The organism is Hymenobacter antarcticus, from assembly GCF_039539545.1.
Taxonomy (GTDB): domain Bacteria; phylum Bacteroidota; class Bacteroidia; order Cytophagales; family Hymenobacteraceae; genus Hymenobacter; species Hymenobacter antarcticus.
The window spans coordinates 57,247-114,917 of the sequence record NZ_BAABDI010000009.1; the positions used below are offsets into that span (position 1 = coordinate 57,247).

Annotated in this window: 46 protein-coding genes and 1 tRNA gene (2 of these 47 only partly in view); 18 read left to right on the forward strand and 29 right to left on the reverse strand. The window is 64.1% G+C overall.

Going from position 1 to position 57,671, the window contains the following annotated elements:
• Positions 1–1,927, reverse strand: partial view of an ExeM/NucH family extracellular endonuclease gene (locus tag ABD819_RS08490; protein WP_345123066.1) — the 5' portion only. Its footprint begins 134 nt before the window's first position; the window shows 1,927 of its 2,061 coding nt (coding positions 1–1,927); it begins with the start codon at positions 1,925–1,927; its stop codon lies beyond the left edge, outside the window.
• 280 nt (positions 1,928–2,207) lie between these two features.
• Between ABD819_RS08490 and ABD819_RS08495 the strand changes: the two genes are divergently transcribed.
• From ABD819_RS08495 to ABD819_RS08510, 4 genes are all read left to right on the forward strand, one after another.
• Complete coding sequence (locus tag ABD819_RS08495; RefSeq protein ID WP_345123068.1) at positions 2,208–2,756, forward strand: GNAT family N-acetyltransferase; 549 nt, start codon at positions 2,208–2,210, stop codon at positions 2,754–2,756.
• 78 nt (positions 2,757–2,834) lie between these two features.
• Positions 2,835–4,160: a TPM domain-containing protein gene (locus tag ABD819_RS08500; protein ID WP_345123070.1), complete on the forward strand. Its 1,326-nt coding sequence runs from the start codon at positions 2,835–2,837 to the stop codon at positions 4,158–4,160.
• Between the two features lie 301 nt (positions 4,161–4,461).
• Positions 4,462–5,013 (forward strand): GNAT family N-acetyltransferase, encoded by a 552-nt coding sequence (locus tag ABD819_RS08505; protein ID WP_345123072.1) that lies wholly within the window; start codon positions 4,462–4,464, stop codon positions 5,011–5,013.
• A 47-nt stretch (positions 5,014–5,060) separates the two neighbouring features.
• Positions 5,061–5,828 (forward strand): creatininase family protein, encoded by a 768-nt coding sequence (locus tag ABD819_RS08510; protein WP_345123074.1) that lies wholly within the window; start codon positions 5,061–5,063, stop codon positions 5,826–5,828.
• Between the two features lie 94 nt (positions 5,829–5,922).
• On the opposite strand, the gene ABD819_RS08515 is transcribed toward ABD819_RS08510, so the two are convergent.
• From ABD819_RS08515 to ABD819_RS08530, 4 genes are all read right to left on the reverse strand, one after another.
• A complete protein-coding gene (locus ABD819_RS08515; protein ID WP_345123076.1) occupies positions 5,923–7,575 on the reverse strand; it encodes an MFS transporter in 1,653 nt (550 codons plus the stop codon).
• A gap of 270 nt (positions 7,576–7,845) precedes the next feature.
• The gene (locus ABD819_RS08520) at positions 7,846–8,880 is read right to left on the reverse strand and encodes a LacI family DNA-binding transcriptional regulator (RefSeq protein ID WP_345123078.1); all 1,035 of its coding nucleotides are present in this window, start codon (positions 8,878–8,880) and stop codon (positions 7,846–7,848) included.
• Between the two features lie 137 nt (positions 8,881–9,017).
• A complete protein-coding gene (locus ABD819_RS08525) occupies positions 9,018–9,623 on the reverse strand; it encodes a pentapeptide repeat-containing protein (protein WP_345123080.1) in 606 nt (201 codons plus the stop codon).
• A gap of 18 nt (positions 9,624–9,641) precedes the next feature.
• Positions 9,642–11,729, reverse strand: a complete 2,088-nt coding sequence (locus tag ABD819_RS08530; RefSeq protein WP_345123082.1) for an ExeM/NucH family extracellular endonuclease — start codon at positions 11,727–11,729, stop codon at positions 9,642–9,644.
• A gap of 213 nt (positions 11,730–11,942) precedes the next feature.
• On the opposite strand from ABD819_RS08530, the gene ABD819_RS08535 reads away from it, so the two are divergent.
• Positions 11,943–12,365 (forward strand): hypothetical protein, encoded by a 423-nt coding sequence (locus ABD819_RS08535; RefSeq protein ID WP_345123085.1) that lies wholly within the window; start codon positions 11,943–11,945, stop codon positions 12,363–12,365.
• 313 nt (positions 12,366–12,678) lie between these two features.
• Here ABD819_RS08535 and lysA read toward each other — a convergent pair whose 3' ends face one another.
• Positions 12,679–13,914: a diaminopimelate decarboxylase gene (gene lysA / locus ABD819_RS08540; RefSeq protein ID WP_345123087.1), complete on the reverse strand. Its 1,236-nt coding sequence runs from the start codon at positions 13,912–13,914 to the stop codon at positions 12,679–12,681.
• Between the two features lie 93 nt (positions 13,915–14,007).
• Here lysA and ABD819_RS08545 point away from each other — a divergent pair, with 93 nt between their 5' ends.
• Positions 14,008–14,535 carry a DinB family protein gene (locus ABD819_RS08545; RefSeq protein ID WP_345123089.1) on the forward strand — a complete coding sequence of 176 codons (528 nt, stop codon included), beginning with the start codon at positions 14,008–14,010 and terminating at the stop codon, positions 14,533–14,535.
• A gap of 20 nt (positions 14,536–14,555) precedes the next feature.
• Here ABD819_RS08545 and ABD819_RS08550 read toward each other — a convergent pair whose 3' ends face one another.
• Positions 14,556–15,647, reverse strand: coding sequence for an NADH:flavin oxidoreductase/NADH oxidase (locus tag ABD819_RS08550; protein ID WP_345123091.1), 1,092 nt, complete (start codon positions 15,645–15,647; stop codon positions 14,556–14,558).
• Between the two features lie 553 nt (positions 15,648–16,200).
• Between ABD819_RS08550 and ABD819_RS08555 the strand changes: the two genes are divergently transcribed.
• From ABD819_RS08555 to ABD819_RS08570, 4 genes are all read left to right on the forward strand, one after another.
• Entirely contained in the window at positions 16,201–17,118 is a 918-nt protein-coding gene (locus tag ABD819_RS08555; RefSeq protein ID WP_345123093.1) for a prephenate dehydratase, read from the forward strand.
• 100 nt (positions 17,119–17,218) lie between these two features.
• Positions 17,219–18,397, forward strand: a complete 1,179-nt coding sequence (locus tag ABD819_RS08560) for a pyridoxal phosphate-dependent aminotransferase (protein WP_345123095.1) — start codon at positions 17,219–17,221, stop codon at positions 18,395–18,397.
• 156 nt (positions 18,398–18,553) lie between these two features.
• The gene (locus ABD819_RS08565; RefSeq protein WP_345123097.1) at positions 18,554–19,399 is read left to right on the forward strand and encodes a prephenate dehydrogenase; all 846 of its coding nucleotides are present in this window, start codon (positions 18,554–18,556) and stop codon (positions 19,397–19,399) included.
• Positions 19,400–19,573: 174 nt separating this feature from the next.
• Entirely contained in the window at positions 19,574–20,644 is a 1,071-nt protein-coding gene (locus ABD819_RS08570; RefSeq protein WP_345123099.1) for a chorismate mutase, read from the forward strand.
• A gap of 136 nt (positions 20,645–20,780) precedes the next feature.
• Here the strand turns inward: ABD819_RS08570 and ABD819_RS08575 are convergent, their stop codons facing one another.
• From ABD819_RS08575 to ABD819_RS08610, 8 genes are all read right to left on the reverse strand, one after another.
• Positions 20,781–22,565 (reverse strand): T9SS type A sorting domain-containing protein, encoded by a 1,785-nt coding sequence (locus ABD819_RS08575; RefSeq protein WP_345123101.1) that lies wholly within the window; start codon positions 22,563–22,565, stop codon positions 20,781–20,783.
• A 142-nt stretch (positions 22,566–22,707) separates the two neighbouring features.
• A complete protein-coding gene (locus tag ABD819_RS08580; protein WP_345123103.1) occupies positions 22,708–24,729 on the reverse strand; it encodes a M13 family metallopeptidase in 2,022 nt (673 codons plus the stop codon).
• 241 nt (positions 24,730–24,970) lie between these two features.
• Entirely contained in the window at positions 24,971–26,410 is a 1,440-nt protein-coding gene (locus ABD819_RS08585; protein WP_345123105.1) for a M56 family metallopeptidase, read from the reverse strand.
• A 2-nt stretch (positions 26,411–26,412) separates the two neighbouring features.
• Entirely contained in the window at positions 26,413–26,781 is a 369-nt protein-coding gene (locus ABD819_RS08590) for a BlaI/MecI/CopY family transcriptional regulator (RefSeq protein WP_345123107.1), read from the reverse strand.
• 192 nt (positions 26,782–26,973) lie between these two features.
• Positions 26,974–27,402: a hypothetical protein gene (locus tag ABD819_RS08595; protein ID WP_345123109.1), complete on the reverse strand. Its 429-nt coding sequence runs from the start codon at positions 27,400–27,402 to the stop codon at positions 26,974–26,976.
• Positions 27,403–27,475: 73 nt separating this feature from the next.
• Positions 27,476–28,723 (reverse strand): TCR/Tet family MFS transporter, encoded by a 1,248-nt coding sequence (locus tag ABD819_RS08600; protein ID WP_345123111.1) that lies wholly within the window; start codon positions 28,721–28,723, stop codon positions 27,476–27,478.
• Positions 28,724–28,828: 105 nt separating this feature from the next.
• Positions 28,829–29,482, reverse strand: a complete 654-nt coding sequence (locus ABD819_RS08605) for an alpha/beta hydrolase (protein ID WP_345123113.1) — start codon at positions 29,480–29,482, stop codon at positions 28,829–28,831.
• 67 nt (positions 29,483–29,549) lie between these two features.
• Complete coding sequence (locus ABD819_RS08610) at positions 29,550–29,969, reverse strand: hypothetical protein (protein ID WP_345123115.1); 420 nt, start codon at positions 29,967–29,969, stop codon at positions 29,550–29,552.
• A 220-nt stretch (positions 29,970–30,189) separates the two neighbouring features.
• Between ABD819_RS08610 and ABD819_RS08615 the strand changes: the two genes are divergently transcribed.
• A tRNA-Met gene (locus ABD819_RS08615) sits at positions 30,190–30,262 on the forward strand.
• A gap of 134 nt (positions 30,263–30,396) precedes the next feature.
• On the opposite strand, the gene ABD819_RS08620 is transcribed toward ABD819_RS08615, so the two are convergent.
• From ABD819_RS08620 to pxpB, 10 genes are all read right to left on the reverse strand, one after another.
• On the reverse strand, positions 30,397–31,974 hold the full coding sequence (locus tag ABD819_RS08620; RefSeq protein WP_345123117.1) for a DUF6770 family protein: 1,578 nt from the start codon (positions 31,972–31,974) through the stop codon (positions 30,397–30,399).
• Positions 31,975–32,159: 185 nt separating this feature from the next.
• Positions 32,160–33,638 carry a M48 family metalloprotease gene (locus tag ABD819_RS08625; RefSeq protein WP_345123119.1) on the reverse strand — a complete coding sequence of 493 codons (1,479 nt, stop codon included), beginning with the start codon at positions 33,636–33,638 and terminating at the stop codon, positions 32,160–32,162.
• Between the two features lie 86 nt (positions 33,639–33,724).
• Positions 33,725–34,393, reverse strand: coding sequence for a class I SAM-dependent methyltransferase (locus ABD819_RS08630; protein ID WP_345123121.1), 669 nt, complete (start codon positions 34,391–34,393; stop codon positions 33,725–33,727).
• A gap of 39 nt (positions 34,394–34,432) precedes the next feature.
• A complete protein-coding gene (locus ABD819_RS08635; protein ID WP_345123123.1) occupies positions 34,433–36,973 on the reverse strand; it encodes an excinuclease ABC subunit UvrA in 2,541 nt (846 codons plus the stop codon).
• Positions 36,974–37,142: 169 nt separating this feature from the next.
• A complete protein-coding gene (locus ABD819_RS08640) occupies positions 37,143–37,481 on the reverse strand; it encodes a hypothetical protein (RefSeq protein WP_345123125.1) in 339 nt (112 codons plus the stop codon).
• A gap of 9 nt (positions 37,482–37,490) precedes the next feature.
• Positions 37,491–39,014 (reverse strand): NCS1 family nucleobase:cation symporter-1, encoded by a 1,524-nt coding sequence (locus tag ABD819_RS08645; RefSeq protein WP_345123128.1) that lies wholly within the window; start codon positions 39,012–39,014, stop codon positions 37,491–37,493.
• 151 nt (positions 39,015–39,165) lie between these two features.
• On the reverse strand, positions 39,166–40,371 hold the full coding sequence (locus tag ABD819_RS08650; protein ID WP_345123131.1) for an NRAMP family divalent metal transporter: 1,206 nt from the start codon (positions 40,369–40,371) through the stop codon (positions 39,166–39,168).
• Entirely contained in the window at positions 40,368–41,150 is a 783-nt protein-coding gene (locus ABD819_RS08655) for a LamB/YcsF family protein (protein ID WP_345123133.1), read from the reverse strand. Before ABD819_RS08655 ends, ABD819_RS08650 begins: the two co-directional genes overlap by 4 nt.
• 151 nt (positions 41,151–41,301) lie before the next feature.
• On the reverse strand, positions 41,302–42,309 hold the full coding sequence (locus tag ABD819_RS08660; protein ID WP_345123135.1) for a 5-oxoprolinase subunit C family protein: 1,008 nt from the start codon (positions 42,307–42,309) through the stop codon (positions 41,302–41,304).
• A complete protein-coding gene (gene pxpB / locus ABD819_RS08665) occupies positions 42,306–43,016 on the reverse strand; it encodes a 5-oxoprolinase subunit PxpB (RefSeq protein ID WP_345123137.1) in 711 nt (236 codons plus the stop codon). Before pxpB ends, ABD819_RS08660 begins: the two co-directional genes overlap by 4 nt.
• 85 nt (positions 43,017–43,101) lie before the next feature.
• Here pxpB and ABD819_RS08670 point away from each other — a divergent pair, with 85 nt between their 5' ends.
• From ABD819_RS08670 to ABD819_RS08685, 4 genes are all read left to right on the forward strand, one after another.
• Entirely contained in the window at positions 43,102–45,741 is a 2,640-nt protein-coding gene (locus ABD819_RS08670) for a M1 family aminopeptidase (protein ID WP_345123139.1), read from the forward strand.
• A gap of 39 nt (positions 45,742–45,780) precedes the next feature.
• Complete coding sequence (locus ABD819_RS08675) at positions 45,781–46,836, forward strand: 2Fe-2S iron-sulfur cluster-binding protein (protein WP_345123142.1); 1,056 nt, start codon at positions 45,781–45,783, stop codon at positions 46,834–46,836.
• Positions 46,837–47,007: 171 nt separating this feature from the next.
• Entirely contained in the window at positions 47,008–48,447 is a 1,440-nt protein-coding gene (locus ABD819_RS08680; RefSeq protein WP_345123145.1) for an amidohydrolase, read from the forward strand.
• Positions 48,448–48,603: 156 nt separating this feature from the next.
• Positions 48,604–49,092 carry a peptide deformylase gene (locus tag ABD819_RS08685; RefSeq protein WP_345123148.1) on the forward strand — a complete coding sequence of 163 codons (489 nt, stop codon included), beginning with the start codon at positions 48,604–48,606 and terminating at the stop codon, positions 49,090–49,092.
• Positions 49,093–49,273: 181 nt separating this feature from the next.
• On the opposite strand, the gene ABD819_RS08690 is transcribed toward ABD819_RS08685, so the two are convergent.
• Together ABD819_RS08690 and ABD819_RS08695 are read right to left on the reverse strand one after the other, a co-directional pair.
• Positions 49,274–49,897: a hypothetical protein gene (locus ABD819_RS08690; protein WP_345123150.1), complete on the reverse strand. Its 624-nt coding sequence runs from the start codon at positions 49,895–49,897 to the stop codon at positions 49,274–49,276.
• A 114-nt stretch (positions 49,898–50,011) separates the two neighbouring features.
• Positions 50,012–50,536 (reverse strand): GNAT family N-acetyltransferase, encoded by a 525-nt coding sequence (locus ABD819_RS08695; RefSeq protein ID WP_345123152.1) that lies wholly within the window; start codon positions 50,534–50,536, stop codon positions 50,012–50,014.
• Positions 50,537–51,725: 1,189 nt separating this feature from the next.
• On the opposite strand from ABD819_RS08695, the gene ABD819_RS08700 reads away from it, so the two are divergent.
• Positions 51,726–52,889 (forward strand): T9SS type A sorting domain-containing protein, encoded by a 1,164-nt coding sequence (locus ABD819_RS08700; RefSeq protein WP_345123154.1) that lies wholly within the window; start codon positions 51,726–51,728, stop codon positions 52,887–52,889.
• Positions 52,890–52,990: 101 nt separating this feature from the next.
• Here the strand turns inward: ABD819_RS08700 and ABD819_RS08705 are convergent, their stop codons facing one another.
• Complete coding sequence (locus tag ABD819_RS08705; protein WP_345123156.1) at positions 52,991–54,562, reverse strand: ABC transporter permease/substrate-binding protein; 1,572 nt, start codon at positions 54,560–54,562, stop codon at positions 52,991–52,993.
• The gene (locus ABD819_RS08710) at positions 54,550–55,836 is read right to left on the reverse strand and encodes an ABC transporter ATP-binding protein (RefSeq protein WP_345123158.1); all 1,287 of its coding nucleotides are present in this window, start codon (positions 55,834–55,836) and stop codon (positions 54,550–54,552) included. Before ABD819_RS08710 ends, ABD819_RS08705 begins: the two co-directional genes overlap by 13 nt.
• A 132-nt stretch (positions 55,837–55,968) precedes the next feature.
• Between ABD819_RS08710 and ABD819_RS08715 the strand changes: the two genes are divergently transcribed.
• Positions 55,969–56,961 (forward strand): DUF1028 domain-containing protein, encoded by a 993-nt coding sequence (locus tag ABD819_RS08715; protein WP_345123160.1) that lies wholly within the window; start codon positions 55,969–55,971, stop codon positions 56,959–56,961.
• Positions 56,962–57,135: 174 nt separating this feature from the next.
• Positions 57,136–57,671, forward strand: partial view of a M28 family peptidase gene (locus ABD819_RS08720; RefSeq protein ID WP_345123162.1) — the 5' portion only. Its footprint extends 1,114 nt past the window's final position; only the first 536 of its 1,650 coding nucleotides appear in the window; the start codon lies at positions 57,136–57,138; its stop codon lies beyond the right edge, outside the window.

Consider the following 57,671-nt stretch of genomic DNA (forward strand, 5'->3'; position numbering starts at 1 on the left):
CCAGTCGGCCCCCCTGTGGCAGCGAAAAATCGAGGGTGAGGGCCCCGGCGCTGGCGGGCACGTCGGCGAGGGTAAAAGCCCGGGAGCCCGCGGCCGGGTTGGGGTACACAAACAGGCGGTTGGAGCGGCGGCCCGTGCCCGCGTTGTGGATGCCCGCGAAATTCACCCCAATCAGCACCGGGTCGTGGTCGGAGGAGCGGAACGGCGTGGTGATGTCGGTGGCCGCTCCGGCGTTGCTGTATTCCAGCACGTTGGGCTCGGCCGAGTTGATGTGCCACTTCTGCACGTCGAGGAAGCCGACCAGGTTATTGGTGATTACCGCGTGGTCGAGCGAGCCCGTGAGGCCCCGGAAGACGTAGGACGCGCTGGTGGGCGGCGTGGCCGGCACCAGCCCGGCGGCCCGCATAATGTCCATCGGGTCTTCCTCGTAGTTGGCGTTGTAGTCGCCGGCGCTCACCACCCGCGCCGCGCCGGCCGGAATCACCGTCTGGTTGATGAACTGCACCAGGGCCCGGGCCTGAGCGCGGCGGCGGTCGTTCGAGCCGCCTTGGCCGTCGTTCTGGTCGGCATTGGCCCCGCTGCCGCTGCCCTTGCTCTTGAAGTGGTTGATGACGAAGCCCAGCGTATCGGGCCGCTCCTTGCGCTTGGTCACGAACACCTGCGCCAGCGGCGGGCGCTCAAACACGCCCGGCACCGTGGCCACCAGGGGCGGGCCCAGCGGAGCCACCACCTGCGGCTTGTAGATAATGGCGCAGTGAATCAGGTCCGTATTGTTGGGCTGCCGGTTGGCATCGCCGTCGTTCACGAAAATATAGGTGCCGGCTCCCATCGCCTCGTTCAGGCCATTCACCAGGTCCTGAATGGCTGAGGCGGAGCCGTTGCCGTCGTTCTCAATCTCGGTGAGGCCCACCACATCGGCATTCATCTGGCTGAGGGCGAGAATGATTTTGCGGCGCTGGCGGGCAAAGTCCTCGGGCGTTTTGGCCCCGCGCGCCGTGGGGAAGCCGCCGCCCTCGCCGTCACCGTTGAAGTAGTTGAGCACGTTGAAGCTGGCCAGCTTCAGGTCGAGCGGCCCGAAGGCGGGCGGGGCCTTGGGCCGCTCCGTCTTCACGACGGGCGCGCCCGTGCCGGGCAGCGGCTGCACGCGCCACTTGCCGTAGCCGTAGCCCATGATGCCGCGCAGGCCGCTCAGGGTGCTGCCCACGCGCACGGTGCCGGTGCTGGGGTCGAGGTAGGGCGTGGGCGTGGGGTTGGGGGCTGAGCTGCCATCGTCGAGCACCAGGGATTTGTTGTCGTTGGCCGTTTGGTAGGCTTTCACGGCGGCCAGGTTGCGGGTGCCGGTGCTGGTGGTGCCGGTGGCGGGCTCATCGTTGGGGTCGATGAGCTGCGTGGGCTGGTAGGTGAGGCCCTGGGCCGATAACACCAGTTCGCCGCGCTGCTTCAGGCTGAAGTTGTCGGTCACGGTCATGGGGTCCAAAAACTGCACCCGCATGCCTTCGTAGCGCTCGGCCGCGGCGGCCGAAAACGCGGCGTTGGTAATGGTGATAAAGGCCGGCACCGCATTGCCCGACGACACCACCGTAATCGCCGGCTCGGTGAGCACGGCCTGATTAAACGAGGGTGCGGCGGCATCCTCACGCACCACGCCCGTGATGCGCACTCTATCGCCGATGCTGACCGTGGGGCTGGGCGCCACCACAAACAGGGCGTCGGAAGTAGCGGGGTCGCCGTCGGCGGTGGCTGCGTCGTCCTGCACGTAAAAGCCGGCCGGGCTCAGGCCCGCGTACACGCCCGTCACCACCGCCTCGATGGTGTAGGTGCCCGGCCGGGCCGCCGCGCCACTGCCCTGAATGGTGCCAATGGGGGTGGCACTGGCCCCGCCGGTACATAGCACAAAACCAGCGAGAAGAAGGAGCTTGCAGTACATTGAGAAGGGAAATAGGATGAGTGGGGCGCTAAATATAGGACCCGCCACGGGTATCAAAGCTAGTGACTCGCCGTGTAATGAGTGGTATTAAGAAATGCTGGAGTTGTATTGATGCCAGATGAGCCAGGGCAATGGCGGGCATTGGCCCCGGGCAAGCAGTACAGACACAAAAGCGACCGCAAGGACAGCGTCCGGCAGTGGATTAAGGGACTGACGCGGCTGATTGGCCGTGGGCAGCTTATTTCGCACCACCCAACCGGCCCGGCCGTATACGCACGCTATGATTCCGCTAATAACTCACACGCCCCGCCTGCTGCTGCTGGCCGCCAGCCGCGCCCTGCTCACGGCCGAGCTGCACAAACCCCAGTACTTCCCCATGCTGCTGGGGGCCGCCCTGCCCACCGACTGGCCCCCCGGCGAGTACGACCGCGAAGCTCAGGAATATTTCCTGGAGCAGCTCACGGCCGGGGGGCGCGACGCCGCCGGCTGGTACGGCTGGTACGCCCTGCGCAAAGCCGACGACACCGCCCCGCGCACGCTGGTGGGCGCGGGCGGCTTCATGGGCCCGCCCGATGCGGCGGGCGTGGCTGAAGTCGGCTACTCCATCGCGGCCGACTGGCGCGGGCAGGGCCTGGCCACCGAGCTGGTGGCCGGGCTGGTGCAGCAGGCCGCCGCCACCGGCATGGTGCGCCGGCTCATCGCCCACACCAACGCCGATAACCCCGCCTCCCAGCAAGTGCTGCTGCACAACGGCTTCGAAGCTGCCGGCCCGGTTCCCGATGGCCGCCTGCGCTTCGAGCGCGCCGTGGAGCCGGCAGCAGCGGAGTAGAGGTGGCCGCCCCGGCCTGAAAACCGTAAAAGGCTCCGCGACTTTGTCACGACTCCTTTCACCTTCATCTTTTCGCTCATGCTCCGTCTTCTTGCTTTCGTATTTCTGATTTTCCTCTCGGCTGGGCTGAGGGAACCAGTGGCGGCCCAGGCCGGCGCCGATGGCCTGCCCGCCCGCCCCACGCCCTTCCGCTTCGTGAATGACCAGGCCCAGCTGATGGCCCCGGCCGATGCCAGGAAGCTGGAAAGCGGCCTGCGCCGCTACGCCGACAACACCGGCACGCAGGTCGTCGTCGTGACCGTGCCCAGCCTGGGCGGCCGCGACGTGGCCGACTACGGCCGCGCCCTCGGCACGGCCTGGGGCGTGGGTCAGCGCGATAAAAACAACGGCATTGTGGTGCTGGTGGGAGCGCAGGAGCGCAAAGTGACCATCCAGGCCGGCAGCGGGCTGCGCGACGTGATTACGCCCGCCGTCACGAGCCGCATTATTGGCGAAATGACTCCGGGCTTCAAGCAGGGCAACTATTTTGCCGGGCTGCGCACTGGCTTGAATACGCTGATGGCCACGGCCAACCCCAGCTCAGCTAAAGGCATGCCCGCGGCCACCACGGCCCCTGATGCAGCAGCGCAGGGCGCGGCCGGCAGCGCGGAAACCGCCGGAAACAACTCCTCTAACAACCTCTCGGACGAGGTGCCGGCCCAAGCGCCTTCCAACGACCCTATTATGGCGCAGCCCGCCCCCGAGCCGGTTTCGTCGGGCCCTGGCATGGGTGTTTTGCTGATTGGCGCGCTGGTAATTGGCGGGATTCTGTGGTTTGTGGTGCGCATGTTCCGCAACCGCAGCGGCGGAGCAGCTACGCAGGCAGCCACGCAGGCAGCTTCGCGCCCCGCGCCCGATTTCCTGCCCAACCGGGGTAATGGGCCGATGGGTGGAAACAACCAGGGTGGCAACTATAATCAGGGTGGAAACTCCGGCGGCGGAATGTCCAACTCCGGGGGTGGCATGGGCATGGGCGGCATGCTGGCCACGGGAGCGGCGGCGGCGGCCGGCGCGTACCTGGGCAACCGCATGGCGTCGGGCCACGATACGTCGGGCAGCAACCTGGCGAATGACGGCACCAATGCTGGGTTTGGCGCGGGTGCCGGTACGGGTGCCGCGGCCGGAGCCGGAGCCGCTGGCACAGCCGCGGCGGGCGACTACTTCAACTCCCGCGACGGTGGTACTGGCAGCGGCGAAACGGCCGGCCCCGACTATTTCTCCGACGCCAACACGGCCCCCGATACTTCCTCCGACTACTTCTCGACCGACGACAATAACTCGTCCTACGACGACACGTCTTCGAATGACACCGGCGGCGGCGGATTCGATGGCGGCGACACTGATAACAACAGCGGCTCCTGGTAGCGGATACTGTTTGCAATCTGGCCCGATTCGGACAAGCCCCCGTGCCACCCGAGGCTCTGTTCTTACTCAAATCCGGGGTTGTTGCTCCGGTCTGACCGCCCGAGGCGGTCTGACCGGTTGTCGGGAGGGCGAAATCGGGGGCGCTTCAACCGGTCAGACCGCCTCGGGCGGTCAGACCAGAACGCTCAACCTGCGCCCGGCGGCAGTTGGATAAATTTAGGTAAGCCCCCGTGCCACCCGGCGCGGGGGCTTTTTTGTGGAATTCTGGGTCAGTCTGGCCGAACGGTGGTAAGTTGCCGCCATGTCTGTTCTCACCTCCCCCACGCCCACTGTGCCGATGCTGGAAACCAGCCGCTTACTCCTGCGCGGCTACCGCGCCGATGATTTCGACCCCTGGATTGCCATGTGGCAGGACCCCAACTACTACCGTTACCTCAGCCCCGAGCCACTGCCCACGGAGGAAGTATGGCGCACCCTGTTGCGCAGTGCCGGACACTGGGTGGTAATGGGGTTCGGCTTCTGGGCCCTCGAGGTGAAGGCCACCGGGCAGTTTATCGGGGCCGTGGGCTACCTCGACGGCAAGCGTACCATTGAGCCGCCGTTGGGCGATGCGCCCGAAATGGGCTGGGTGCTGGCCGCCTCCGCGCATGGCCAGGGCTACGCTACTGAAGCCGTGGCGGCGGCCCAGGCCTGGGGTGACGCGCATTTTGGTGGGGCGCGCACGGTTTGCCTCATTCACCCCGACAACCAGCCTTCGCTGCGTATCGCGGAGAAATTCGGTTTCCGCGAATACGCCCGCACCGTGTACAAGGGCGAGCCGGGCGTGCTGCTGGAGCGGCCCGCTCAGTCGTAGCGGGCCCATATTGCTGGTGCATTTCCAGCTTGCTTTCTCCTTCCTCCATGTCCCCACGTCCCTACATCCTCGCCGAAACCACCTGGAAAACCGTTCGGGACGCCAACTACGAAGTCGTGGTGCTGCCCTGGGGCGCTACCGAGGCCCACAACTACCACCTGCCCTACGCCACCGATAATATCCAGAGCGACTATGTGGCGGCTGAGGCGGCGCGCAAGGCCTGGGCGCAAGGGGCAAAAGTGGTGGTGCTGCCCTGCATCCCGTTTGGGGTGAACACCGGCCAGCTCGACATTACCCTCGACATGAACCTGAACCCCAGCACGCAGCTGGCCATCGTGCGGGATATGGTGCAGGTGCTGGCCCGCCAGGGCATTCCCAAGCTGGTGATTCTGAACGGGCACGGCGGCAACGACTTCCGCCAGATTCTGCGGGAGCTGCAAGCCGAATTTCCCACGGTATTTCTCAGTACCCTCAACTGGTTTAAAGCCGCCGACCGCAACCAGTACTTCGCGGCCCCCGGCGACCACGCCGACGAGCTGGAAACCAGCGTGATGCAGCACATCGCGCCCCACCTGGTGAGCCCCCTGTCCGAAGCCGGCGACGGCGCGGCCCGGCAGTTCCGCATCGCGGCCCTGCGCCAGGGTTGGGCCTGGGCCCAGCGCGAGTGGAGCCAGGTGTCGGCCGATACCGGCGTGGGCAACCCAGCCGCCGCCACCCCCGAAAAAGGCGCGGCCTTCCTCGAAGCCGTGACCACCAACATTGCGCAATTCCTGGTGGAGCTGGCCGCCGCCGATACCCGGGATTTGTACGAATAGCCGCGCCCCGGTCCGAGTGCCCCAGGCGGTCTGACCGGTCGCCGTGGTTTACCGGAACGGGCCTGCTTTAACCGGTCGGACCGGCGGGGCTGCTTTAGCGCTGGCTTTCCAGCGTTTGCAGGGGCGTGGCCACTTCCACGTTCGGGGTGTTGGGGAAAGCCAGCAGGTGCGTGACGCGGGGGGCGGCCGGCCCCAGGTGGAACCGGCGCACCCGGGCTTCCACCGTTTGGTCTTCGCGGGTGAAGCGGTGGTGCTGGCGCTGGTGCTCGCCCCAGGTGGCCACGTAGAAAAACTCGGTGATGAGCGTGGGGTTGGCCACGTCGGAAAACACGCCGGCGCGCAGGGCTCCGTCGCGCAGGCGCAGGCGGCGCAGCTGCTCGGCCGCGACCCCGAAGGCGGGCCAGTCGGCGGGCGCTACGTGGTACTCAATCATCACAATCACGGGGCCGTCGTCGGGGTCGATGGTGCCTTCGGTGTCGGGGGCGGGCCAGTGCTCGGCGGGTGCCAGGTCGAGGCCCTCGGCCGGGCGCATGGGGAAGGGCAGAGCCAGCAGGGCGCTGGCCAGCATCCAGCCGGCGGCGGCCAGCAGCGCAATGGTGAGCGTGCTGCGGTCGGCCAGCTCGCCCCAGACCAGGCTGCCCACCGACATGCCGGCCTGAAACACCAGCATGTAGATGCTGATAACCCGGGCCTGCACCCAGCGGGGCACGCTCAGCTGTACGGTGGTGCTGAAGCTGGTCATCACCATGAGCCAGGCAATGCCGGAGAGGAACATCACGGCGTAGAGCACATAAATCTGGGTGACGAGGGCCAGCGCCAGGTTGGTGCCCGCGAAGGCCAGCACACCCAGCAGCACCCGCTGGTTGAAGTTGAGCCGCGAGCCCGCCCGGCCCATGAGCACCGCGCCCGTTACGGCTCCCGCGCCCAGCCACGACAGCATCACGCCGTAGTGCCCCGAGCTCAGGTGCAGCTTGCGGGCGATGACCACCGACACCAGCCCCCACATAGCCGCCGTGCCAAACGAAAACGCGAACGTGCGCACCAGCACTCCATAAATGGCCGGCGAATACTGCACGTAGCGAATGCCGGCCCGCAGCGCGCCCATGAAGTTTTCGGCCGGGCCATCAGTCACCGGGGCGTCGCGCTTCCAGAAATACACCACGGCCCAGGTGCCCAGAAACGACACCCCATTGAGCAAAAACACCCAGCCCGCTGAGTAGTAGGCGATGATGGCCCCGCCAATGGCCGGCCCGATGGCCCGCGCGATGTTGTTGCTCACGCCGTTGAGGGTGATGGCCTGCGGCAGCGCCGGGCGGGGCACCAGCTCTGTGGTCACCGTTTGCCAGATGGGGGAGTTCAGGGCCGCGCCCATGCCCAGCAAAAACGTGAAGCCCAGCACGCCCAGGGCCGAAATACCGCCCGCGAATGCCAGCGCGCCCAGCCCGGTAGCCACCACCGCCATGAATCCCTGCGTGAGCAGCAGCAGCCGGCGGCGGTCCACCAAATCGGCCAGCGCCCCGGCGGGCATACTCAGTAAAAAGGCCGGCAGGCTGGTAGCGGCCTGCATCAGGGCCACCAGCAGGGCCGAGGTGGTGAGCGTGGTGACGAGCCACACGCCGGCCACGTTCTGCATCCAGGTACCCACATTTGACACCAGACCCGCAATCCAGATGGCCCGGAAAATATGGTAGGTGAACGGGGTAAGCAGCGTGGCCCGGGGGGCCGGAGTGGCAACAGGTTCAGTCATCGCGAGGCACTAGGAATCTCCCTTAGCTAACAGGCGAGCCGGGCGAATGACTTCCTACGGCGGTGGTTGTTGAACGTTCACTCCCCTCCTTGGATAAGGAGGGGATGCTGGCACGCAGTGCCAGCTGGGGTGGTTTGATTCGTTGAACGATGGCCACGCCGTTCGCAATCAGTCGTTCAACCATCGTTCGACGAATCAAACCACCCCCGTTTTTGCTTCGCAAAAACTCCCCTCCTTTTCCAAGGAGGGGAGTTGTCGTTCTGTTCCGTCCTACTTGCGCTGCGACGACTCGCGCACCAATAGCTTGGGCTTGAGCACGATGGGCTTGGGCGGCCCCACGCGGTTGGGGCCGCCTTTCAGCATCTTTTGCAGCAGCTGCACGGCGGTTTTGCCCATTTGGTCGCAGCGCTGGTCCACGCTGCTCAGCATGGGTTCGGTGAAGGTGGTGAACAGCTCATTGCTGAAGCCGATGAAGGCAATGTCCGTGGGCACGCGCAGGCGGTGGGCCTTGGCCACCTGCATGGCCCCGACGGCGGCCAGGTCGTTGGCCGAAAACACGGCATCGGGGCGGCGCGACAGTTTCAGGAGCTGGCGCATGGCCTGGCCGCCGCCCTTGGGGGTCATTTCGCAGAGCACGATGAGGGCCTCATCGATGGGCAGGTGGTGGTCGGTGAGGGCGTCGCGGTAGCCCTGAAGGCGGTTTTTGTGAATGTTGAGGTGCAGCGGCCCCCGAAAGTGCGCGATGCGGACGCAGCCCTGCTCGATGAGGTGCGTCACGGCCTGGTAAGCGCCGTGGTAGTCGTCGAAGAGCACGGAGCTCACGTTGCTGCCCTGAAAATCCTCCACCTCGCGGTCGAAAAACACCAGCGGGATATTTTGCTGGCGCACGGCCTCGAAGTGGCTGAAATCGTGGGTGCTGTTGGCCAGCGAGACCAGAATGCCCTCCACCTGCGAGTTCATCAGCAGGTCGATGTTCTTCTGCTCCTGGCGGGTATCCTCGTTCGACTGGCAAATCATCACGTTGAAGCCCTGCTTGGCGGCTTCCGTGGCAATGCCGTGCACTACCTGCGGGAAAAAGTGCCCTGTGATGTGCGGCACCAGCACCCCCAGCGTGTTGCTGCGGCCCCGGCGCAGGGCGGCAGCCAGCTGGTTGGGCTGGTAGTGCAGCTCATCGGCCAGCTGGCGCACGCGCACTTTGGTGGCCTCGCTCACGTCGTCGTGGTTGCTGAGGGCGCGGGAAATAGTAGACGGCGAGAGGCCCAGGGCCTTGGCCAGGTCGGTGATGGATGCGCGGCGGTTGGCCATCAGGTAATTGTAGCAAAGTGAAAAATGCCCGTCTGCCGGGGCTGGCGCGGTCCCGGGCAGGAAAAAACGGATATGCTACCGCAAGCTACTAGCCGGAAGCGAAATTGGATTTAATCGGTTCCGTCGCGCCGCCCGCATCACTCCACCACCAGCCCGTACTTGGCCACCACGCCCAGCAGGCCGTCGAGGGTGAACCGGGCCCCGGCCAGGGGGTTCGATTCGGGGTCGATGACAAAGCCGGTGGCCGTGGTAAAATCCGCCCCCGCGAGGCGGGTTTTCTGAAACACCGCGCCCGCCAGCGCGCAATCCTGAAACACCGCGCCCGAGAGGTCGGCATCGGCAAAGTCGGCTTCGTCGAGCTGGCAGCCCACGAAGCGGGTGTGCGGCATCACGCGGCCCGCGAAGGAGGCATAGCGCAGCTGGCACTGGTCGAAATGCACGCCAAACAGCATGTCGCGGCAGGCCGTGAATTGCAGGCCCAGCAGCTTACAGTCCGCAAACGCCACGTTCTGCAAAGCCGTGCCCGCCAGCTTTACCGCTGACAAATTGCAGCGCTCAAACAGGCAGTCAGTGAAGCGGATTCGGCTGAAATCGGCCTCGCTGAAATCGCAATCCACAAACCGGAATTCATCGAATTCGGTGTGCCCGATTAGGTGCCGGGCCTCCCAGCGCTCGGCCACGTTTTCGTCGGGAAAATAAGTGGGTTTGCGTGGGGTAATGACGGGCTTGCGGCGGGGCTTCATAGGGGAGGGTATTGTAGACTACTCCTTCACTACCCGCTGCACCTGGCGGAAATCGCCCCCGCTCAGGCGCACGAGGTAGGTGCCCGGTGCCAGCGCCGCCGTGCGGCGGCTCAGCTCATTCTGCAACACTTCAGCACCGCCGTGCAGCACCAGCACCGGCTGGCCCAGCGCCGAAAGTATCTCCAGCGTCAGGGGCTGGGCGTTGGGGCTGGTGAGGTGGAAATTGAGCGCACCCGGCGCGGGGTTGGGAAATACCTGAAACCGGGCGGCGGTGGTGGCGGGAGTGGCAGCCGTCACCACGCTCCTGAAGTTCAGGCCGATGAGGATGGGGTCGTGGTCCGAAGACCGGAAGGGGCTGGTGATGTCGGTGGCCGCCCCGGCATTGCTGTACTCCAGAAACTCGGGCTCGGCGGCGTTGATGTGCCACTTTTCCACGGCGGCGTGGCCCAGCAGGTTGGGCGTAATCACGGCATGGTCGAGGGAGCCGCTCTGGCCGTTGAACACGTAGGAAGCGCTGGTGGGCGTGCCGCTCACCACCAGCCCGGCGGCGCGCAGAATATCCATCGGGTCTTCCTCGTAGTTGGCGTTGTAGTCGCCCACGCTCACCACGTAGCGCGTGCCGGCCGGCCGCACCGTCCCGCTGATGAACTGTGCCAGCGCCGCGGTCTGGGTTTTGCGGCGCAGGTTGGAAGCGCCCTGACCGTCGCCCTGGTCGGCATTGGCCCCACTGCCGCTGGCTTTGGACTTGAAGTGGTTGACGATGAGCGCGAAGGTATCGGCCGGGGCCGCCCGGTTGGTGATGAAGAGCTGCGCCAGCGGCGGGCGCTCAAACACCCCGGTCACCGTGGAGAGCAGGGCCGGGCCAAAAGGCGTGAGCGCGGCCGGCTTATAAATAATGGCGCAGCGAATGAGGTCGGAGTTGTTGGGCTGGCGGGTGCTGCCGCCGTCATTCACAAAGGCGTAAGTGCCGGCTCCCATGGTCTGGTTCAGCCCGTTCACGATGTCCTGCAGGGCCGAGTTGGCCACGGTGCCGTCGTTCTCAATCTCAATGAGGCCCACCGCGTCGGCGTTCATCTGCACCAGGGCGGTGAGGATTTTGCTGCGCTGGCGCTGGAAATCGGCCAGGGTAAGGGCTCCGCGCGAGGTGGGAAAGCCGCCGCCCGCGCCGTCGCCATTGAAGTAGTTGAGCACGTTGAAGCTGGCCATTTTCACATCAATGGGGCCGAAGGTGGGCACCGGCGGGCGCACCGTGGTCACGGCCGGCGCATCGGGGCCGGGCAGGGGCTGCACGCGCCACTGGCTGTTGCCGTAGCCCAGAATGCCGCGCAGGCTGGCCACGGTGCTGCCCACGCGCACGGTCTGGGTGGTGGCGTCGAGGTAGGGAATGGGCAGGGGGTTGAGCGTGGTGCGGCCATCGTCGAGCAGCAGGGTTCTGTTGGCGTTGGCGGCCTGGTAGGCCAGCACGGCGGGCACGTTGGTGGTGCCGGTGCTGCTGGTGCCGCTGGCGGGGTCGTCGTTGGGGTCTACCAGCTGGGTGGGCTGGTACACCAGGCCCAGGGGCGAAATGCTTAGCTCGCCCCGCGACTTTACCGTGGCCACGTTCGTGACCGTGACGGGGGCCGCAAATTGCACCCGCATGGCTTCAAAGGGCTCGGCCGTGGCTACCGTGAAGGTGGCATTGTTCAGCACAGTGAACGCGGGCAGCGGGCTGCTGGCCGCCAGCACCGTGATGGTTGGCCCGGTGAGCACGGCTTGGTTGAACGAGGGCGTGCTGGCCGATTCCTGCACCGCGCCGCTGATGCGCACCCGGTTGCCGATGGCTACCGAAGGACTGGCTTGCACCACAAACAAGGCGTCGGAAGTGGCGGGGTCGCCGTCGGCCGTGGCCGCATCGTTCTGCACGTAGAACCCGGCCGGATTCAGGCCCGCGTACACGGCCGTGACTACGCCCTCGATGGTGTAGGTGCCTGGAGTTGCCTGGGTACCCGGCCCCTGAATAGTGCCGATGGGCGTAACCGTCTGGGCCTGGGCCGGGGCCGGGGCCAGCCCGGCGGCCAGCAGCGTAGTGAAAGCAGTCAGCAGCGAACGGGTAAAAATAGTTGTCATGCGGTTGGTGAATCAGGCAAACCCAATGCGGGACTATAAATATACTGGGGATTGGGGGGTTGGGGCCAGCGGTGTAGCCTGGGCCACAAGCTCATTCACGAAGGTCGGTCACTCTGGGAGGGCGGGGCACGACTGCGTTGGTGGCAACCTTCTGCGGGCTGGCTCAGTTTACGCCTCAGTTTCGTGCCCACAATCCCTGCTCCACCACTGCTCATGCCCACCGTTGCCCGTACCATTTACTTCGAAAATGGCGCCGGCCGGATTTGGGAAGAACCCACTGCGTATCTGCGGCTGGAGTACCGGCCCGGGCCCCGCGAGGAAGTGCAGTTTCGGGCCCTGCTCAACCACCTGGCGCAGGCCCTGGTGCGCCGGGGCTGGAACAGTATTCTGGTCGACCAGCGGCATATGACCCCATTCTCGCCCAGCGAGCAGGCCTGGATGCTAAACGAGTGGCTGCCCCGGGCCGTGCGCGAAAGCGGCTACCGCTACGGTGCGGTGCTGGTGGCCCACAACGTATTTGCCCGCCTGGCCATGTCGCCCCTGGTGCTGGGTGCGCGTGAGTTGGGCCACACCTACCGCACCTTCGAAACCGAAACGGAAGCCGAGGCCTGGCTGGCGGCTCCCAATCGCAACTAGCGAGCCGGCCAGCCGCTAATCCCTCATAGTAAGCCTGATACGATATTGATGGCCAGGGCCAGCAGCGAAGTGTTGCAGGCAAAAGCCCGCATGGTAAGTAGGTCGGGTAAATTACTTTGCACTAAAAAAGAACGTCATGCCTATCTGGCGTCCGCGCAGTCGAAGCATCTCTACCGCTTCATCAGGGCCGTTCAGCGAAGCGGTAGAGATGCTTCGACGGGCTCAGCATGACGTGCTGATAAGTCAAACTAATCCCCACGACCTACTTGATGGTTGAATTGTCTGACGTTGCCACTCGCCGGGCCGCCCAGCCTTACGCCACGGGGGCCGGGGCCGCCGCCGCCACATCTACCTGCCCGGCCAGCAGGTCCTCAAAGGTCTGACGCTGGCGAATCAGGCGCAGCTCGCCAGCCTCATCCAGCAGCACTTCGGCGGGGCGGGTGCGCGAGTTGAAGCTGCTGCTCATCTCGAAGCCGTAGGCCCCGGCGTTGTGGAAGGCCAGCAGGTCGTTTTCGCGGATGTCGGGCAGCAGCCGGTCCCAGGCGAAGGTGTCGGTTTCGCAGATGTTGCCCACCACGGTGTAGAGCCGCCCGGTTCCTTTAGGGTTGGTCAGGTTGCTGATGTGGTGGTAGCTGTCGTAGAACATGGGCCGAATCAGGTGGTTGAATCCCGAATTGACGCCCGCAAACACCGTGGCCGTAGTTTGCTTCACCACCGCCACGCTCACCAGCAGGTAGCCGGCTTCGCTCACCAGGTACTTGCCCGGCTCGAACCAGCACTCCAGCGGCCGGCCGTACTCCTGCTCGAAGGTTTTGAAGGCCTCGGCCACCTGCACGCCCAGCGCGTTCACGTCGGTTTCGGCATCGCCGGGCTTGTAGGGTACTTTGAAGCCCGAGCCCAGGTCCAGAAAATCCAGTTCGGGGAAGCGGCCGGCCGCGTCGAACAGGATTTCGAGGGCGCGCATGAACACGCCGACGTCCTTGATTTCGGAGCCCGTGTGCATGTGCAGGCCCTTCACGTGCAGGCCGGTGCCCTTCACCACGCGCTCCAGGTGCCGCAGCTGGTGGATGCTGATGCCAAACTTGGAGTCAATATGGCCGGTTTGAATCTTGTAGTTGCCGCCGGCCTCAATGTGTGGGTTCAGGCGCACGCACACCGGGTAGGAGCCCCCAAACGTGGCCCCGAACCGCTCCAGCAGCGAAATATTATCAATGTTGAGGTTTACGCCCAGGTCCTTGGCTTCCACCAGCTCCTCAAACGTCACGCTGTTGGGCGTAAACAGAATATTGTCCGGCGCGAACCCCGCGTGCAGGCCCAGCTTCACTTCGTTGATGCTCACGCAGTCCAGCCCCGAGCCCAGGCTGTGAATGTGCCGCAGAATAGCCACGTTGCTCAGGGCCTTGCAGGCGTAGAAAAACCGGGTTTTGTGGCCCCCAAAAGCCTTGATAAGTTTGTTATACTGCCCCGTGATGGTTGCCGTATTGTAGACGTATAGAGGGGTGCCGAACTGGTCGGCGGCGGCGCGCAGCGCGTGGTTAATACCTGACATAAGCACAAAAGTACGGCCGAAGGCTCTGCCTTCGGTGAATTTCAAGCCCTTAATACAGTCACGCCAGCCCCATAGTTTCCCCACCTTCCGCTAATGCTGAAACCCGAAACCCTCGAAATCTGGCTGCGCGGCCCGCTGCCCAAGGTGCCGCCGCTGCTCCAGCCCGTGGCCCACGCCCTGCTGCAAGCCCGCGACGAATTGAACGCGGCCATGCACGACTTTCCGCCCGCCCTGCTCAACGAGCGGCCCGCGGGCGTGGCGTCCGTCGGCTTTCACCTCCAGCACCTGGCCGGCGTGCTCGACCGCCTCCTGACCTACGCCCGCCGCGAGGCACTGACCGCGCAACAGCTCGCCGCGCTCAATGTGGAAGTCCCGCCGCTGGCCATTGATGCTAAGACCGTTACGAAGCTGGTGGAGGCGTTCAACGACACGGTAGCTAGAGCGCTGAATCAACTGGAAAACACCGACGAAACCAGCTTGGCCGAAGTGCGCGGCGTCGGCCGGGCGCAGGTGCCGTCCACGCACATCGGCGTGCTGGTGCACGCCGCCGAGCACACCACCCGCCACCTGGGCCAGCTGCTGGTTACGGCGAAGTGGGTGCGTAGTATCGATATGCGATAGGGACGCAATAGTTGGAGTCCCTACCGCGAACCGGCCGCCGTTTGCACGCGCGGCTTGGCGCGCTCGTACTGCGCTGGCCACTGCACCTCCACGCCCAAATCCTGGGCGGCGTAGAGCGGGAAGTACGGCTCGCGCAGAAACTCGCGGGCCAGCAGCACCACGTCGGCCTGGCCGTTGGCCAGAATCGCCTCGGCCTCGGCCGGGGTGGTGATGAGTCCCACCGCGCCGGTCAGAATGCCCGCTTCTTCCCGGATGCGCTCGGCAAACTGCACCTGGTAGCCGGGGCCAACGGGGATGGGCGCTTTGGGCACATTGCCGCCCGTGGAGCAGTCAATCAAATCGACGCCCCGGGTTTTTAGAATAGCGGCGAGCTGCGTCGATTCGTCGGCGTTCCAGCCGCCTTCGGTCCAGTCCGTGACGGATAGGCGCACCAGCAGCGGCAGCTCCGCAGGCCACACCTCGCGGGTGACGGCCACCACCTCCAGCAGCAGCCGGACGCGGTTTTCGAACGAGCCGCCGTACGCATCGGTGCGCTGGTTGCTCAGCGGCGACAGAAACTCGTGCAGCAGATAGCCGTGCGCCGCGTGCAGCTCAATCACTTGGAAGCCCGCCGTGAGGGCCCGCCGGGCCGCCGCCCGAAAATCGGCAATCACCTTCTCGATGCCCGCCGCGTCGAGGGCCTGCGGGGTAGGGTAGGTGGGGGCGAAGGCGTCGTCGCCGGGGCCCACGGGCTGCCAGCCGCCCTGGTCGGCGGGCACGGTGCCTGCGCCGGTCCAGGGGCTGAACGTGCTGGCCTTGCGGCCGGCGTGGGCCAGCTGCACGCCGGGCACGCTGCCCTGTGCCGTGATGAAGGTGTTGATGCGCAGGAGCATAGCAATGTGCTCATCTTTCCAGATGCCCAGGTCCTCGGGGCTGATGCGGCCTTCGGGCGAAACCGCCGTGGCCTCCTGAATGATGAGGCCGGCCCCGCCCACGGCCCGGCTGCCCAAGTGCACGAGGTGCCAGTCGGTAGCAAAGCCATCCACAGCGCTGTACTGGCACATGGGCGACACCACAATGCGGTTTTTCAGGGTGACACTGCGCAGGGCGAGGGGTTCAAATAACTTGGGCATAAGTTGAAAGCTAACGGAGAATGCGAAGCTGGGTAAACCGCGTTTCGGCCGCTTAGGTTGTGGAACCGTTGAAAACAGTCCGTCATGCTTCGGCTGCGCGGACGCCAGATGAGCCTGACGTTTTTATTTGCTTTTCCCGTTCGCGTACCTACCTTGCCAGCGCAAACCCCGCCACCCATGCTCCAGACGCGCTACTTTTTTGGCTATTACTACTTCTACGCCACCGCGTAGAACGAGCCGCCGTTTGTAGCTAACCCGCAAACTCCTCCAGCGCCGCTCGTTCTTCGGGAGGCGCTTTTTTAATGCCCAATTTTTTTCGATGACTACCCTCCGCCACGGCTATTTTACCTATTGCTACTACTTCTTCTACTCGAAGAAGCCGGCCCGCTGTTGTCAGTGTTAACCACCACACTACCTGCCAACAACCCCAGGGCCACCGCACATCGGAGGCCCTGGGGTTGTTGCTTTTGGGGGCTTGGGAACCTGGAAAATTCAGCTACTGCAGACTACCTAATGCATTAACCAATAACCGTTAACCATTAATCATTAACCAATGCCCCAGCACGTTTCCATTCAGGGTTTTCAGGGGAGTTTCCACGAAGTGGCCGCCCGTCGCTACTTCGGTCCGCAGCCTGCGTTGCTGCCCTGCGCCACCTTCGGCGCGGTGGTGGCGCACGTGGTGCAGGGCACGGCCGGCGCTGGCCTGATGGCCATGGAAAACTCGCTGGCCGGTAGCATTCTGCCCAACTACCTGCTGCTGGAGCGCCACGCCGTGCGCGTGACGGGCGAGGTGTATTTGCCCATTCATCAGCACCTGCTGGCGCTGCCCGGCACCACACTGGCCGAGGTGCGGGCCGTGCATTCGCACCCCATGGCCCTGCGCCAGTGCGGCGAATTCCTGGACGCTCACTCGCACTGGAAGCTGGTCGAAACCGACGACACCGGTCACAGCGCCCAGCTGCTGGCCGAAAACCGGGCCTCCGGTGTGGCCGTGGTGGCCGGTGCGCAGGCCGCCGAGCAGTTCGGCCTGCAAATCCTGGCTCCCGCCATCCACGACGACCCGCACAACTACACCCGCTTCCTGGTGCTGGAGCGGGCCGCCGAAGTGCAGCCCGACCCATCGGCCGACAAGGCCTCGCTATACTTTTGCGCGCCGCACGCGCCCGGCAGCCTAGCGGTGGTGCTGGCCCGCGTGGCCGCCCATGGGCTGAATCTGAGCAAGCTGCAATCGTGTCCGCGCCCCGGCCATGCTCGTACCCCGGCAGGGCCCTGGCACTACGGCTTTCATGCCGATGTGGAGTTTGATGATGCCGCGCAGCTGGCGGCGCTACTGAAAGATTTGGTCCCCGTAACCGAAGAACTGCGGGTGCTAGGAACCTACCGCCGGGGCAGCATGGCCGAGGCGATGGGCGAAACTCCCGTCCTTGTTAAGGAGGAGATGTCGGCGCAATGCGCCGACTGGGGTGGTTAGGGCATTGAGCGACGTCCGAACAATTTCAAATCCACCTCGCGAAAACAGTCCCTCCTTCGTAAGAGAGGAGCGTCTGACTACCATGCTTCAACCGACAGCCATGCAAATTTCCATTGCCAGCCGCCTGGCCCACACCGGCGAATACTACTTCTCGCGCAAGCTGCGCGAGCTGGCGGCGCTCAACGCCGCCGGGGCCAACATCATCAGCCTGGGCATCGGCAGTCCCGATTTGCCGCCGCACCCCAGCGTGACGGCGACCCTGGGGGCCAGTGCCGCCCTGCCCACCGCGCACGGCTACCAGGGCTACCAGGGCACGCCCGCCCTGCGCAAGGCTACGGCCGATTTCTACCAGCGCCACTACGGCGTGGTGCTGGACCCGGCCACCGAAATTCTGCCGCTGCTGGGCTCCAAGGAAGGCCTCATGCACATCGGGATGACGTTTTTGGAGGCCGGCGACGCCGTGCTCATTCCCAACCCCGGCTACCCCACCTACCGCGCCGTGGCCGAAATCTGCGGGGCTGAGGTGCGCGAATACGACCTGACGGCCGCCAACGGCTGGCTGCCCGACCTGGCCGCGCTGGCCGCCACCGACCTCTCGCGGGTGAAGCTCATGCTGGTGAACTACCCGCACATGCCCACTGGCACGGCGGCCGATTTGCCATTCCTCACGCGCCTCGTGGCCTTTGCCCACGCCCACAACATTCTGCTGGTGCACGACAACCCGTATGGCTTCATCCTGAACGAAACCCCACCGCTGAGCCTGCTGGCTGTGCCCGGGGCCCGCGAAGTGGCCATCGAGCTAAACTCGCTCAGCAAATCGCACAACATGGCCGGCTGGCGCGTGGGCCTGCTCGCCGGCCGGGCCGATGTCATCGCCAACGTCCTCCGCTTCAAGAGCAACATGGATTCGGGGATGTTTCTGCCGGTGCAGCAGGCGGCCGTAGCGGCGCTGGCCCTGGGCGAGGACTGGTTTGCGGAGTTGAATGCCACCTACCGCGCCCGCCGCGAGCTGGTGCTGGAGCTGCTGCGGGCCCTGGGCTGCGACCCGGCCCCCGGCCAAACGGGCCTGTTCGTCTGGGCCGCCGTGCCCGCTGGTTTCGCCGATGGCTACGCCCTGAGCGACGCCGTGCTGGCCGAAGCGCGGGTGTTTATCACGCCGGGCGGCATCTTCGGCAGCAATGGCCTGGGCTACGTGCGAGCCAGCCTTTGCCAACCCGAAAGCGCGTTGCGCGAGGCGCTGGGCCGGGTGCAAAGCGCTAAAAAGGAACGGTCATGCTGAGCGTAGTCGAAGCATCTCTACCGCTTCGGCTGGTTCCTCTCTCTTTTGAAGAGGGGCCGGGGGTGAGGTTTTTCCGTCAGCCGAAGCGGTAGAGATGCTTCGACTACGCTCAGCATGACTGTTTTGACAACCCGTAACTCAAACTCTTAACTTGCCATGACCATCACCATTATCGGCCTTGGCCTCATCGGCGGCTCGCTGGCGCTCAGCCTGCGCCAGCACGGGCTGGCGCGGCACCTCATCGGCGTGGAGCAGAGCCCCGCCCACGCCCGCCGGGCCCTGGAATTGGGTCTGGTGGATGAAATCGAACCCGACCTGGCGGCCGCCGTGCGCCGGGCCGACTTCATCGTGGTGGCCGTGCCCGTGGATGCGATGATAGCCGTACTGCCGCTGGTGCTCGATGCCACCGCCGCGCATCAGGTCGTCATCGACGTGGGCTCGACCAAGCAGGCGCTGCTGGCCGCCGTGGCCGGGCACCCGCGGCGGGGCCGCTTCGTGGCCGCGCACCCCATGGCCGGCACCGAGCATTCGGGGCCGGAAGCGGCCGTTTCGGGCCTGTTCGAGGGCAAAACCGTGGTGCTGTGCGACGTGGCGGCCAGCGACCCCGATGCCGTGCAGCTGGTGGAAAAGGTGTTTCAGGCGCTGCCCATGCGGCTGCTCTACCTCGATGGCGCGGCCCACGACCTGCACACGGCGTACATCTCGCACATCTCGCATATTACCTCCTTTGCCCTGGCGCTCACCGTGCTGGAGAAGGAAAAAGAGGAGCAGCAGATTTTCGACCTCGCCAGCGGCGGATTCGAGTCGACGGTGCGGTTGGCCAAGAGTGCGCCGGCCACCTGGGTACCCATCTTCCGCCAGAATCGTTTGAATGTACTGGACGTGCTCGATGAGCATCTGCACCAATTGCAGCACCTGCGCGAGCTGCTGGCGCAGGAAGATTATGACGGCCTGACGGAGCAGATTCGGCTGGCCAACCACATTCGCAAGATTCTGCCGTGATGGTGAGTAGGTGAGAAACAGAACGTCATGCTGAGCGCAGCCGAAGCATCTCGCTCGGGATAGTAATCATAATCGTTAAACGATTGGATTGCTACCACACGCGAGATGCTTCGACTACGCTCAGCATGACGTACCAGAATTAATCAGAATCAACTAATCAAAAAAAATACCCCAATGAAATCCGCCCTATTTAACCGCAAGCCCGACGACAAGCCTTACCTCATCTCCGGCCCGTGCTCGGCCGAAACCGAAGAGCAGGTGCTCGACACCTGCCAGCGCCTGGCTGCTACCGGCAAGGTGCAGGCCCTGCGCGCCGGCATCTGGAAGCCACGCACCAAGCCCGGCGGCTTCGAGGGCGTGGGCACCAAGGGCCTGCCGTGGCTCAAGAAAGCCAGCGAGCTGACGGGCCTGCCCATTGCCGTGGAAGTGGCCACCGCCAAGCACGTCGAGGACTGCCTGGCCTTCGGCGTAGACATCCTGTGGGTGGGGGCGCGCACTACCGGCAACCCGTTTTCGGTACAGGAAATCGCCAACGTGCTGCGCGGCGTGCAGGTGCCGGTGCTGGTGAAGAACCCCATTCACCCTGAGCTGGAGCTGTGGGTGGGAGCCGTGGAACGGCTGCAAAAAGCCGGTCTGGAGCACGTGGGCCTCATTCATCGGGGCTTTTCGAGCTACGGCAACACTGACTTTCGCAACGCGCCGATGTGGCACCTGCCCATCGAGATGAAGCGCCGCCTGCCCGAGCTGCCGCTGCTCTGCGACCCCAGCCACATCTGCGGCCGGCGCGATACGCTGGCCGCCGTGGCCCAGCAGGCCCTCAACCTGGGCTTCGACGGCACCATGATAGAGTCGCACCAGAACCCCGACGCGGCCTGGAGCGACGCCAAGCAGCAAATCACCCCCGAGGTGCTACGCGACCTCATCGAGGGCCTGGTGTGGCGGCACGAAACCACCAATGCGCGCGAATTCCTCACCGCCCTGGCCAGCTTCCGCGAGCAAATCAATCAGCTCGATGCCGAGATTATGCAGCTGCTGGGCCGCCGAATGGGCGTGGCCGAGAAAATTGGCCTCTACAAGAAGGAAAACGACATCACCATCCTGCAAACCAATCGTTGGAACGAAGTGCTGGAGCGCGCCCTGCGCCAGGGCAGCTCCGTGGGCCTGACCAATGACTTTGTGGAGCAGTACCTTGCGGCCGTGCATTTAGAATCCATCAACCGCCAGAATAAGGTGATGGAAGGGTAGACAAAGGCCGATTTGTGCGGTTTATGTACTCATAGTATATAAAAAACCCGCCTTGCTGGATGCAGGGCGGGTTTTTTATGCTTGGACATCACCACTGCCCAGGAAGCCAAGGAAGCGGCCGACGTGGGCTAAGTGGCTACTCCACCACCAGGCGGCGCGTGGCCGTGGCCGGGCCGGCCTGCATCTGCACGGCGTAAAGGCCGGGGGCCAAGCCGCTTAGGTCCAACTCGTGGCTCAGGCCGACGGGGGGCAGGGGCACGGTAGCTGTGCGGACGGCCCGGCCCAGGGCATCGAGCAGGGTGAGGGTGGCCGAGGCAGTGCCGGGCAGGGAGGGCAGCATCACGGTGGTGGCGGTGCGGGCGGGGTTGGGGGCCAGGGTGAAGGCCGCGTCGCTCAGGGCGGGCGTGGTGGCCAGCAGGGTTGGGTCGGTGAGGGAGGCGAGGAAAGCCATGGCGTTATTAGCAGGAAGGGTTGCGGTCAAACTGCCAAACAAGGCCATCGGCGATACCCCGCCAGCTACATACACGCGGTTGCCACTCACGACCACGCCGGTAGCACCTTCGCCGCCAGGACCGCCGGCCTGCAGCGCCCATGCGTAGCTGGCCCCGGACCCTGTATCAGTAAGTTTGGCCACGAAAATATCGTCACCCGGGTTGGGGCCAGTATTAGTGAGTACAGTGGTTCCAAAGCGGGCAGTGGGGTGGCCAAAACTGCCCGCTACGTACACATGGGGGCCGGTTACTGCCACGGCCGTGGGCCACTCGTCGCCCACGCCGCCGGCAGGCACGGCCCAAACGAAACTGCTACTGGTGCCCGCATCGGCGAGTTTGGCCACGAATACATCAACCGTAAAATTGCTACTGCCCGCATTGGCCAAAGTGCTGGTGCCAAACGTAGCAGTGCTGCCGGAGAACCCACCCGCCAGGTAAATATTGGGGCTGCTGACGGCCAGGGCCGAGCAGTAGTCATTGCCGGTGCCGCCGGCCCGCTGGGCCCAGGTAAAGCTGGGTGCGAGGCCACTGTCAAGCAGCTTGGCTATAAACACGTCGCCGCTGCCAGGCAAAGCGTTGGCAAGGGAAATAGCCCCAAAGGCGACCGTGGCACTGGCAAACGAACCGGCCACGATTACTTCTGAGCCATTCATGGCCAGTGCGCTCACTACGTCGAACCCTGTGCCACCCAGCGACTGCGCCCATACCATCCCGGCACTGGGGCCGGCATCAGTGAGTTTGGCCACGAAGCCATTGGCCGTGGGTGCGCCGGAATTGGCCAGGCTGATGGAACCAAAGTTAGCTTGTGCGCTGGTGAAAGAACCGGCCAGGTACACGTTGCTGCTGCTCACGGCCAGGGCCGCGGCCTCGTCGGTGCCTGCGCCGCCGGCTTTCAGCGCCCAAACGAAGCTGGCACTGGCCCCAGTATCGGTGAGCTTGGCCACAAACACGTCGCTGGTGTTGCCCGCGTTGCTATTGCTGAGCGTAGTGCTGCCGAAGGCAAAGGAAGAACTTCGGAAGAAACCGGCTACGTACACGCTCGTGCCTTGCACCGCTACGGCCGTGGGCCGGTTGAGGTAGGAGTCGGATGTGCTGCCGGTGGTGCTCTGCACCCACGCGAAGCTATTGCTGGACCGGCTCCACTTAGCCACGAAAATGCCGATTTGCCGTCTTCCTCCTCCGTTGAGGGCGATGCCCCCAAGGGTAATGTCACCGTCGAAATTACCGACGAGGTACAAATTGCCCGCCGCATCGGTCGTCGTAGCCTCCACATAGGAATAGCCCGTCGGTGTGGTTCCGGTAAGGCCGGCCGCCACCAGCGTTTGCCAGGCCGGGACCTGGGCCCGTGCCGCCGGCCCCGTCAGGAAGAAGAGAATTAGCAGCAGTCCGGCCACCGGCCAGCCGCGCCACAACGAGGAAATGTGCTTCATATCAAAGGAAGAAACGGACACCCAATTGGTAGAATGTCAGGGTAAAGTTAATCGCACAAACAAGCCCCGATGCGCAGGCATCGGGGCTTCCTTCCAAATGATAATCAAGCGGCGCTGGGGCGCGAACTAAAAGTTCGCGCTGCTACCAAATCACCGCTCGCTCACTCGCGCTGCGGGTCATCTTGCTGCCCTCGGCACACCCAAACGCCTGCTGAAACTGCGGCATGTTCATCAGCGGGCCGATGGTGCGGTACTGGCCGGGCGAGTGCGGGTCGGTGAGGATTTGCTGGCGCAGGGCCTCGGGGCGGATGTTGGTGCGGCGCAGCTGGGCCCAGCTCAGAAAGTAGCGCTGCTCGGGTGTGAAGCCGTCGAACTTCGGGCGCGGGCCGCTGCCGTAGCGCTGCTGCAATTGCTTTTCCAGGGCCCCGTACACCACGGTGAGACCGGCGAAATCGGCCAGGTTTTCGCCCATGGTCAGCTGGCCGTTCACACGCACCGAGTCCAGGGGCGAGAATTCGCTGTACTGCTTGCCCACCACGGCGGCGCGCTTCGTGAACTCGGCCGCGTCGGCGGGCGTCCACCAGTCGCGCAGGTTGCCTTCGGAGTCGTACTGCCGGCCCTGGTCGTCGAAGCCGTGGGTCATCTCGTGGCCCATCACCCCGCCAATGGCCCCGTAGTTGATGGCGTCATCGGCCTTGGGGTCGAAGAACGGCGGTTGCAGGTAGCCGGCCGGAAACACGATTTCGTTCATCGGCGGGTTGTAGTAGGCGTTGATGGTGGGCGGGGTCATGCCCCACTCGTTGCGGTCAATCGGCCCGCCGAACTTGGCGGTTTCGCGCCGACTCTCCCAGCGGCGGGCAGCCAGCACGTTCTTCAGGTAGCTCTCGCGGCTGATTTTCAGGTTCGAATAGTCCTTCCACACGTCGGGGTAGCCGATTTTCACGCGCAACGCGTTCAGCTTTTTCAGGGCCTCAGCCTTGGTGGGCGCGCTCATCCAGGTGTTGGTCTGGATATGCTCGGCCATGCTGGCCCGGATGTTGGCCACCATTTCCAGGGCCTTGGCCTTGGCTTCGGGCGAAAACGCCTGGTCGACGTAGAGCTGGCCGAAGGCTTCGCCCAGCGCCTGGTCGGTGGCGGCCTGCATGCGCTTCCAGCGCGGGGCCGGCTGCTTGGCCCCGGTCAGGGCCTGGCTGTAGCGGAAGGCCGCCTCGGCATAGGCCGTGGGCAGGGCCGCCGCCGACGAGCGCACCAGGTGCCAACGCATATAGGTTTTGAGGTCGGCCAGCGGCTCGGTTTTCAGCACCGCATTCACCTCATCGAAGAAAGCGGGCTGGCCGAAAATAACCTCCTGAGCCTTGCCGAGCTGCATGCCCGTCAGCAGGCCTTTGGGATTGAGACTGGGGTAGCGCTTTTGAGCGGCGGCCACGGTCAGCTTGTTGTAGTTGGCCTGCGGGTCGCGCAGCTCCACGCGGGTGCGGGAGGCCTTGGCGAGGCGGGTTTCGAGGCGCTCGACGGTGGCGGCGTTGCGCTGGGCCACGGCTGGGGCATCGCCCAGCAGCCCAAACAGCTGGGTCATGTAGGCGCGGTAGGCCGTTTTCACCTTCGTGGTGCGGGTATCGTCCTTGAAGTAGAAGTCGCGGTCGGGCAGCGTGAGGCCGCCCTGGTTTAGCTGCACGGCGTATTGGGTGGTTTTCTTCTCGTCCACGTCCACGCCCGCCCGGAAGAATACGCCGGTGCCCAGCTCCTGCAGGTGCACGATTTCAGCACGCAGCCCGGCCGCGTTGCGCATGGCGGCCACGCGGTCCAGCTCCGGTTTCAGGGGCGCGAGGCCGGCCCGGTCGATGGCCACGGTGTCCATGGCGGCGGCGTAGAAGTCGCCCACTTTCTGGGCGTTGCTGCCGGGCGCGGCCGTGCGATTGGCGGCGGCATCGTCCAGAATACTGCGCAACGTTTCCTGGGTGCGGTTGCCGAGCAGGTTGCGCGGCCCCCAACTGCTGGCGTAGCTCGGAATGGGGTTGCTCCGCAGCCAGTTGCCACCCGAAAACTGGAAGAAGTCGTCGCAGGGGTTCACCGAGCGGTCCAGGTCGGCCATGTCGAGGCCCACGCCTTTGGGGTCGGCGGAAACCGGGGCAGTGGTGGCGGGGGCGGCCGGAGCGGTAGCCACGGCGGCGGGCTTGGTGCCGGCGCAGCTGGCCAGGGCCAGTGTTGCCGCCGCCAGCTAGGGACGGGAAGTGAGGAAGTTCATAGAAGCAAATGCCAGAGTTTTCAATGCAAAGTAGACACAAAGACATCGGGGCCGCGCCGAAGGCTGCCGCGTGGCTCAGGCCCGCCCAGTAAGGCATTTTTACCAAAAACGCCGCTCCCACGGCAGGAGCGGCGTTTTGGCGCAGTGTTGTGCCGATGGCCTACTTGCCGGCCGGGGTGTACGCGGCTCCACCCACTTTTTGGTTGAATTCCACCACGTCGGCCCGATGCTGATTGGCTTTAGTGGTGATGACAATCACCCCGCTGCCGCCGGTTTCGCCAAAGAGCTGGCGGCAACGTTCGCCCTTAAATACCTGCATGCTGGCGATATCGGCAGGCTGTAAGCGGTTAAGGTCGCCGGGTTGCCGTTGGCCGTCGAGGTAGTAGACGGGGGCCGGGGTACGTTGCTGCGCATCCATTGTAACGGTGCGGCGCAAGGCGTCCGGCACGAGGCTGATGGGGCGTGTGGCGGCTATTTTGTTCTGCAAAGCCAGTACATCGGCGCGGTTCTGGTTGGCTTTGGTGGTGACGAGAATGACCCCGTCGGCGGCCTGCTCGCCAAACAGCTGCCGGGCCTGGCTGCCCTTCACCACGTCTACCCGGGCAATGGTCTGGGGCGAAATCTTGTCCAGCGGCTGGTCATACGGCCGTCCATCCACGTAGGTGAGGCGCGGCATGCTCACACCCTTGCTCGTGGTAGTTTTTGCGGCTGGTACCACCGGGCCAGCGCCCTGCGCCCGCGCCCCCGATAAGCCCAAGGCAATGGCTAGGACCAGCGGCCCGGCCACAATATAGCGGGCCAGCTGCCCGGTCGAAGAAAGAGGTGTGTTCATCATCTTAACGCGGTTTTTGAGGGTTGGAAATGTGAAAAAGGAAACAAGCGGTGGGCCCGATGCCCCGTGGCTGAGGCGCAGCAGGCTGTATTGGTAAGTGCGCCGGTCGAGGCCAGCCCGAAGCACGGCCTGGTCGGCGAGGTATTCGAGGTTGTCAAGTAAGGCTTGGCGCAGCAGCCAGGCCGCCGGGTTGCACCACGCTGCTGCCAGCGCCAGTTGGGCTAGCAGCACATCCAGCGTGTGCCACTGGCGCACATGTACCTGCTCGTGGCGCAGCACGGCGCTCAGCTCAGGGCCGGGGTGCAGGTCGGGGTTGAGGTAAATGCTGCGTCCGAATGAGAACGGGCTGAGCGCGCCCGGCAGCACCCGCACTGGCTGCCCGGCCACCACGGCCGCGCGTGACCGCTGCCGCACCCGCCCCAGCGAGAACAGCTGCCAGAGCAGCCGACCCACCATCAGGGCCGTGCCGACGGCATACATCCCTACGCCCGCCGTGGCCCAATCAACGCTAGCAGTAGCAGCGGCCGCGCCGGGGCGAGCAGCGGTAGCGGCTACCAGCACGAATGCCAGGCTCGGGGCAGCCTCGGCCGGCAGCAGCGCGGGCACCGGCAGGGCCGGGTACACGGCCGCAAACAGTAGCGCGAATAACAGGTAAAACCGGTTCAGGCTGAAGAACGTGAGCCGGCGCAACAGGCCGAAATAGGCCGCCGCAAACAGCAGCAGCACCGCGTTGGCCTTCAGCAGGTAGAGCAGAATGGAAGCGGCCATGGCTACTCGGGTTTTTTGTTTTCGATGAGCCGGATAATCTCCTGCAAATCAGCGGCGCTGATTTTATTCTCCTGCGCGAAAAAGGACACCAGCTCTTTGTAGGAATCCTGAAAATGCTCCTTCACCAGCGTGCCCAGCGAGCGGCGCTGGTAGTCATCGGCCGACACGAGGGGTACAAACCGAAAGGAATTGCCCAGCTTTTCGGCCCGCACGTAGCCCTTGCGCTCCAGGTTGCGGAGCGTGCTGGCCAGCGTGGTGTAGGGCGGGCGCGGCGCGGGCAGGTGTTCCAGCACGTCTTTCACGAAGCCCCCGCCGGGCAGGGGCCATAGCACGCGCAGGGCGTCTTCTTCGGGTTGGGTGAGGCGTTCCATGGGCAGCGGCGAGCAGGCTAATTACGATTATGTCGTAAATCTACGAAAGTTTCGTAATTATTCAATGATGATTGCTCGCTCAAGTATTAAAATCCACAAAAAAGCCGTTTTCAGGGCGAAAACGGCTTTTTCTAAACAGGAAATAAATGCAGTAGAGCGCCGCTGTTGCGGGGAGGGCGCCCGGTGCCGGGCCTAGTGGGCTTTGTTGGTCTGCTGAATTTGCAGCCAGCGGATGGCCGCGCCTTCGTCGCCAAAGAACGAAATGGCGAAAGGCTTGTCATCGTATGCTTCCGCCGACACGTAGTCGGGCTGGTTGATAATGGAATTGTGCAGCGTCGGCCCCACCAGGTAGGCCACAAACAAGCGCCCATCCAGCCGCCGGGCCATGGTCGGAAAGTAAGTAGTTAGCAACCAATTGGTTGTTTCCGGGTCGTTGAGGGTGCGGCGGCGAATGTCCTGCAGCCAGAACCGGGATTTTTCGTGTAGGGCCACGTCCGTCATTTGCTGGTATACGGCCGGCAACTCGCGCGGGTGGGGCTGATAGGCCCAGCGGCTCACGAGGATATCGAGGTCGGCGCGGTGCGTAAAATCGATGAGAGGTGCGGGGATTTCCATGTTCATGGCAGGGGGGCAGTGGGTAGCACGGGCAAATTACGGGGGTTGTGGGGCATGTGCCGCTTTTGGCAGCCGCGAATTAGTGGGCCGGCACAATTTCTACGGGCGCCACCACCGGCGGGTGCTTCCTGAGCGAGCGCACGGCCAGGGCCACGCTGCCCAGCGTGAGCACCGCCCCCAGCAGAAACGGCGCGCCGGGAAACTGCACCGGAGCCGTGGGGCCGGTGAAAAACGCGAACAGATAGGTCATCAGCAGCGGCCCCACCACGCCGGTCGCGCTGATGAGGCTGGTGAGCGAGCCCTGGAGCTCGCCCTGCTCGTTGGCCGGCACCTGGTTCGAAATAGTGCCCTGCAGGGCCGGGCCCGCCAGCCCGCCCAGGCAGTAGGGAGCCAGGAATACCAGCATCATCCAGCCCCGCGAGGCGAAAGCGAAGAGCACGAAACCCACCACGTAGCACAGCAGCCCGATGATAATGGCTCGCGCCGCGCCCAGCCTGGGGATGGCCACGCGCACCAGTCCACCCTGCACCAGCCCCGAAAACAGCCCCACCACGGCCAGCGAGATGCCCACCAGCTTTTCGGTCCAGCCGAACTTGAGCATGGTGTAAAACGTCCAGACCGATTGCGTGGCCGAGCCCGCCAAATAGATGAGCACCAGCGCCGCCACCAGCCCCAGCGTGGCCGGGTACTTGCGCAGCCGCAGCAGCGAGGCCACGGGGTTGGCCCGCCGCCACTCAAACGGCCGCCGCTTATCAAGCGTCAGCGACTCGGGCAGCACGAAGTAGCCGTAGCAGAAATTGCACAGGCTGAGCCCCGCCGCCACCATAAACGGTACCCGCGAGCCAAAATCGGCCAGCAGCCCGCCCAGCGCCGGCCCGATGATGAAGCCGATGCCAAAGGCCGCGCCCACCAACCCAAAGTTCTGGGCCCGCTTCTCGGGTGTGCTGATGTCGGCGATGTAGGCCGTGGCCGTGGTGAAGCTGGCCCCCGTGACGCCCGCCAGCACGCGCCCCACAAACAGCCAGGCCAGGGTGGGAGCAAAGCTCAGAAACACATAATCGAGCCCCAGGCCCAGCAGCGCGGCCAGCAGCACCGGCCGCCGCCCCAGTTTGTCGCTGAGCCCGCCCATCACCGGCGCAAAGCAGAACTGCGCACTGGCGTAGGCAAACGTGAGCCAGCCCGAATACTCCGACGCCCGACTCAGCCCCTCGCCCGTGAGCTGCCGAATGAGCTTGGGCACCACCGGAATGATGAGGCCCAGCCCAATTACATCAATGAGAATCGTAATGAAAATAAAGCCCAGAGCGGGCGCGCGTTTGTCAGACATATGCAGCGGGCAAATGGGAGCAGGGCGAGACTGGCTAATTGAGTGGCCCCGCAAAGGTCCGCACAAAGCCGGGGCCAAAGCCCTCTTCTTTAGCCGCTGCCTAAGTTAAGCGTCAGGGCCACCGGCCAGGGCAGCCAGCGGCAGCGGGCCGGCGGCATCCACGAGGCGCTGCTGGGCGCTCAGGCCCACATCCAGCAGGTCCTGCATCAGGCCTTCGCCGGCGGCTTCGGGCGTGTAGGTATCGGTGGTGGTGCTCACCACCAGTACGGGCCGCTCGGGCAGGGCCACCAGCGTCGCCCGCCGGTCAATTTCGGCCGGGAATACGGGCGCGCACAGAATCAGCCGGCTGTAATCAACGCCATTGTTGGCCAGCCAGCGACAGGCGGCCGCCGCACCGTGGCCGTAGCCCAGCACCGTGAGAGGCGTTTCGGGCGGACAATCGGCCAGCACTTGCCGGGCCAGCGCATCGAGGTAGGTGCCGAGGTCATCGAAATCGGCCAGCAGGGAATCGGCGGCAAACCACGCGGCCCGCGTGGTGGGCGCATCGGGGCCGGTACCGGGCTGCTCGTAGCGGCTCAGAGCCTCGGGCAGCACCAGCAGGCGGTCGGGAGTGTCCAGGTTTTGCAGCTGCCGGGCCAGGTCGGCCACCGGTTGGTCGTGGCCGTGCAGGCATATCCATACGTGCGAAATGGCGGGCCCGGGCTCGCCCAGCAACAGGTAGCGAGCAGTGCGGGGGGTAGTAAACGGAATTGGGAGCATAACGAAAGCAGGGAGGGCGAAGTCCTGGGCTATACGCAACCCGGCCGGTCATAGCCAACGCCCCAGCTTAGTCGGCCACCTCCTCCCGCAGCCAGGCAATGGCCGTGTTTTCTTCAATGAACCGCTCGCCGATGTATGGCTTCCCCTCGAAATAAGCCGGTGGCGGAAAAGCCGAGTCCGCGGCCGCATCGCGCAGGTACACGGGGGCCAGCAGGTAGGCCAGGCGGGTGCGCCCGCCCAGCTGCGCCCCCAGCTGCGGCAAAAACGTGCTCACCATCCACTGCGCGCCCACCTGGTGAGTGTTGAGGCGGCGGCGCACATCGAGCAGCCAGCGGCGGCAATTGCCCGCCTGGGCCGCTTCCAGCAGCAGCTGGTAGCCCTCCTGCATCCTGGGCAGCTCAATGGGAAGCAGCCAACGCGCTACCAACAGGTCCAAATCGGCCCGGTAACTGATTTCCAGGTAATCCTCAACCAACAACGGACTCATATGCAGAAAAAGTAGGGCCTCAAAGGTAAGCGGCCCTAAAAGCGGATAAAAGCAAGGTAGTTCGCTGCCCGCACCAACCATTTGGGTGCCGGGTAATTAGGTGCCGTATCCGCCGTGTAATTGCCTTGCGCTACTGACAAAATGGGGCATGCTTCGCTAAATTAAGGCCCGGGGCTTGGTTCAACCAAAAAATACGCCTACCTTTGCAGCACCAAAACAGTGCGGGGTGGAGCAGTTGGTAGCTCGTTGGGCTCATAACCCAAAGGTCACTGGTTCGAGTCCAGTCCCCGCTACCTAAAAGGCCGTTTCCAATATGGAAACGGCCTTTTCTTTTTCCATGCCAACCCCAGCAGGACGCAAACCTGCTAAAACAAGAAGGCCCGGCTTATGCGCCGGGCCTTTTTTGATTAAGCGAATCCCAGGTAGCTTAGATATTGAGCTTAACCAGCTTCATGCCCAGCTTTTTCTCCTTTTTCAGGTAGTCTACCATCATCAGGTAGCCGGGTTTGGCGGGGTAGAGGAACGAAGCGGTGGCGCTGCTCGTGCCATCAATTTTGTCGAGCTTGAACTGGCCGCTTTCGCCGAAGCCGATGTTGCCAATTACTTTCTTGGTTTGCTCGCCCTTCTCCTTGTCGTAGTTGATGTAGACGACATTAAACTGGGAGTTGGCGTCGTTTTTCTGGATAAACTGGTAGTCGAACTGGCCCGTGGACTTGAACACATAGCCCAGCAGGCCGGTGCCGGCCAGCCCGGCCCCGGCCGGCACGTAGGCCCGCGAGGGGGCTTTGGGGAAAAATTTCACGTCGGTCAGTTTGCCATCGGGTTCGAGGCCGAATACGAACATATTGGCGATTTGGCCCTTGCTCACCGATACGCCGCGGCCGCCCATCATGGCGGCGGCAATGCCCACGCCGTCGGCCACTACTTTGTACTGCTCGGCCACGATGTACGTTTTGCCGTTGGCCGTGCGCACGATGGACTGGGCGAAGTTCACAAAACCATCTTCCATGCTTGGGCGGGCCTCGGCGGGCATGGCGGCGCGCACCTCGTTCTGCCAGCCGTAATTCTTGGCCCCGATTGCCTTGCCGGCTTCACTGAAGCGCTTGATGAAAAAGCCCTGGCTTTTGTTGATGAACGGCTTGTCGTCGAGCTTGTAGAATTCGCCCACGGCCACGAACTCGCGCTTGGCGGGGTCGAAGGTGAACGAGCTGAGCGAAAGCTGCTCGGTGGCGCTGGTTTCGACCGGGATGTCGAGTACCTTTTTGCCGGTCCGGGCCTCAATGGCGACCATGTACGAGTTGATTTTTTTCGACATCATCCCATCGCGCCGCATGATGGTGGCCAGAATGTACTTGTCGGTGGCCTCGGTGAGGCTGATGGACTCGTAGAATTTCGACTTCGGGTCGGAGCTGATGCGCCAGCGCGGGGTCAGCTTGTCGTCGTACATCTGCAGGTTGTAGCCCTTCATCAGGCCCTCGAAGCTGTTGCGTACGAAGCCGAAGCCCGGCACCGGAAACAGGCTGAGGCCGCCAAACGGCGTGGCCTCGCCGCCCGATTCCTGCTGCATGCCCGCCTGCTGCACCATGGCCATATCGGCCCGGTTCAAATCGCCGATGGCCTTAGTGCCCAGCTCTTTCAGGCCGGTGTCGTAGGTGGCCAGCTCCAGGGTTTTGTCCTTGGCGTTGTAGGAGTAGAGGGCGAAGGCCGAGCCGTTGAAGGCGTTGCCGAGCGGGTAGTACTTCCCGGAGGGCTTCTGCAGGGTGATGCTGGCCGCTTTGGTCAGCTCCTGGTCGTAGAAATCGAGGCGGTAGTTGTCGTTTTTGCGGTCGGCTTTGTCCCCTTTGGCATAGAGGATGTAACCCTTCACCTCATTGCCCGCATACACGGGCTCGATGGCCGAGCGGCCAATGCGCGAAACATCGTCGAGGGTTTGGGTTTGGGCGTGCGAGGCCGCCGGGGCTGCCAGCGCCGCGATGGCCAGCAGAAGGGAAGGTTTCGAAAACATGAAGCAGTAAAAAGTGGGAAAAATGGTGGATGTGGTAGCTATTCAGAACGTCATGCAGTAGACCGTCATGCCGAGCGCGGCCGAGGCATCTCGCTCGCTTCGTTCAACGATTGAGTTACTGCGGTACGCGAGATGCCTCGGTCTCTGCTTGATGCGCAGAATGCTCGGCATGACGGTCTACACAGCTAACGGCTGGTTTTTTTGGCCGGGATTTCGGGAAAAAGCAGGGGCCGGAACCGGCCGTGCTGGTAGCGGGTGAGGTAGTGCTGCCGGAGCGTGGGCGCGGTGGGCGCGGCGGCCAGCGTGGCGGCGGCGTACTGGGCCGCCAGGGCGTACTCGTTGGCGGGCAGGCCTGGGGCCGTGCCGGCTTGCGCGAAGCAGGCGCTCAGGCCGGGGTAATCTTCTGCTTTCCAGGTATAAAGCGTGGTGAGGAGCAGGTTGAAGCTGTCGGGGTTATGCCGCGACACGTTGCCCACTACCTCGGTGAAGCTGTGGTTGAGCAGGTGCTGGTGCAGCTCAAACAGGCTGAGCGTAACCACGGCGTGCAGGTAGGCATTGTCGGGCTGCTCGGGCAGCAGCTCAAGCGCCTCAAACAGGGCGTGGTCGTAGCAGTCGTAGTCGAACCAGCTTTGCACCACTTCCAATTGGCTGAGCGCCCGCACGTGGGCAAACTCCGGCGCGGGGGGAGTGGTCGGGGCACCATCGGCCACCTGGCCCTGGGCCAGCGCCCGCAGGTAGCCCATACGCTTGCCGCAGTCGGGGTGCGATTTGAGCGTGTCCGTCAGCTCCAGGGCCGTTTGTACCGGCGCGGCCACCGTGAAAATGGATTTTGGCCTGGGCGGCTCCGTGGCCACCGGGTACGGAAACGCGGCGCAGCCGAAATAGCGCGCCAGCGCCAGGGGGGCAGCCCCGCGCGGCTGGTCGATTTTATCGAGCAGCTGCAGTGCGCGGTAGGCCTGCGGGGCCTCAAAGCGGGTGCGTTTCAGCAGGACGTAGCCCAGGGAATCGGCCTGTTTTTCGTGCTTGCGCTGGTGGTAGGTGCTGTTCAGCGACATGCCCAGAGCGAGGGTTTTCAGCTTCGAGCTGATATTGTACTCCTCAGCCACGATGCGGCGCACCTCCCGCTTCAGCTCCTTGCTGTGGATGGTGGTGAGCCGCTCGCGCAGGCTGGTTTCCATGTGCCGGGCCTGCATGTGAGCCAGCTCGTGGCAGAGCACGAAGGCGAGCTGGCTCTCGTTTTCGAGCCGGGCCAGCAGGCCCAGGTTGAGCATCACGGTGCTGCTACCCACGGCGTGGGCGTTGGGCTCGGGGTTGCGGCTGAGCACCAGCCGGGCCGCCGGCAGCTGGGGGTTGGCCCGCATAATCTGCTGAAAAATGCCCTGCACGTAGGGGTTCAGCACGGGGTCGAGCAGGGCCGAATAGCGCACGGAGTTGTACACCTCAGCGGCGGCCTCCCGGGCTATTTTACGGTAATGCTCGCGGTACTCGCCGCTGCCCGTTTTGGGAACCTCGAAACAGCGCTGCACGGCCGCGCGGTGCGTGGCAGCCAGCTGCTGCACCAGCACAGTGTCGGGCGAGTAATAGGGCAGGTAAACAGCCTCTTGGGCCGCCGCTGGGGTAGCCAGCGCGCCACAGAAAGCAAAGAGCAAAAGCAGTTGACGCATAAAGCCGCTCAGGGCGCGTGGTTGCGGGAAGGGTAACGCAACCTAGGGTTTCAAAGGTAGAATCGGGGATAGAGACAATCCTAATTTTAAGTGCCTACTTCTGAGCGGACTGCCGCCGCGTTTGTCGCCCGGGCCACCACTGCAAACAGCGGGTCGGCGCGGCCGGGCGGCAGCGGGCTGCGGTCGAGCAGCTCGATGGCCTGCCAGCCGCCGGCGGCCAGCAGGTACTGGCGCACCAGGGCCAGGTGGCCACGGTCGTCGAGGGCGTGCCAGGCGGCCACGGCCTTGCTGGGGAAGCAGCGGTTGGAGAAGGTGATGACCAGCGCCGCGCCCGGCCGCAGCACGCGGGCCAGCTCGCGGAGCACGGCCACCGGCTGGGTCAGGTAGTCGACGGACACGCAGATGGCCGCGCCGTCGAACTCCTGGTTGGCGAAGGGCAGGGCGGGCTGCTGGTTGAGGTCGTGCACCACGAAGGCACTGAGGCGCGGGTTGGCCGCCAGCTCGGCGCGGTTCATGCCCAGGCCCACCACCCGGCGGTATTGGATTTCGGCCGGCAGGTGGCTCACCCAGCTGCTCATCAAATCGAGGACCTCACTATTGGCCGGGAAATACTCGCGATAAAGCTGCGTAACGGCCGCAATGGCGCGGTCGTCGATGTGCGTGACGAAGCGCGGGTGGTGGTAGAACTCCGCATCGGCGGTCTCATCCTGGCGAACGAAGAATTTTTCGGGTAGGTTTTCCGGGGTGGGAGTCATGGTTTTAGGGCGAAAGGGAGGTTGCGCTCCATGGCAGCCTCACCCCATAAACTCCCGCAGGTACGGCGCGGTTTGGCTGGCTTCGGCCTGGGCTACCGTGTTTGGCACCCCAGCCGCCACCACGCGGCCGCCGTCTTCGCCCGCGCCGGGGCCAATGTCGATGACCCAATCGGAGCCCGCCACCACGCGCATGTCGTGCTCCACTACAATGACCGTGTTGCCGGCCGCTACCAGGCCTTCGAGCTGCAGGAGCAGCTTTTCCACGTCGGACGGGTGGAGGCCGGTGGTGGGTTCGTCGAGGACGTAAAGCGTATTGCCGCGGCCGATGCGTTGCAGCTCGGTGGCGAGCTTGATGCGCTGGGCCTCGCCGCCCGACAGCTCGGTGGCGGGCTGGCCGAGGCGCAGGTAGCCCAGCCCTACTTCGCGCAGCACGGTGAGGGCACGGTAGATGGGCGGCTCATCGGCGAAGAATTCCCAGGCATCGTCCACGGTCAGGCCCAGGACTTCGGCAATGTTCTTGTCGTGGTAGCTCACTTCCAGGGTTTTGGCGTTGTAGCGCGCGCCGTGGCAGGTGGGGCAGGGGGCGTACACGCTGGGCAGAAACAGCAGCTCGACCATCACAAAGCCCTCGCCCGAGCAGGTTTCGCAGCGGCCCTTGGCCACGTTGAAGGAGAAGCGGCCGGCATCGTAGCGGCGCTGGCGGGCCTCGGGCGTGGCGGCAAACAGCTTGCGCACGTGGTCGAACAAGCCGGTGTAGGTGGCCATGTTGGAGCGCGGCGTGCGGCCGATGGGCTTTTGGTCGACGCGCACCAGGCGCTTAATGCCTTCCATGCCAGCCGTTATCTGGCCGCCGAGCGTGACGGGAGCGGGCTGCGCCAGCGCGTCGGTTTCCTCTTCTTCGGGACTGATTTCCTGGCCCAGGTGCTCGGCTACTAATTCAACCAAAACCTGGCTCACCAGACTCGACTTGCCCGAGCCCGACACGCCCGTGACGGTTGTGAACACGGCCAGCGGAAATTCCACGTCGAGCCGGTCGAGGTTGTTGCGCGTCACGCCGGCCAGCCTCAGCCAGCCGGTGGGCGTGCGCGGCGGCTGGTCGGGCAGGGCGGGCGCATCGAACAGGAACTGCCGCGTCTGCGATTCAAGCACGGTTTTCAGGCCTTCGGGTGGGCCGCTGTAGAGGATTTGGCCGCCCTTTTCACCGGCGGCGGGGCCCACATCCACCAGCCAGTCGGCCTGGCGAATAACGTCCAAATCGTGCTCCACTACGAACAGGGAATTGCCCGCTCCTTTCAAGCCGGCCAGCGCGGTGAGCAGGGCCTCGGTATCGGCCGGGTGCAGGCCGGCGGAGGGCTCGTCGAGCACATACACCACGCCGAATAGGTTGGAATAAAGCTGTGTAGCCAGCCGCAATCGCTGCAACTCGCCGGGCGAAAGCGTGGGCGTGCCGCGCTCCAGCGACAGGTAGCCCAGGCCCAAATCGAGTAGTACCGTGAGCCGCGCCGCCAAATCCTCGGCAATGCGCCGGGCAACGATGGCCTGCTCCGGGTGCTGCTTGTCGTGCTTTTGTTTGTGGGCCGTGCCTTCGGCAAAAGGTTGCAGCAACGTTGCCAGCCTCTTCAGCGGCAGCCGCGACATTTCGGCGATGTCCAGCCCCGCAAACTTTACCGACAGCGACTCAACCCGCAGGCGCTTGCCGTGGCAGGTGGGGCAGTCGCTGCCCAGCATGTACTGCGCCACCCGCTTCTTCATGAGCACGCTTTGGGTGGTGGCGAAGGTGTGCAGCACGTGCCGCTTCACGCCCGTGAACGTGCCCATGTAGTTCGGCGACTCTTTTCGTTTAATAGCTCGGAGCGTTTGCTCGGGCGAGTAGCCGGGGTACACGGGCAGCACGGGCTGCTCCTCGGTGAAGAGAATCCAGTCGCGGTCCTTTTGCGGGAGGTCGCGCCAGGGCGTGTCTACGTCGTAGCCCATGCTCACCAGGATGTCGCGCTGGTTCTGGCCGCCCCAGGCCTGGGGCCAGGCCGCAATGGCCCGCTCCCGGATGGTGAGCGAGGAGTCGGGCACCATGGTTTGCTCCGTCACGGCGTATACGCGGCCCAGGCCGTGGCAGGTGGGGCAGGCGCCCTCGGCCGTGTTGGGCGAAAAGGCTTCGGCGTAGATAATGCCCTGGCCGGCGGGGTAGTCGCCGGCCCGTGAGTACAGCATCCGCAGCAGGTTGGAGAGTGTGGTGACCGAGCCCACCGACGAGCGGGTGCTGGGCGCGCCGCGCTGCTGCTGCAGGGCCACGGCCGGCGGCAACCCGTCGATGGACGTGACCTCGGGCACGGCCATCTGGTGAAACAGCCGCCGCGCGTAGGGCGACACCGATTCCAGGTAGCGCCGCTGGGCCTCGGCGTAGAGCGTGCCAAACGCCAGGCTACTCTTGCCCGAGCCCGATACGCCGGTGAACACTACCAGCGCATCGCGGGGAATGTCGACGTCGACGTTTTTAAGGTTGTGCTCGCGGGCTCCGCGCACGCGCACGAAGCCGGAGGTAGGGGAAGGCTGAGAGGCGGGTAGCGGGGGTACTTTGAGCATGTTCAATTGCGAATAAACGAACTGAGCATACGTTGAATCTGCTCAGGGGGCAGGGTAAATCCGGCTTCTATATCAAAATCGAAACAAGATTTTGCCCAAACTCCACGGAGTTAAAGGCGTTTATTTGCGGGTGAAAACGCGCTGTAAAACGCCTTCAACTCCTTGTTTGTTAGGCAAAAAGCGCCAGCACGGCGGCCGGGTCTTCCACTTCGATGATGAGCTGGTGGTAGTCCTCATCGTGCAGGTCGATGATGACGGCGTGGTCGGCGTTGGCCACGTCCCAGAAAATCTGCTGGCCTTCGAAGTAGAACGTGCCGGCCGTGAGCAGGCCGGGTACGTGGGTGCCCACGCGCCAGCCTTTCCACCAGCGGCTCACGGCTTCGGCATCCTGCCGGGCCCCCCGAATGTGGGCGCGCGGGATGGTGAGCTGGCTTTTCAGGGCCCAGATTTTGTGCAGGCCCTGCACGTTGAAAACGACGACATCGCCCTGCGGCTGTACTTCTACCATGACGAGTATTTATTGCGTGATTGAAGAAAAAGTCCCGGCCCGTACGCCGGCCGGAGCCATCATTTCGGCGGGCCGGCCGGCGAGCTGCCCGCGCATCAGCCCCCAATACACGCCACCCGAAACCAGGAAGCCCACGAACCACGCGTAGTTGTACACGGCTACCAGCGCCGGCCACACAGTGCCTTTTTCCAGTACGCCAATGATAGTGAGGAAGCCCGGCACATTGGGCAGCACGCCAATGATGAGAGCAATGATGGCGGCAGGGTTGAAGCCGTGGCGGTAGGCGTAGCGGCCGGTGTACTGGTACAAATCAGCCACGTCGAGCTGCTGATGACGGATGAGGTAATAATCCACAATCATGATGCCGCCGATGGGCCCCAGCAGCCCCGAGTAGCCCACCAGCCAGGTGAAAATATAGCCCGAAGGGTCCGCAATGAGTTTCCATGGAAAGATGAGCAGGCCGATAACGCCGGTGATGTAGCCGCCGGTTTTGAAGCTGATGCGGGTGGGCGAGAAGTTGGCGAAGTCGTTGGCCGGGCTCACGATGTTGGCCGCGATGTTGGTGGCCAGCGTAGACAGCGCCACCGCCAGCATGGCCCCGCTCACCAGCAGCCTGCTCTCGAACTTGCCAGCCAGCACCACGGGGTCCCAGATGGTCTTGCCATAAATGACGAACGTGGCCGACGTCACGACCACGCCCACGAAGGAAAACAGCGTCATCGAGGTGGGCAGCCCTATCGCCTGGCCCATCTGCTGGGCGCGCTGGCTGGTGGCGTAGCGGGTGAAATCCGGAATATTGAGCGAGAGCGTAGCCCAGAAGCCTACCATGCCCGTGAGCGAGGGAAAGAAAAACGCCCAGAACTGCGCGCTAGAGGTGAATTTGCTGGGCTGCGCCAGAATCGGCCCCAGCCCATTGCCCGCCGAGATGGCCCACCACAGCAGCGCCAGGGCCGCCACCGGCAGAAAAAATGCCTTGAACACCAGGAGCTTCCGAATGCTCTCCACGCCCTTGTGCACCACGTACATATTCAATAGCCAGAACAGGAAGAACAGCCCCGCCGGCCCTGTAGCCAGCCCCCAGCTGGCCGGAAAAATGGCCGGCAGCGTGGCCAGCCCCGGCACCCACAGCACCGCCATCTGATACAGCGCGTAGCCCCCAATCCAGGTCTGAATCCCGAACCAGCCGCAGGCAATGATGGCCCGGAGCAGGGCCGGCACATTGGCCCCGCGCACCCCAAAGCTGGCCCGCGCAAACACCGGGAACGGGATGCCGTACTGTGCCCCGGCCCGGCCATTGAGCAGCATGGGCACCAGCACGATGCTGTTGCCCAGGAAGATGGTGAGCAGCGCCTGCCACCAGTTCATGCCGCCCTCGATGAGCGAGCTGGCCAGCATATAGGTCGGGATGCACAGGCTCATGCTAATCCAGAGCGCGGCGTAGTTGCCGGTGCCCCAGGTGCGCCCGGCCAGCGGCACCGGGGCCAAGTCGGGGCTGGTGAGGCCGGGGGCGGGGGCTGAGGTAGCGATGTTCATGGCGGTTTTGGGTCGGAATCGAACAAGAAAAGAACGTCATGCCGAGCGTAGCCGAGGCATCTCGCTTGTGCAAGTAAACCAATCGATTGGATTACTGCTGCACGCGAGATGCCTCGGCTACGCTCGGCATGACGTTCTTTCTACTCATTACTCATCGCCAGAATCCGCTTACCTGCTCCACGAGCACGGGCACACTGAGGCCGCCCATCACCACTACCACCACCCAGCCGGCGGCCAGCATCCAGCGTGGGTGGCGGTAGCTGCCCATCAGGCGGCGGTTGGTGGCCGCCACCAGCACGATGCCCAGGGCAATGGGTAGGATGAGCCCGTTGATGGCTCCGGCAAAAATCAGCAGCTGCGTGGGCTTGCCGACCAGTACGAAAATCCCCGTCGAAAGCAGGATGAACACCGAGATGCACAGCCGCTCATAACGCGCAAAGACGGGATGAAAAGTCTTGAAAAACGATACCGACGTGTAGGCCGCGCCCACCACCGAGGAGATGGCCGCGCTCCACAAAATCACCCCGAAAATGCGAAAGCCCACCTCGCCCGCCGCCGAGCGGAACACGCCCGCCGCCGGGTTGTCAGCTTCCAGCACCGCTCCGTGGCTGAGCACGCCCACGATGGCCAGAAACAGCACGAACCGCATGACGGTGGAAATTACGATACCGCTCACGGCGCTGCGCGTCACTTCCGCCTGGTTTTCAATGCCTTTGATGCCCGCATCGAGCAGTCGGTGCGCGCCCGAAAACGTGATGTAGCCGCCCACCGTGCCGCCCACGATAGTGACAATCGCCGCCGCGCTGATTTTGACCGGCAGCAGCGTGTGGTGCAGCGCCTGCAGCAGGGGCGGGTGCGCGCTGAACGCAATACCCAGCGTGAGCAGAATCTTCACGGTGCCGAGAATCTTAGTAAATCCGTCGAGCATCTTCCCAATTTCGCGCACCCAGAACAGCACCAGCGCCACCCCGCAGCTGATAATTGCGCCCTGCTCAAACGATATGCCCGTGAGCACGTTCAGCCCCAGTCCGCAGCCGGCAATGTTGCCGATGTTGAACGCGAAGCCGCCCAGAATCACCATCGCCGCCAGGAAATAGCCTAGGCCCGGCAACAGCCGGTTGGCCAAATCCTGGGCCCGCAGCTCGCTCACCGTGAGGATGCGCCAGGTATTGAGCTGCGCGCCGATATCGAGCACCACCGACACCAGAATAACGAATCCGAAGCTGGTGAGCAGCTGCTGCGTGAATACCGTGGTCTGCGTCAGAAAGCCCGGCCCGATGGACGAGTTAGCCATCAGAAACGCGGCCCCGAGGCTGGCCCCGCCAAACCACCGGGCTTTGGGGATGGCCGGCCTCATTGGGCGTTGGCCGCGGGGCCGGCTTGCAGTAGCACGCCCGCCTGACGCAGGGCCGCGTGCAGGCGCTGGGCGAATTCCAGGGCGTGCGCGCCGTCGCCGTGCAGGCACACGGTATCGGCCCGAATGGCTACGTCGGTGCCCTGCCGGGTGCGCACCTGGCCCGCCTGCATCATGCGCAGCACCTGCGCGATGGCGACCTCGGCGTTGGTAATCAGGGCATCGGGCTGGCGGCGCTGCGTGAGCGTGCCGTTGGCCTGGTAGGTGCGGTCGGCAAAGACTTCGTGGGCGGTGCGCAGGCCGATTTTCTCGCCGGCCTTGGTCAGCTCCGAGCCGGCCAGGCCGTAGAGGGTGAGCTCGGGCTGCACTTTATACACGGCTTCGGCAATGGCTTCGGCCAAGGCGGCGTTGGTGGCGGCCATATTGTAGAGCGCGCCGTGGGGCTTGAGGTGATGCAGCTGGCCGCCTTCGGCCCGGGTCACTGCCGCCAGCGCGCCCAGCTGGTACACCGTCATATCAAATGCTTCTTCTGCCGAAATATCCATATTGCGCCGGCCGAAACCGACCAAATCCGGCAGCCCGGGATGCGCGCCGATGGCCACGTTATGGCGCAAGGCGGCGCGCACGGTGGCCTTCATCACGGCCGGGTCGCCGGCATGAAAGCCGCAGGCAATGTTGGCCGAGGTGATGAAGGGTAGCAGGGCCGCGTCGTGGCCCAGGGTCCAGGCCCCGAAGCTTTCGCCCATGTCACAGTTCAGGTCAACGGAGTGGGTTTTGGGCATGGGTTAGCATAGGTGGAATGGTCGGCCTCCGCGTCAACCTCACCCCCTGACCCCCTCTCCCGCGGAGAGGGGACACCGGTTTGGCGCAAATTGAGCGTTGGCGTAAATACTTGAGGGCAAAACCGGTGCCCCCTCTCCGCGGGAGAGGGGGTCAGGGGGTGAGGTTGACGTGTGCAGAAATCCCCCGCCGCAGTTCCCGCAGCCGCCGTTCCCGCGCAAGGTACAGCGCCTGCGCCTCGGCCAGCGTTACTTCCGAAAAGCGAATAGCCTGCCCCGGCCGCACCTGCGCCAGCACCGCGAAATCAACGCTGATTACCTGGGCAATTCGGGGGTAGCCGCCGGTGGTCTGGTGGTCGGCCAGCAGCACGATGGCCTGCCCGCCGGCCGGCACCTGCACCGTGCCAAACGTGACGGCGCTGGACAGCAGCTCCGGTTCCACCAGCCGCTCCAGGGTCGGGCCCTGCAGCCGGTAGCCCATGCGGTCGGCCTCGGCGGTCACGGTGAACGGCTCGTGCCAGAAACGCAGCTGGCTTTCGGTCGAAAACTGTTCGTATTCCGGCCCGCGCAGGGCGCGAATAACGGGCTCAGGACGGGGCGTGGGGCAGAGGCTGGGGCCGGGCGTCCAGCGGGTTTGCGCCCAGGCGGTTTGGCGGGTGGCCAACTGCTGTTGGAGCGCACTGCCAGTTTCCGATGGGTTTCCAATTGGCAGCTCGTCGTCGGCCCGCAGCGTCCGGCCGTGCAGTCCACCAAACCCGGCGCGCAGGTAGGTGGCGCGGCTGCCCAGCACCACCGGCACGGCCACGCCGCCCGCCACCGCGAGGTAGGCGCGGCACCCCGCCAGGGCTGGCCCGAAGGCCAGTTCCGCGCCAGCCGCCAGCCACACGGCGCGGTTGTGGCTCACCGGCTGGCCGTTGATACTCGGGGAGAGGTGCGCGCCGGTAAGGGCAATGAGGTGGTCGGCTTCAAAGCGGATTCTGGGCCCTAGAATCGTGAGTTCGAGGCCTGCGGCGTGCTCGTCGTTGCCTACCAGCAGGTTGGCCACGCGTAGGGCCACGGCATCGGCGGCCCCGCTCACGATAATGCCGTCCTGCTGGTAGCCGAAGCGGCCGAGGTCCTGCACGGTAGTCAGCAGACCGGGGCGGAGGATGCGCAGGCTCATGATAGAAGCTCCTGTTGCTGAAGCCGCGTGAATTCGGCGTCGCTGATAGGCACAAAGCGCAGGTGCTGGCCGGCCCGCAGCCGGCTGGGCGCGGCCCATTCGGGATTGAAAAGCCGCCACGGCGTACGGCCGATAAGCTGCCAGCCGCCCGGCGTGGGCAACGAGTAAATGCCCGTTTGCGGGCCCGCGATGCCCACCGCGCCGGCCGGTACCAGCGCCCGTGGCTGCGGCCGGCGCGGCGTGGCCAGCCGCGCATCGAGCCCACCCAAATAGGGAAAGCCGGGCGCGAAACCAATCATGTGCACCAGATACTCGGCGTTGGAATGCAGCGCGATAACCTGGTCCGTGGTCAGCCCGGCGTGCTGGGCCACGAATGCTAAATCGGGCCCGAACCCGCCGCCGTAGCACACCGGAATGTCCACTACGGAAGTTTCGGCCGGTGCGTCAGTGGCCGTGGCGGCGGCCAGCAATTGACGTAGGATTTCCACAACCCGCCCATATGGCTGCTGCCGGCCGTTTTCGCTCAGTTGCCACGGGTCGTAGTACACGGTGAGGGTGGTGAAGGCGGGCACGGTTTCGCGCAAGCCGGCGAAGGGCTGCCGGGCCAGATAGGTGCTAAACGCCGCGATGGCGCGGTGCGTGGCCGGGCTGATGTCGCTGCCAAATTCCAGCACCACGGCCGCGTCGCCCAGCGGATACAGCCGCACGGGGGGTAAGGCAGGGGCAGGTGGCGGCAGGACGGAACTCACGGGGCGGCGGTTACTTTTGAGACTCTCAGCACTGGTGTTTCCAATGAATCTTCGCTTTCGTAAATATGGCAGGGCCGGGGCGGTTGTGCTCACGCTGCTGGCCGCCGCCTGCCAGCGCCAACCACTGTTCCAGACCATCGCACCGCCGGCGGAGTCCCGCGTGGCAGCAGCAACTGCAGTTCCCGACCCACCCGTTACCACCGGGGTTTCGGAAACGCTGGCCGTAGCGCGCAAGCAGAACATCAGCGGCGTGGCCTATAACCTGAACCTGACCATTCCGGCCCGCAAGGCCGAGCCCATCGAAGTCAGCGAATCCGTCTCGTTTCATCTGCGCGACAACCAGCACCCGGTGCAGCTCGATTTCAAAGCGCCCACCGCCAATCTGCATAGTCTGATAATCAACGGCCAGCCGGTCGCAATTGACCACCGCAACGAGCACCTCGTGCTGCCCGCCGCTGCCCTGAAACTGGGCCACAACGTGGCCGAAATCAGCCTCACGGCCGGCGAACAGTCGCTCAACCGCAACGAGGAATACCTCTACACGCTGCTGGTGCCCGACCGCGCCCGTACCGTCGTGCCCGTTTTCGACCAGCCCAACCTGAAAGCCACCTTCACCCTGGCCCTCACCGTGCCGCTGGGCTGGCAGGCCATGGCCAATGCTCCGGTGCGCGATTCTGCCCGCGACGGCGCTACCAAACAGTACACGTTTGCCACTTCCGACAGCATCAGCACCTACCTGTTTTCCTTCGCGGCGGGCAAATTCTCGCGCCTGAACCGCGTGCTGAACGGCCGGGCCATGAGCTTCCTGCACCGCGAAACCGACCCGGCCAAGCTGCAAAGCAGCCTCGGGCCCATCTTCCAGCTGCACGCCGATGCGCTGAGCTTTATGGAGCAGTACACGGGCCTGCCGTACCCGTTTCAGAAGTTCGATTTTGTATCGATTCCCGACTTCCAGTACGGCGGTATGGAGCACGTCGGGGCCATTGATTACAAGGCCGCGACGCTGTTTCTGGACGAGGGCGCGACGCAGGACCAGGTGCTGGCCCGTTCCAACCTGGTGTCGCACGAAACGGCCCACATGTGGTTCGGCGATTTGGTGACCATGCAGTGGTTTAACGACGTGTGGATGAAGGAGGTGTTCGCCAATTTCATGGCTGATAAAATCACCCAGGTGGCGGTGAAAAACTCGAATTACGACCTCAAATTCGTCATCGACCACTACCCCGCCGCCTACGGCATCGACCGCACCGCCGGGGCCAATCCCATCCGCCAGCCGCTGGCCAATTTGCAGGACGCGGGCTCGCTCTACGGCAACATCATCTACCACAAAGCGCCCGTGATGATGCGCCAGCTGGAGCGGCTGATGGGCCCCGAAGCCTTCCAGCAGGGCCTGCGCGAATACCTGCGCAAATACGCCCACGGCAACGCCACCTGGCCCGACCTCATCAACCTGCTGGATGCCCGCACGCCCGCCGACCTCCAGGCCTGGAACCAGGTGTGGGTGAACCAGCCCGGTCGCCCCGTTTTCAGCCACGAGCTGAAAACTAGGGCCGGCAAAATCACCAGCCTCAGCCTCACCCAGCGCGCCGAAGATGGCTCCGACCGCCTCTGGCCCCAGCTGTTTGAGCTGCTGCTGGTGTACCCCGACGGCCGTACCAAAGAGCTGACCGTGAACATGACCGAGCGCACCGCGGCGCTGCCCCAGGCCGTGGGCGAGCCCGCGCCCAGCTTCATCCTGTTCAACTCAACGGGCCTTGGCTACGGCGTGTTTCCGGTAGCGCCGCAGTTGCCCGCCAGGCTGGCGGCGCTGAAAAACCCCGTGGCCCGCGCCGCCGCTTATGTCAATTTGTACGAGAACATGCTCAACGGTGAGGTCATCAAGCCGCTGGCGCTGCTGAACCTGTACCGCCAGGCCCTGACCCAGGAGCCCGAAGAGTTGAACCTGAAGCTGCTCACGGGCCAGGCCAGCGCCATCTTCTGGCAGTTTCTGAGTCCGGCCCAGCGGCTGGCCGTGGGGCCCGCCCTGGAGCAGGACTTGTGGACTGCTTTGCAGAAAAACCCGTCGGCCAACGCCAAAAAGCTGCTCTTTAAAACCTACCAGTCCGTGGCCCTCACCAAGCCCGCGCAGGTCCGCCTCTACCAGATTTGGCAAGCGCAGAAGGCCCCCGCCGGCGTGAAGCTGACCGAGGACGACTACACCGCCCTGGCCCTGGCGCTGGCCGTGCGCGACTACCCCGCGCCCGCGCAGCCCATTCTGCCCGAGCAGCTCACCCGCATCAAAAACGCTGACCGCCGCCTACGGCTGCAGTTTCTCATGCCCGCGCTGGCTCCCGACGCGGCCACCCGCGACGCATTTTTTGCTTCCTTAAAGGACGAGAAGAACCGCGAAAAAGAAGCCTGGGTGACGGCCGCGCTGGGCTACCTGCACCACCCATTGCGGCAGGCCACGTCCTCCAACTACCTGCCCGCCAGCCTGGACCTGCTCCAGGAAATCCAGCTCACCGGCGACATATTTTTTCCGTATTCCTGGCTGCAGGCCACGCTGGGGGCTTACCAGTCGCCCGCCGCGGCGGCCACGGTGCGCACCTTTCTGGCCGCTCATCCTGACTATAATCCGCAGCTGCGCGCCAAGCTGCTGCAAGCAGCCGATGACCTGTTTCGGGCCGAAAAGCTGGTGCCGTAAGTTTCGTAAGTTTAGCGGGCCTTATACCCGGCCGGTGCCATGCAGGACGACGCTTATCAGCTGCTCACGATTGCGGCCATTCATCAGCACGGCCCCAGTACCCGCACCCTTGTGCTGCGGCCCCAGCCCGGCGAAGAAATCGAGTATCAAGCCGGCCAATACCTGACGCTGGTGCGCAGTACGCACGGCACGGAAGTGCGCCGGTCGTATTCGTTCAGCTCGGCCCCGACGCTGCACGAGGCCCCGGCCATCACCGTGAAGCGGGTGGATAACGGCCTGTTTTCCCGCTGGCTCGTGGACCAGGCCCGGGTGGGCAATACGCTGCAAACCAGCGGGGCCGGTGGCTTCTTCACGTTCCCGCCCGATTTGGCGGCCTACCAGCAGATTATTATGCTGGCGGCAGGCAACGGCATCACGCCGCTGTTTTCGCTGCTCAAAACGGCCCTGCACGACCATCCTCATTTGGCCGTGCTGCTGCTCTACAGCAACCGCTCGGTGGCCGAAGCGCTGTTTCTGGATGAGCTGCAGGCCCTGGCGCGGCGCTTCCCCCGGCAGCTGCACCTGGAGCTGTTTTTCAGCAATACCCCCGCGCTCTACCGTGCCCGCCTCCACAAAGAGCTGCTCGAAACCTTGGTGGCCCGGCACGCCCCCGCCGCCCCCGCCCACACGCTGGCCTACGTGTGCGGCCCGCTCAACTACATGCGCATGGGCACCTATGGCCTGCACGAAGCCGGCCTGCCGCTGGCCCACATTCGCCGCGAATTATTCAGCACCGGCGTTGCGCCCCACGCCCCGCTGGTGCCGCCCGATACCGCGCCGCACTCGGTAACGCTCACCATGCGCGGCCAGCGGCACCGGCTGCCGGTGCAATTCCCGCACACCATTCTGCAGGCCGCCAAGCGGCAGGGCCTGAAGCTGCCCTACAGCTGCGAAGTGGGCCAGTGCGGCAGCTGCGCCGTGCGCTGCACCCAGGGCCAGGTCTGGATGAGCAACAACGAAGTCCTCACCGAACGCGACCTGGCGCGGGGCTTGGTGCTGACCTGCACCGGCTACCCCGTGGGTGGCGACGTGGCGTTGGATTTCGACGGAAGTTGACGGCTCGCCGCGCCAGCGGGCCGGCTGGCCAGGAAGGGCTGCACAACAGTGCAAAAGCGCTGATTATCAAAAATATTCCCAACTCCGATTCTCCATCAGTGCTTAACCGCCATCTGGTGGTAATTTCGGCTGGAGCGTTGGCTCATTACGCTGTTTCAGAAATTCCCTCCGATGAGAAAATATACGACTCTGGCCTTGCTGAGCGCCGGGCTGCTAACGGCGTTCCACCCGGCCCTGCCGCCCACGGATGCCCTCAAAGCCGAGGCCCTGCAGGATTTGCAGGCGCACTACGCCGAGTACCAGCAAGTGGCTCAGCGCATCTGGGGCTTCGCCGAGATGGGCTACAAGGAAGCCAAAAGCTCGGCCCTGCTGCAGGAAACGCTGCGCAAAAACGGCTTCACGGTGCAAGCTGGCGTGGCTGATATCCCCACGGCTTTCGTGGCTACCTATGGCAGCGGCAAGCCGGTCATTGGCATCTTGGCCGAGTATGATGCGCTGCCGGGGCTGGCCCAGCAGGCCGTGGCCGAGAAGTCGCCCATCGCGGGGCAGAACGCGGGGCACGGCTGTGGCCACAACCTCTTCGGCACGGCCAGCGTGGCGGCCGGCATCGAAATCAAGAAGCTGCTGAAGGAAGGCAAGCTGCACGGCACCGTGAAGGTGTACGGCTGCCCGGCCGAGGAAGGCGGCAGCGGCAAGGTGTACCTGGTGCGCGCCGGCCTGTTTGAGGGCGTGGACGCGGTGGTGCACTGGCACCCCGGCAGCGAAAACGCCACGATGGTCGGCAAGTACATCGCCAATTCGTCGGCCAAGTTCCGGTTTCACGGCGTGGCCGCGCACGCCGCCGCCGCGCCCGAGCGGGGCCGCAGCGCCCTCGACGGCGTGGAGGCGATGGACAACATGGTGAACATGATGCGCGAGCACGTGCCCCAGGAAACCCGTATTCACTACGTCATCACCAACGGCGGCAAGGCCCCCAACGTGGTGCCCCACTTCGCCGAGGTGTACTACTACGTGCGCCACCCCAACCGCGCCGACGTGCAGGCCGTGTTCGACCGCGTGGTGAAAGCCGCCGAGGGCGCCGCCCTAGGCACCGGCACCACCATGGACTATGAGATTATCGGCGGCACGCACGACCTACTCATCAACGAAACCCTGGCCCACGCCCTGCAGCGCAACTTGGAGCAGGTGGGCGGCGTGAGTTACACGGCTGAGGAAGTGGCTTTCGGGAAGAAAATTCAGGAGTCGCTGGGTGTGCCCGCGCCGCCCGTTGCGCAAGCTGCCGAAGTAGCGCCCTACACCCTGCGCGACCTGGGCGGCAGCAGCGACGTAGGCGACGTGAGCTACGTGGTGCCCACCGTGGGCCTGCTGGCCGCCACCTGGATACCCGGCACGCCCGCTCACAGCTGGCAGGCCGTGGCGTGCAGCGGCAAGGAAATCGGCAGCAAGGGCATGATGGTGGCCGCCAAAACCATCACGCTCACGGCCATCGACTTATTCAGCGATGCCGAGTTGGTCGCCAAGGCGAAAGCGGAGTTGAAGCAGAAAGTGGGCAGCTACGTGTACAAGCCCCTGCTCGGCGACCGCAAGCCGGCGCTGAACTACCGCGACTGATATCAAGGCGAAAAAGCACGTCATGCTGAGCTTGCCGAAGCATCTCTACCGCCATAGTAAATCTGATTACTTGCGCGGTAGAGATGCTTCGGCAAGCTCAGCATGACGTTTTATTTCCGTGCTCATTTCATGCTCAATCTTCACTCAAACCATCTCATGAAAACTCTGGCCGATATGGTACTGCTGGGCGACCCGCGCCTCTACGAAACCTGCGTGCCCGTGACGGAAGCCGACCTGCCCCTGGTGCCCGGCTGGGTGGCCGACCTGCACCACGTGATGCAGGAAGTGCGCGCCAAATACCACTTCGGCCGGGGCATCGCCGCCCCGCAGCTCGGCGTGATGAAGCGCCTGGTGTACCTGCACCTCGACGGCCGCCCCATCATCCTGCTCAACCCCGAGCTCACCGATTTGAGCCCTGAGCTGTTCGAGCTGTGGGACGACTGCATGTGCTTCCCCAACCTGCTGGTGCGGGTGCAGCGGCACGTTTCCCTCACCGTGACATACCGCGACGAGCACTGGCAGCCGCAGCGCTGGGCGGTGCAGGGCGCAGTTTCGGAACTGCTTCAGCACGAATGCGACCACCTCGACGGCGTGCTCTGCACCATGCGCGCGCAGGACGCGCAGTCGTTTCGCTGGCGGCCCTAACCTCCTCGGCCGCCAGGTGGCCCGCCACCTTAGCTCAGCGGCTTCTCCAGCACCAGCAGCGTTAGGGGCTGCCGGGGCGCGGGTCGGTGGGAAAGGGCTCGGTGGCTCCGGTCGAATTGTCCATCAGGAGTGGAATCTGCACCGGTAGCGCATACTGGGCGGCAAAAACCGCTAGGCCACGCTACTGAAAAATGGTGGCCGCTTCCTCGTACGATACCTGCTCTACATCTTTGCGAAAGATGTAGGCGTACACAATCCGTTTGAAATCAACGTGACCAACCAACCCGGCCCGTATCCGCTGGGCCAGGTCCGGGTTGTCGATAAAAAAGGCCGGCACCTCTTGGGCAAACGCCTTTTCCTCGGAGGGCAAGACAACCAAATCGGCTTTGTCGGCGGGACGCAACACCCAGGCCAGGTCGTGGTGGGAGCCTTCGTACATGCCATATCCGGGTACCAGTTGGTCGTGCTGCAACACCTGGAGTTTGCCTTTCAGCACTACCCGGTAGAAGTCGGCCTCACCAAAGGGCACTGTCATCGGATGGCCGGCCAAGGGTACCTGCCGTGCCACAACAAACGAATCGCGGCCCATCACAACGTGCCGCAGCTGTTCGGGCGTCAGGTTAATAGGGTCGGCCTTGCCTTGGTCTACCTGTATCGAATTACGGCTGAGTGTCTGCCACATCCGCAGCTTGCCCGCGTGGCGCGAGCCGTCCTGCAAGGTGTACCAGCCCGGCTGGTATTTTCCGTGTGCTGCTGCTTCCAGCAGGTTGCGGCGCCGTCCCTGCCCATACCCGGTGGTACTCAATAAAAGCAGGAGTAGAACAAGGCCAACGCGGTTCATTTAAACTGGTGGAAGAGATGAGTCGATTTTGGCGTAAAGTTAGGTGACGCATAGCCGCCCCTGGGCTTTTGCCATTCCTCATTGCAGCGGTTTCTCCAGCACCAGCAGCGTCAGGGGCTGCTTGGGGATGCCGTAGCGCGGGTCGGTGGGGAAGGGCTCGGTGGCCCCGGTGAGGTGGTAGCCGCGCCGCTCGTAGTAGGCAATGAGCTCGGCGCGCACGGAGATGACGGTCATTTTGCTCACGGTGCAGCCGTGCTGCCGGCCGTAGTTCTCGGCCGCGCTCAGCAGGAACCGGCCCACGCCCTGGCGTTGCCCGGCCGGGGCCACGGCCAGCATGGAGAGGTACACCACGGGGCCATTTATCTGGGCGTAGAAGCTGCCCAGCAGTTCGTTGTCGGCGCTGCGGCAGAGCAGCATGGCGGTGTCGGGCGCAGCCAGCAGGTCGCGCATTCCAGGCTCGTCAATGCGCTGGCCGTCGAGCAGGTCGGCCTCGGTGGTCCAACCCTGGCGGGCCTCTTCACCGCGGTAGGCGCGGTTCACGAAAGCGGTGAGTTGGGGAGCATCAGCGGGGGTGGCGGTGGTAAGGTAGGAGGGGTTGGCCATTCTGTGAGCGCAAAATTAATACGGAGACAAGATTTTTTAAATTATTATAAATAGTATTAAAATAATATATTTAGTTCTTATATGGATATATTTCCTATAATAATATTGATTTTAAAAGAAAAAACTTTATTTACTATAAATTAAATGAAAATAAATACTTGTAAAATTAAAAAATAATATTTCATTTGTAAACTGTCTTCTCAAGGAAATTAGAAGACAGTGCTCAATCTATTTCACTCTTATTAGCGCAATCATGAAAAAACATTCGACTTACGTTCTGTTGCTCGCTTGTTGCTTGCTAGGGCTGTTGCCAAGTGGGTATGCACAAAAAAATGGAGTTGCATCGCGGACAACGCCGACAGTAACTCCGGCCCCGTCTGCCGCGAAATTGGTCACAATGCCACTTAGCATGCGCAGCGCTGACGACCCCGAAGCACGGGCTGCCCTAACTGTGAAAAGGCTGGCAGCTGCCACGCGACCGGCACTAGCAAATCGGATGATGGCTGCTCCGGCTGCCTATGTTCGCTCTACCAATGTGCCCTGGAGTACCGGCAGATTTGCAGCCGGAGGGGAATTCGCTGCTCTCAACGGAGAAAATAGCAACGTCAGTGACATGAATGGCGCATTTGGGGCTGCAAACTGGGAGTCATTATTCTTGGAGTCCGCTTCGGCGGCTACCATATTCTCTTCTACCAGACAATTTGTTTTTCTGGAGGGCAGTGATTTAGGTGCCAACGCCTTAAACACCTTTTTGCAGGCCAACCGGGCAGTGATTGAAAACTGGGTTGCCGCCGGTGGGCACTTGCTACTTAATGCGGCCCCCAACCAAGGCGGCAATATAGGTTTTGGTTTCGGAGGGATAACCCTCAATTTCAATGGTAACTATAGCCTCGCTTCCGACGCTGGGACTGTTTCAGTCGGACATCCCATCGCAACTGGACCATCCGCGCCAGCGGGCAGTTCATTTATGGGTGTCTCCTTCTCGCACGCGACGGTATCCGGGCCAGGACTGAGTACCGTTATCACTAGCAGCGCAGGTACCAGTCTGGGATACAAAACCTGGGGCAGCGGATACGTCTTCGTAGGGGGCATGACTTCGGCAAGCTTTCATGCCCCTCTGGCCAATGCGCATAACCTACGTCAAAATATTCTGGCCTTTACTCCGCTGGTATTTTGTACCGCTCCGGTTGTGGCAGCGCCCGCCACCGTTACCACTACTACCGATGCTGGTCTGTGCGGTGCTTCGGTGAGCTTCCAGGCCACCGCCACGGGCACCACGCCCACGCTGAGCTATACGGTTGGGGGGGCGCCCATCGCCTCGCCCTACGACTTTCCGGTGGGCACTACCACCGTCACGGCCACGGCCACCAACTCCTGCGGGACCAATAGCGAAACCTTTACCGTGAAAGTGAGCGACGTGACGCCCCCAACGGCAGTGGCGCAAAACGTGACCGTAACCCTGGTAGGCGGGATGGCCAGGGTCGCGCCGGCCCAGGTGGACAATGGCAGCTCCGATGCCTGCGGCATAGCCAGCCTCGCCCTCGACCGCATGGCCTTTACCTGCGCCGACATCGGGAATAACACTGTGGTGCTGACCGTGACCGATGTGCACGGCAACGTATCGACTGCCTCGGCCGTGGTTACTGTGGGGGGCACCATTCCGGCGCCGAGCGTGGCCGTGGTGCCCGCCACCAATGTGTACACGGGCGGCGTGCCAAGCAATCTGTACATCGGCTACGGGCCGCAGAGTGCTACGCTGGTCGCCACGGGAGGCATGAGCTACGTGTGGAGCCCCGCCGTTGGCCTGAGCAACCCCATGATTGGCAGTCCGGTATTCACAGCTACCACGCCCGGTATCTTCACCTACACCGTGACTGCGACTAATCTGTACGGCTGCATAGCCACGACCAGCGTTACAATCACGGTCATCAATGCGTACTGCGATAAGAATAAGGTCATTGTCTGCCACGGAGGCAAGGAGCTGTGCATCGCGGCCAGTGCCGTGCCGGCACACCTGCTGAACCACGCCGGCGACAAGCTGGGTGCCTGCACGAGCCCGGCCCTCCGTGCGGGTATCGCCGCAGGCAACGGTGCCACCGAGCTGGCCGTGTACCCCAACCCGGCCACCGAGTTGGCTGTGGTTTCGTTCCGGGCTCCGCTCGATGGGCCGGCCCGCATGGAAGTGTACAATGAAATGGGCCAGCGCGTGGCCACCATCTACGATGGCAACGTGCTGGGAGGGCAGCTCTACTCAATCTCGCTCAAAACCCAGGGCCTGACCACCGGTCTTTACGCGTGCCGGCTAATCCTGAACGGAAAAACCGAGATGATGCGCCTCACAGTCGCGCACTAGGCCCGTTGCGGGAGCTGCAGCAGTAAGAAGTGACTCATTAAAAAGCTCCTGCATCATTGCAGGAGCTTTTTAATGAGTCGAAGCCGTGCGAATGACGAGTTTTACTCCCGCAGGTAGCCGCCCAAATCCGACACGCTCACTATGCCCAATTCCCGCGCCTGCTGGCCGCGCATAAGCAGGGCGTAGGTGTTGTTGAAGCCCAGCGGGGCCAGCCACTCCAGCCCGAAGCGCCGCCGGAATTCAGCCCGCACGTAGCTCAGCACCGCGGCCGGCCGGCCCCCCAGCGAGTCGACCACGGCCGGGCGGGGCTGGAGCAGCACCAGCAGGCCGGTGCCGGTGTATTCGGGGTACATATCGATGGCTCCGTTGCGCAGGGCCTCGAAGCAGATGGTGGTGCCGCCGAGGCCGGTTTTGGTTTGCACGGCCAGGTCAGTATTGCCGCGAATGAGGGCCGCGTACATCTCAGCGAGAATGTATTGCTCGGCAAAAATCTTCGAGCCCAGCTTCACCACCGGTGCGCCGGCCACGGCTGGGCGGGGGGCGCGCCACAGCCCGCGCCGCCGCAGAAAGGCTTCGGCAATGGCTTTGGGGTCCTGGTGCAGGTAGTCGGCCCGGTAGTTCAGGTTGGTCATGGCCGAGTCGGAAATCTGCCCATCGAGCTGGGCCAGCACGGCGCTTAGCTCGGGGTGCTGGCGCAGGAGGGCGGGGCGCACCACCGGCACGGCGTAGTAGGGCGGAAACACGCGGCGGTCGTCGCGGAGCACGCGCAGGCCGTAGGCCCGGATGCGGCCATCGGTCGAGTAGCCGTCGATAACGTCCACGTCGGCGTGGCGGGCGGCCTCGTACACCAGCGCGGGGGCCAGCACCACGCTGGGCAGGCGCGTGAGGCCATAGGCTTTGGTGAGGCCGGGCAGGCCATCGGCGCGGCCCACAAACTCGGGGCTGAACCCGGCCAGCAGCTTGCCCGTGGCGCGGGGCAGCAAATACAGCCCGCCCAGCAGCGGCAGCAGCACCAGCAGGGCCGCGCCCACCTGCCCCAGGCGCTTTGTGCTCAGCTTTTGCACGCCACCCAGCAGCGCATCGAAGGCCAGCGCCAGCCCGGCGGCGGGCAGCGCCCCGGCCAGTATCATCACCGGATTGTTGAGCGCGATGCCGCCGAATATGAATTCGCCCAGCCCGCCCGCCGCCACGTAGGCCGCCAGCGTGGCCACGCCCACGTTTATGACGGTAGCCGTGCGGATGCCGGCCATGAGCACGGGCAGGGCCAGCGGCAGCTCCACCCGGCGCAGCACCTGCCAATCGGTGAGGCCGAGGCCGCGGGCGGCTTCCACCACGGCCGGCGGCACGCCCCGGATGCCCGCCAGCGTGTTGCGAATAATGGGCAGCAGCGAGTACAGCAGCAGCGCGAGGATGGCCGGCTTCGGCCCGATGCCCAGCAGCGGAATCAGCACGCCGAGCAGGGCGATGCTGGGCACCGTCTGGAGCACGCCGGCCAGGCCCAGCACCGCCGGGGCCCAGCGTGGCCTTCTCGACAAAAACAACCCCAGCGGCACGCCCACCAGCACCCCCAGCAGCAGCGAGCCCGCCGTGAGGCCGATGTGCTGCACGGTTTGCTCGCCCAGCTTGCCGGCCTGCGCGTGCCAGAAGGTGAACAGCGCGCTTAGCGTTTCCATGCGTCCTCCTCTCGTTGCAGCGCCTCGCCGAAAGCCGCCATCAATTGGGCCAGGGTGAATCGGGCGGCGGTCGGCCCAACGCCGGTCAAGGCCTCCAGGGCATCGTGTACCGTCGTGGCAGTAGTTAAATCGAGGGTTCGACCCTCGATTTCGGTCCTCTTTGGCTCGAATTCGAGGGTCGGACCTTCGAATTCGGTCCTCTTTGGCTCGAATTCGGGCTTCGAAACCTCGATTTCGGGCCTTTCTTGCTCGATTTCGGTCCTCTTTGGCTCGATTTCGAGGGTCGAACCCCCGATTTCGGGCCTTTTTTGCTCGATTTCGGTCCTCTTTGGCTCGAATTCGAGGGTCGGACCCCCGAAATCGGTCCTTTTTTGCTCGATTTCGACATTCATTGGCTCGATTTCGGTCCTTTTTAGCTCGAATTCGGGCTTCGGACCCTCGAAATCGGGCTTCGGAGGTCCGATTTCGAAGCCGAATACTTCTTGGGCCGGGAAAACGTCGCCCAGCGTGAGGGTGCGCAGTTGCAAAGCCAGCCGCTCGGCGGCGAAAAAGCGGCGCACGAAATCATTGGCGGGCCGAAACAGCAGCTCGCGCGGCGTGCCCAGCTGCTGCACCTGCCCGGCATCGAGCAGCAGGATGCGGTCGGCCAGCTCGAAGGCTTCGGTCACGTCGTGGGTCACGAGCACCACGGTTTTGCTCCGCAGCTCTTCCAGCTCCCGAAACTCGCGCCGGATGCTGGCCCGCGTCAGCGGGTCGAGAGCCCCGAAAGGCTCGTCGAGCAGCACAATGGGCGGGTCGGCGGCCAGGGCGCGGGCCAGGCCCACGCGCTGCTGCTGCCCGCCCGAAAGCTGGTGCGGGTACTGCCCGGCGTAGCGCGCCGGGGGCAGGTGCAGGCGCGTGAGCAATGCCGTGGTGCGGGCCGCAATGGCCGCCGGCGCATGGCCCAGCAGGCGCGGCACCACGGCAATATTCTCGGCCACGGTGTAGTGCGGCAGCAGCCCCACCTGCTGAATAACGTAGCCGATGCCGCGCCGCAGCACTTCGGGGCGCTGGGCCAGCACGTCCTGGCCGTTGATTTCGATGGTGCCGCCGTCGGGCTCAATCAGGCGGTTGAGCAGTTTGAGCAGCGTGGTTTTGCCGCAGCCGCTGGGCCCGAGCAGCACCAGCGTTTCGCCGGCCCTGAGCTCGAACGAGACGTCGCGCACCACGGCGTGCTCCCCAAAGGCTTTGCGCAGGTGCGTGGCACGGATAACGGGCGGTCGGGAGTCGGGCATGGCACGGGGTTGGGAGCAAAGTAAACCCAACGGACCCATCCGGGTTTGACGCCCGGGTGGGAGCGGATGTTTCGGCTGCCGCCTACCTTGCCGCCCAGGCCATTATTCACCTACATACCCAAGCCCCTACTCATGTTGACCAAATACCTGCTGCCACTGCTGTTTCTCCTAGTGCTGCGCCTGCCCGCCGCCGCCCAGATGTACTCCACCACCGACCCGTTTGCCCACACCTTCAGCATTGTGGCGCGCGACCCGGCCACCGGCGAGATGGCCGTGGCCGTGCAGAGCCACTGGTTTTCGGTGGGCACGTCGGTGAGCTGGGGCGAAGCTGGGGTGGGCGTGGTGGCCACGCAGTCGTTCACCAACAAGTCGTTCGGCCTGCGCGGCCTGGCCCTGCTGAAAAGCGGCAAAACTGCCCAGCAGGCGCTCGATGAGCTGCTGAGCAACGACGAAGGCCGCGACGTGCGCCAGGTCGCCATTCTCGACAATCAGGGCCGGGTGGCCACCCACACCGGCAAGAAATGCGTCGACATGGCCGGCCACCAGCAGGGCGCGCAGTTTTCGGTGCAGGCCAATATGATGCTCTCCGATAAAGTGTGGCCCGCCATGGCCAAAGCCTACGAGCAAGCCGCCAAATTGCCCCTGGCCGAGCGCGTGCTGGCTGCGCTCGATGCCGCCCAAGCGGTGGGCGGCGACATTCGGGGCCGCCAATCTGCCGCTCTGCTGGTAGTGCGCGGCACCGCCACCGAAGGCCCCTGGGCCGACCGCCTCGTGGACCTGCGCGTGGACGACAGCGCCGCCCCGCTCCCCGAATTGCGCCGCCTCCTCAGCCTGCACCGCGCCTACGAGCACATGAACGCCGGCGACCTGGCCGTGGAGAAAAACGACATGCCCACCGCCATCCGCGAGTACCAGGCCGCCGAAAAAATGTTCCCCCAGAACCTGGAAATGAAATATTGGCACGCCATCACCCTCGCCAACAAGCAGCAGGTGCCCGCCGCCCTGGCCCTGCTGAAACCCATCTTCAAGCAGGAGCCCAACTGGCGCACCCTCACCCAGCGCCTGCCCAAAGTCGGCCTGCTCACCGTAACCGATGCCGAGCTAAAGCAGATTCTGGCGCTGTAATCGGCTCGGTATGCAGCGCATTAGCCCGTCATGCCGAGCGCAGCCGAGGCATCTCGCGGGCAATAGTAATCCAATTTGTTACCGACGCTGATTTTCGATTCAACGGTGCGAGCGAGATGCCTCGGCTGCGCTCGGCATGACGTTCTTTACGGGAGGTTCTACACACCTCAGATAATGAAAATTAATCTACTCCCACTCCTCGCTGCCATCTTCCTGAGCGCCTCCGCGCAAGCGCAAGCGCCGCTCACCGTTCCCAAACCCGTAGCCGCTGCGCTCGAACAGGCGCAGCCCGCCGCCATCAAAGCGCACATCGCCTACCTGGCCGATGACCGCCTGCTGGGCCGGCAAGCCGGGACCCCCGGCTACCAGATGGCCGTCGATTACGTGACGCAGCAGCTCAAAACCCTGGGCGTGCAGCCCGCCGGCGATGCCGGTACCTACGTGCAAAAAGTGCGGCTGCGGCGAGCTTTCCTGCAACCCGGGGCCACTTTCGCGGCCCGCGATGCGCAGGGCGGCGTCCTGCCGCTCACGGCGGGTCAGGACTACATCGTGTACCCCAGCCCGGAGCTGCCCGCCACCGCCGTCACCAATGCGCCGCTGGCCTTCGCCGGCTTCGGCATCAGCGCGCCCGAGCTGGGCTACGACGACTACGCCGGCCTCGACGTAAAGGGCAAAGTCGTGGTGATTGTGCGCGGGGCTCCGCGCACGTT

Bases quoted from the DNA above. Each gene is read 5' to 3' on its own strand.
- ABD819_RS08495 (WP_345123068.1), top strand. From the start codon at position 2,208: ATGATTCCGCTAATAACTCACACGCCCCGCCTGCTGCTGCTGGCCGCC.
- ABD819_RS08500 (WP_345123070.1), top strand. From the start codon at position 2,835: ATGCTCCGTCTTCTTGCTTTCGTATTTCTGATTTTCCTCTCGGCTGGG.
- ABD819_RS08505 (WP_345123072.1), top strand. From the start codon at position 4,462: ATGTCTGTTCTCACCTCCCCCACGCCCACTGTGCCGATGCTGGAAACC.
- ABD819_RS08510 (WP_345123074.1), top strand. From the start codon at position 5,061: ATGTCCCCACGTCCCTACATCCTCGCCGAAACCACCTGGAAAACCGTT.
- ABD819_RS08515 (WP_345123076.1), bottom strand. From the start codon at position 7,575: ATGACTGAACCTGTTGCCACTCCGGCCCCCCGGGCCACGCTGCTTACC.
- ABD819_RS08520 (WP_345123078.1), bottom strand. From the start codon at position 8,880: ATGGCCAACCGCCGCGCATCCATCACCGACCTGGCCAAGGCCCTGGGC.
- ABD819_RS08525 (WP_345123080.1), bottom strand. From the start codon at position 9,623: ATGAAGCCCCGCCGCAAGCCCGTCATTACCCCACGCAAACCCACTTAT.
- ABD819_RS08530 (WP_345123082.1), bottom strand. From the start codon at position 11,729: ATGACAACTATTTTTACCCGTTCGCTGCTGACTGCTTTCACTACGCTG.
- ABD819_RS08535 (WP_345123085.1), top strand. From the start codon at position 11,943: ATGCCCACCGTTGCCCGTACCATTTACTTCGAAAATGGCGCCGGCCGG.
- lysA (WP_345123087.1), bottom strand. From the start codon at position 13,914: ATGTCAGGTATTAACCACGCGCTGCGCGCCGCCGCCGACCAGTTCGGC.
- ABD819_RS08545 (WP_345123089.1), top strand. From the start codon at position 14,008: ATGCTGAAACCCGAAACCCTCGAAATCTGGCTGCGCGGCCCGCTGCCC.
- ABD819_RS08550 (WP_345123091.1), bottom strand. From the start codon at position 15,647: ATGCCCAAGTTATTTGAACCCCTCGCCCTGCGCAGTGTCACCCTGAAA.
- ABD819_RS08555 (WP_345123093.1), top strand. From the start codon at position 16,201: ATGCCCCAGCACGTTTCCATTCAGGGTTTTCAGGGGAGTTTCCACGAA.
- ABD819_RS08560 (WP_345123095.1), top strand. From the start codon at position 17,219: ATGCAAATTTCCATTGCCAGCCGCCTGGCCCACACCGGCGAATACTAC.
- ABD819_RS08565 (WP_345123097.1), top strand. From the start codon at position 18,554: ATGACCATCACCATTATCGGCCTTGGCCTCATCGGCGGCTCGCTGGCG.
- ABD819_RS08570 (WP_345123099.1), top strand. From the start codon at position 19,574: ATGAAATCCGCCCTATTTAACCGCAAGCCCGACGACAAGCCTTACCTC.
- ABD819_RS08575 (WP_345123101.1), bottom strand. From the start codon at position 22,565: ATGAAGCACATTTCCTCGTTGTGGCGCGGCTGGCCGGTGGCCGGACTG.
- ABD819_RS08585 (WP_345123105.1), bottom strand. From the start codon at position 26,410: ATGGCCGCTTCCATTCTGCTCTACCTGCTGAAGGCCAACGCGGTGCTG.
- ABD819_RS08590 (WP_345123107.1), bottom strand. From the start codon at position 26,781: ATGGAACGCCTCACCCAACCCGAAGAAGACGCCCTGCGCGTGCTATGG.
- ABD819_RS08595 (WP_345123109.1), bottom strand. From the start codon at position 27,402: ATGAACATGGAAATCCCCGCACCTCTCATCGATTTTACGCACCGCGCC.
- ABD819_RS08600 (WP_345123111.1), bottom strand. From the start codon at position 28,723: ATGTCTGACAAACGCGCGCCCGCTCTGGGCTTTATTTTCATTACGATT.
- ABD819_RS08605 (WP_345123113.1), bottom strand. From the start codon at position 29,482: ATGCTCCCAATTCCGTTTACTACCCCCCGCACTGCTCGCTACCTGTTG.
- ABD819_RS08610 (WP_345123115.1), bottom strand. From the start codon at position 29,969: ATGAGTCCGTTGTTGGTTGAGGATTACCTGGAAATCAGTTACCGGGCC.
- ABD819_RS08620 (WP_345123117.1), bottom strand. From the start codon at position 31,974: ATGTTTTCGAAACCTTCCCTTCTGCTGGCCATCGCGGCGCTGGCAGCC.
- ABD819_RS08625 (WP_345123119.1), bottom strand. From the start codon at position 33,638: ATGCGTCAACTGCTTTTGCTCTTTGCTTTCTGTGGCGCGCTGGCTACC.
- ABD819_RS08630 (WP_345123121.1), bottom strand. From the start codon at position 34,393: ATGACTCCCACCCCGGAAAACCTACCCGAAAAATTCTTCGTTCGCCAG.
- ABD819_RS08635 (WP_345123123.1), bottom strand. From the start codon at position 36,973: ATGCTCAAAGTACCCCCGCTACCCGCCTCTCAGCCTTCCCCTACCTCC.
- ABD819_RS08640 (WP_345123125.1), bottom strand. From the start codon at position 37,481: ATGGTAGAAGTACAGCCGCAGGGCGATGTCGTCGTTTTCAACGTGCAG.
- ABD819_RS08645 (WP_345123128.1), bottom strand. From the start codon at position 39,014: ATGAACATCGCTACCTCAGCCCCCGCCCCCGGCCTCACCAGCCCCGAC.
- ABD819_RS08650 (WP_345123131.1), bottom strand. From the start codon at position 40,371: ATGAGGCCGGCCATCCCCAAAGCCCGGTGGTTTGGCGGGGCCAGCCTC.
- ABD819_RS08655 (WP_345123133.1), bottom strand. From the start codon at position 41,150: ATGCCCAAAACCCACTCCGTTGACCTGAACTGTGACATGGGCGAAAGC.
- ABD819_RS08660 (WP_345123135.1), bottom strand. From the start codon at position 42,309: ATGAGCCTGCGCATCCTCCGCCCCGGTCTGCTGACTACCGTGCAGGAC.
- ABD819_RS08670 (WP_345123139.1), top strand. From the start codon at position 43,102: ATGAATCTTCGCTTTCGTAAATATGGCAGGGCCGGGGCGGTTGTGCTC.
- ABD819_RS08675 (WP_345123142.1), top strand. From the start codon at position 45,781: ATGCAGGACGACGCTTATCAGCTGCTCACGATTGCGGCCATTCATCAG.
- ABD819_RS08680 (WP_345123145.1), top strand. From the start codon at position 47,008: ATGAGAAAATATACGACTCTGGCCTTGCTGAGCGCCGGGCTGCTAACG.
- ABD819_RS08685 (WP_345123148.1), top strand. From the start codon at position 48,604: ATGAAAACTCTGGCCGATATGGTACTGCTGGGCGACCCGCGCCTCTAC.
- ABD819_RS08695 (WP_345123152.1), bottom strand. From the start codon at position 50,536: ATGGCCAACCCCTCCTACCTTACCACCGCCACCCCCGCTGATGCTCCC.
- ABD819_RS08705 (WP_345123156.1), bottom strand. From the start codon at position 54,562: ATGGAAACGCTAAGCGCGCTGTTCACCTTCTGGCACGCGCAGGCCGGC.
- ABD819_RS08710 (WP_345123158.1), bottom strand. From the start codon at position 55,836: ATGCCCGACTCCCGACCGCCCGTTATCCGTGCCACGCACCTGCGCAAA.
- ABD819_RS08715 (WP_345123160.1), top strand. From the start codon at position 55,969: ATGTTGACCAAATACCTGCTGCCACTGCTGTTTCTCCTAGTGCTGCGC.